The sequence below is a fragment of the Prevotella melaninogenica genome, from assembly GCF_018127925.1.
GTDB classification, from domain to species: Bacteria; Bacteroidota; Bacteroidia; order Bacteroidales; family Bacteroidaceae; genus Prevotella; species Prevotella melaninogenica_C.
In genome coordinates this window covers 694,558-752,228 of the sequence record NZ_CP072347.1, presented here as the reverse complement: position 1 = coordinate 752,228, position 57,671 = coordinate 694,558, and the positions used below count along the sequence as shown (strand labels likewise).

The following is a 57,671-nucleotide window of genomic DNA, read 5'->3' as shown; positions in this document are numbered from 1 at the left end:
GAACTCTGAAGGGCGCTTACCCGTTGGATCAAAGCCAGCCTTCATGTTAGCCTCATAGTGCTTAAGGTAATGAGAAGACTTCTCAAGTGGCGTACTCTTAAGTTTTGCACCTGCTGCAAAGTTATCCTTTGCAATCATCACAGCAGAGAAGAACTGGTTTTTGAAAGCTACCCAGTCCATTGGGTCCTCTGTTGTCTCTTCCTTTTCAGAAGTCTCACTCAAGTAATCTGTACCCCCATCATGCTTCTTATAGGTAAGTGTTGCGTAACGGTTCTCAAATGTAAAACCACGTTCCTGCTGCTTACAACGCTCCTGCCAGTTGATATCCATCTGGTTATAATTTGGAGCGAAGAGTCCACCCATACCCTCTGCCTGCAAAGACATATTGAGCAAGTAGTCCTTACCAAGTGTATAGTTCAAGGTAAGTGTCTTACCCGCTCCTGCCACAGCAGTCAGCGTAACAGTAGAATCTGTCACGTTTGAAGGAGTGAAGATAAGGTCTTTTGTTTCAATATTACTATTCTTTGCAGCCAACATAAAGTTAAGGCTCTGGTCGTCACCACTAAACAAAGTAACATCCTTCTGGTCCTGTGAACCATCCTTAACAGCTATATTATGACCAATATAGTTCTTGATAACAGCCTTCTTTACAACACCACCCTTGGTGCTCAAAGTCAGCTCAACCTTACTATTCTTCAATATAATATCCTGCGCCTTACCATTCAAAGCAGCATGGAATAGAGCTGTTGTATCAGTAGCCTGCGCAGCTTTCTGCTGTGCCTGCTTCTCAGCAGCAAGTTTCGCAGTCTGTGCTTTCTTGGCTGCAGCGATAGAATCCTTTACAAATTCAGCTCTCTGCTGTGCAATTTGTTCATCTGATGGCTGCTGCCACCAAGCGAAACCAAAGAGAATCAGGGCGATAAGTACAAACCCTGTGATAGTTCTTTTATCCATTTATTTGTTTTTCTGATTTTCAATTGAAGTCTTAACGAAGTCGAGGAAGAGAGGATGTGGACCGAGTACAGTTGACTGATACTCTGGGTGGAACTGTGTTCCAATATACCACTTCAAGCCTGGTATCTCAACGATTTCAACCAAGTCGCTCTCTGGATTGCGACCAACACACATCATACCATGCTTCTCAAACTCCTTCTCATAGTCGTTATTGAACTCATAACGATGGCGATGACGCTCCTGTATATGCTCTTGCTTATAGATATTAAAGGTATGTGACCCCTGACGCAATACGCACTCATAGGCTCCAAGGCGCATCGTACCACCCATATTGGTGATATTCTTCTGCTCCTCCATAATATCAATCACATTGTGTGTAGTCTTCTCATCTATCTCTCGTGAGTTAGCATCCTTATAACCAAGGACATTACGAGCAAACTCAATCACCATCATCTGCATACCAAGACAGATACCGAAGGTTGGGATATCGTGTGTACGTGTATAGTGAGCAGCAACGATCTTACCCTCAATACCACGCTGGCCAAAGCCTGGACAAACCACAATACCGTCCTGTCCCTTAAGTTTCTCTGCTACATTCTCCTCTGTCAGTTCCTCGGAATTGATAAAGGTAATAACTGTTTTACGGTCGTTATAGGTTCCAGCCTGCAATAATCCTTCACGAATACTCTTATAAGCATCCTGTAAGTCATATTTACCAACAAGACCAATGTGTACTTCCTTAGTAGCTTTACGCTGACGATCAAGGAACTCCTTCCAAGGACCGAGCGCAGGTTTAGGACCAACTTCCTCACCGCACTTACGCAGAATAGCAGCATCCAAACCCTGCTCTAACATATTTACAGGAACATCATAGATACTTGGGAGGTCCTCACTCTGTACAACGCAGTCGAAATCAACATTACAGAAAGCTGCAACCTTCTTACGAATATCATCATCAAGATGCTTTTCTGTGCGCAACACAAGGACATCTGGCTGAATACCCACACTCTGCAACTCCTTTACACTGTGCTGAGTTGGCTTTGTCTTCAACTCACCTGCAGCCTTAAGATAAGGAACATATGTCAGGTGAAGGTTGATAGCACGCTTACCCAATTCCCACTTCAACTGGCGAATAGCCTCAAGGAATGGAGCCGACTCAATGTCACCAATAGTACCACCAATCTCAGTAATCACGAAGTCATAGTGATACTTCTGCCCCAAAAGCTTAATATTACGTTTGATTTCGTCCGTAATATGAGGAACAACCTGAATAGTCTTACCCAAGTAGTCGCCACGACGCTCCTTGTCAATAACGCTCTTATAGATACGTCCCGTAGTCATAGAGTTGGCTTTTGTGGTCTTAATACCTGTGAAGCGCTCATAGTGACCGAGGTCGAGATCGGTCTCCATACCATCCTCTGTTACGTAGCACTCACCGTGCTCGTAAGGGTTCAGCGTACCTGGGTCAATATTGATGTACGGATCAAACTTCTGAATGGTAATGTTGTAACCTCTTGCTTGAAGAAGCTTACCGATTGATGACGAGATAATTCCTTTACCAAGTGAAGAAACTACGCCGCCCGTAACGAAAATGTACTTTGTTTCAGCCACGATGTATGTATGTTTAATTATTATCTTCTAAAACGAAAATCGTTGGTTCTAAACTAAAGTGCAAAGATACTAATTTTCCATGAATTAGGCAGGATATTAAGTAATAAAAATAGCATCAAATATTCCATTTAACTGCAACAAGTCCCAAACACAATGCTATCGTCAAGGATAACAGCGTGCCAGTCAGTACATATTCAGACTTGACACTGCCCGACGTAGCCTCACTAAAACGTAAGATAGACTTTGCAGCGATAAGAAATCCAATTGCCTCATACTGAGAAAGAACAACGAATAAAACTATCAAACATCTTTCCAAAAGACCTATTAACCGCCCTGCATGAAAGTTGTTTTTCTTTTCTTTTTCATTGACTTCTATATTAAGGTTACAGGCTTTGAGTATCAAGAGAATCAAGATATTAGCAGGTTTTACAACCAATAGAAACACAAGGAACGTTTTTACCCGTAACGGATGGTCAGAAATTAGCTCAAGTACCCATCCCCATTGTGTCCAATTTGAATTTGCATTGAACCACAAATCAGCCAAAAACAGAATACATAAAACGTGAAGAAACTGATCTACAAGGAATATTGTTAAACCTACCCACGAACAGTCTTTCTGCCATTTCAGAAGCCTATGCTCTGCCTTAGGCTTCAACCAGTCTATAAAGAAATGAGAGAGTACTAATAAAAGAGAGAGACACCAGCCCCTTATATCACCAACGACTATCCATGAAAGGATTCCGACAAACATCGAGTGTATCCACAACTGAGTTCCCTTGATACCTAACTTCGCCTTCATTCTACAGAATGAGTTTGTCTGCAGATAGAAATCAGCAATAATATGAGCAATAATAAGATTTAAGGTTAAATAGTATATCATATATTTGTAGTTATTTTGCGATAGTAGTCAATTACCTGTTCTATCAAATCCCAACCTATATCTTTCAAAGTCTGATTAACTCCCGATACCGAAATACCCATACGTTGAGCCACCTCGTTAGAATCTTTTGCCAATATCCTCTCACAAAGCACTTGACACTTTCGAGCAGTTGCCTTGTTCAATAGATGATTAACAAGAGAGACCATCAGTTGCAATGCTGTTTCTTTTTCAGTATTCTCCATTGATAAAACAAATGAGAACTTTGACCTCCCCACAAGTTTATCAAGCTCTCTACCCGACCGATATATAGCCTCTCCGTCAAGCATATCCAACGTTTTGTCAACCGTCTTCATTTCCCCAATTCCAATGGCAACTCTCAGCCCATACTTATGAAATTGCTTTAAACCTTGACCATCTTTGGGAGTAAACGATTTCACAAACGCTTTTAGAAGAATTGCAATTTCCAATGCATCGACAGCCTTAGGCATAATACATTCTATGGAATCTCCTCTAACAATACGACCCCAAAATCCTTCATATCTATCTTCCAAAAGACATAAGACACCTCTCAGTTTCTCTGTCAGTTCTATCATTGCATCCTTTGACAGGGACGTTGAGGAGACAATATCAGCAGATATAGCAGCATACATAATACTAAACATTTATTGCAAGCTTATTAACTTGTTATATAGGATTGCAAGCGTATTCACTTGTTTTGGCTTATTACAAGCGGATTCACTTGTATTGAGACAAGTATTCACTTGCTTATTCATCTGAAGAGTTACAGATATACCTATTGCGCAAAGATAAACATTTTCCCTTAATTAGGCCATAAATCACTGAAAAAAGATAGAATACAAAGGTCAACTACCCTTATTACGCTTGTTAAACCTCCTTATTTAGTCCATATTAACTCACTTACTCTTACCATACCATAGCAAGAATTGTAAGTATTGTGGTCTAATGACCGATTTGGGTTAAAGCCTTTCTTGCACTAATGATAGGAATTCATACACAAACAAAATAGGGGTTTGCTCAAAAAAGAATCGCAAGAAGACAATCGCCTAAAACTTTAAAGAAACTTAAAATCCTCTTTACTGCCGCATTATTGTAAAACTAATGTTCTATTTTTGCAAACCAATTTGAGGCTAACATATAGACGATATACGTTAGGATTCACAAGGAAAGATGCTCGAGTGGTTGAAGAGGCACGCCTGGAAAGCGTGTATACCCCTAAAGGGTATCGGGGGTTCGAATCCCCCTCTTTCCGCAAGAAAGGTGTAAGCCAATGGATTACGTGGCTTGCACCTTTTTCTTTTCTGACAACTTAATATAGAAAGGGAAACATTCTAATAACCACAACTACACATCCTTACACAAAACACGTATTTTTCAATTCATTGCTTGTTATACGGCTTTATTTTCCTAACTTTGCAGAAAGTAAGATTAGGAAACGGATATTGTATCCACGTAATAACATCCAAATTTAACGAAAGAAATGATAGAACTCGATACTACCAATATGTGTTCACACCTGCAGAAGAAGCTCTTTAACGAAGAAGGTGTCTACTATCCTATATGGCAGGCGATGCAGAATAATGATGAGATAACAGCGGTGATTCGTTCACGACAGTTACATATCTACCGCAATGGCAAAAAAGTTTTAGTGCTTCCCGGCAAGGCTGCACCGAAGATTATTCGCGAAGATAGCCTCAACGAACTCTTACCTAAGGACTTACTGAAATGAAAAAAGCAATCGTCGTAGGTGCCAGCAGCGGTATCGGACATGAAGTGGCACGACTGCTCATCGCAGAGGGATGGGCGGTTGGTGTGGCTGCTCGTCGTATAGACAAGTTGACAGACTTGCAAGCTATGGCACCAGAGCGGGTCTACACCGCCCAAATTGATGTAAATAACGAAGATGCAGAGACTTCCTTACTGCAACTTATAGAACGTATGAACGGCATCGACCTCTATTTTCATGCCGCAGGAATCGGTTGGCAAAACCCAAGTCTTAATGCTGACATAGAACTTAAGACGATGGAAACCAACGCCCTTGGCTTCACACGAATGATTGGCTGTGCCTATCGCTATTTTGCCAATAAGGGAGGTGGACACATCGTTTGTATCACCTCTATCGCTGGAACAAAAGGACTCGGACCTGCTCCTGCATACAGTGCGACAAAGGCGATGCAGAATACCTATCTACAAGCATTGGAACAACTCGCTGCTTGTAAACATCATAACATCCACTTCACCGATATCCGTCCCGGCTTTGTTGATACTCCCCTACTCACTGGTACATCTCACCTTCCGATGCTGATGACCACTGAAAAGGTGGCACGCAGTATTATAAAGGCTATTAACAGCCGACAACACATCTGCATCATCGATAGCCGTTGGTGCGTACTCACCTACTTATGGCGACATATCCCTAACTGGATATGGAGGCGAATGAAGCTATGTTAACCTCTTTTTCATACAAAGAAAACAAATAAGATTTCCACAACAACATTAACAAACACTAATTTCTTTCCTCATAAAATAAACTTTCAGGGTTTTCAATCATCTAAGCATATAAAACTTTAAAGCTATCCATAACGAAAGGGAAGGAAAAGGATAAGTAAAAGAGGAAACAACAGATAAACAAGTAACAAAACAATAATTATTTAGGATATGAGAAAATTCTGTTTAAAGATTCACCGTTGGTTTGCTTTACCATTAGGCGTAGTCATGGCTATTTTGTGCTTCAGTGGTCTGGCAATACTGCTAATAAAAGACCTTGCACCACTCTTTGACATGAATGCCAAAGAGATGCCAATCTATACAATGGTAGTACGACTACACCGCTGGCTCTTTATGAAACCAGAGAATGCACATGAGGGTGGACAGTCACTTGGACGCATCCTTACAGCCGTGTCAGCAATCTGTATGTCAATCGTATTGTTATCGGGTGTTGTCATCTGGTGGCCAAAGACCAAGAAGGCGTTGAAAAGTCGTTTGACCGTCAGCACTAACAAGGGTTTCCGTCGCTTTGTTTACGACTCTCACGTGTCATTAGGTATCTATGTCTTTATCTTCCTTTTCCTCATGGCACTCACAGGTCCTGTCTTCTCTTTCGGCTGGTACAGAGCGGGAATGTCTAAACTCTTCGGTCAGCCTATGCCACCAAAGGAAATGAAGATGCAACAGCCTAAAGATGGAATGAAGCAGGGCGGAACAAACGACAAAGCTTTTGCACCTACGGACGCAAGTCAGATGAAGGGACAACCACAAGTACAGAAGGACGGAGCAAAAGATCTGAAAGGCGACCACCATGGCAAAAAGCCAAAGGGTGGAAAGCTGTTTAAGCAGTTACACACAGGAACATGGGGCGGCTGGTTCTCACGCGTTCTCTATGCTATCGCAGCCTTTATTGGTGGCTTCCTCCCTATTAGTGGTTACTATCTGTGGTGGAAGAGAAGAAGTGCGAAGAAGAAAAAAGCATAAAACATAATCATCATATATCACAAGTCCATTGAATGTATTCGGTTGATTAACCTACAGAATACCATCAATGGCCTTTTACGTTTATCCTTCAACGAAGCACTTACCTAAATGTACAGACTAACTCCCAACTGCATTCATCCACTCACAGAGGATTAAATAACCAATATTATGTAAAGTTTCTTCAAACCATTAAAAAACAACTAATGCCCAATTAGACTCGAATTAAGCCTTAATTGGCTTTCAAAAGATGCCCTTTTGAGGTCTAACTAACGCCCTTTAAGAGTCTAAAAGATGCCCTTTTCAAATCGTATTTGTAAGACCCTGATTATCTGACCGTTACAAAACCCCATTTTTAGAGCAATTTTCTATAAACAAAAGGCTTACAGAAGGGTCATTCTGTAATTATTTTTTTGGTCTTCAGGATTTTGGAGTGATAAGGTTTGCCACTTGTGTTTAGAGTTTGCAGCAATGTCACACGGAGGCACGGAGAGGACGGAGGATTATTAAAACAAAGCAATGGAAGTAACGGAGGCACCGTCGGTGCATAGAGCGACGGAGCTTGTTTGCCAATTCTATTAGCAATTTATATACAAAGCGTTTACCTCAAAATTGTTATCAAGAATCTGTACGCTATACCTCCGTCGCTCTTTGTGCCGTCGGCACCTCTGTGACATAGCATTACCTCCGTCTCTCCGTTACTCCGTGTGCCTATTATATAAGACTTTTAGTTATCACTCCATATTTCGGAAGAACCTTATTTTTCACAGCCCACAAAACCCAATAAACCATAACTAATAATCAATATTATGTAATCTTTATTAGGGATAAGAAAACTTAATCACACAAAAAATCAACAATAAATTACTTATAAATGAGTATTGCCACCTTAACAAGAAGCCAGTACCTTTGCACTCGAAAAATTTTACAGACCATAATAATAATGATGTTATATAGAATATTAAATAAGGTGATAAGTCTGGCGGAAGACTTGACTTGCCGAAAAGTAAATCGGAAATACGTGTTAAAAGAACATATTTGTATTTATTTACATGCGTGTATAAGATGAGAAATAAATAACAAATGATTAGTTTATTTTAACCAAATCCACTTGCTTTTATTCTTATTAAAGAATATATTTGCGGCAGATAATCTAATTTGGCGCAAATAAGATAAATACCATCATTTAAAGCTTTTACTCATTTTTAAATACCAGACAAAGAGATTTTTCTCTTTTAAAAAAGTCTAATCAATATTATATTTTATCTAATAAAACCCTTGAAGAGTATGGAATTAAAAAAGACACTCTACTCCCTAATGTTAGGCGGCATTCTTCTTTGCTTGTTCTCATGTGCAAAGGAAGACGAATTTGAAATGCCAACACTGGTGCTTTCTGAAAACAGTATTGCCTTTGATAAAGGCGTAAGTGAAAGAAACATTAGCGTAACAACAAATCAAAACAGCTGGATTGCATCGTCTCCACAGGAAGGCGACTGGCTCTCGCTGGTTCAGGACGGTAACGTACTGAAGGTGAAGGTAACTGAAAACAAGATTGGAACAGAGCGCACAAGCTATGTACTCGTTAACGCCAACGGCGCAGCTGGTAAGATTGCTGTGACTCAGAGCGCAGCTGACGTAACGCTTGACGTGGTTCCAAATGCTATCTATCTGCCACAGACAGGTGGTGAGAAGACGATTGACATTACGACGAATTCATCTGTCTATGACGTAACAACCAGCGAAGAAGTTAGTTGGCTAAAGATTGTCAAGTCGGAGGAAGATATCAAACTGGTAGCTGAGCGTAACGATACCTATCAGAAGCGTGAGGTGAAACTTTACGCCAAGAGCGGTAGTGTTATCCGTGAGATTGTTGTTTCTCAGTCGGGTATTCAACGCTACCTCCTCCCTATTCATCCAGGTGTACCACAGGACGAGCATAAGATTATGGACTTTGAGTTGGGTCGTGGTAGCTACCTGCGCGAGTATCAAGCAGCTATGCCAGCTTATGGACTTGAGGAGACTTACACCTTTATCACTGCTTCGCCTATCTTTACTTTGATTCAGTATTGTAGCACTGATGGTATTAATCCGTCACAGATTATCATGATTGGCGATGGTAGAAAGGCGATTGATGCCGTGAAGGACAAGGCTTTCGATAAGTTCTTGACAGACAATGGTTATGTGCGCAGCAACTCTCAGTCTGACAGAGAATATACCAATGACAAGGATTTACTCTCTTTGAAGGTTTATATATCAGAAAAGGAGAACAACGAAGGAGTTAACCTCACTTTCACACCTATTATGAAGCAGAATGGCGAATACAAGACTTTCAGCAAGTTACCATTCTATCCTCTTGAGCTTCTGCAGAAAGACAACGTGAAGTTGGCACAGATTGAACAATACGAGCAGAAGGCTGGTAGTACAGAAGAAGAGCGTAGCCTCAACGAACATAAGAATACTGAGGTTTCACAGATTCAATATAAACTGAAGGCAAGTACAGACCCTTCTGCAGCCTACGGACGTATTCACATCTTCTACACAACGGATAAGGATGGTGATGCACCAGACAATTTGGGTAGTGTTCAGATTGGTGCATTACTCTTCAAAGACACCAACCTCGGTGTATGGAAGTATGGTACTAAATGGGTTGCAACCAAAGAAATCAAGAAGGTATTGGGTGATGAGGGCTTCTCTTTCCTCCGCACATCAGGCAACAACCACTTCTTTGTACGTGAAAGCGACCACTTGGTTATTGATGTTACCTGCGTGTTAGATAACAACGCACCTGTACTCGCATTGCTTTACAGCTACGATCCATCCGTATCGGGCTCAAGTAGTAAAGCCGTAAAGGCACAGGCTAAGATGATTAGAAACTTCGCTGCTGCCAAGAAGGCTTTGAAGTTCTAAGCAAATTGTTATACCTTATTTAAATAATTACATGATATGCGTATAATCAATATACATAAGCTGCTACAGTTCTCTCTGCTATGCCTATTATTGGGTATAGCAGTTGGATGTGCTGAGAATGACAGCTTTGACCAGCCCTATCTGAATGTTTCAGAGAAGGAGATTTCTTTCTCTAATCAGATTGGTGAGAAGACAATTACCGTAAACACGAACTGTAAGGAGTGGATGGCTACTACACCGAAGGCGTGGGTTCACCTTACACAAAGCGGAAACGAGATTTCTGTACACCTCGATCCTAATACAACAGGTATGGAGAGAAGTAGCTATATCCTTGTTGATGGTGGACTGGCTGTACAGAAAATCATGGTAAATCAGAGTGCTGCTGACATCACATTAAACTTAAACAATGGTGAGGTAATTCTGCCACAGGCAGGTGGTACGACAACAGTCGACTTGAAGTTGGATGCTACTTCCTATGACCTTACACAGAATGAGCAGCCAGAGTGGATGCAGGTTATCAAGAAAAAGCATGGTTTGAAGTTTATTTCTAAGCCTAATTATGGCACTACGGAAAGAACCACAAAACTGACAATCGCCTTTGCTGGAAAGAACCACGAGGTGGTTGTTAAGCAGCCGGGCGTTGCTACTTTTATCTTGGCTTGTAACCCAGGTAACCCTTATAGTCTGCATAAGATGATGGACTTTGAGTATCGTCGTGGTAGTTTCTTGACGGAATATGGCGGTCCTGACGAGGTAAACGGTATCTTTGAAGAGAGTTACTTCTTCAAGACCCCATCGCCTTTGTTCAAGGATGTGGTCTATGTACACGATACAAAGTATTCTGTTCCAACGCGTATCTACACACGTTCACTGACAAGAGAGGGTGTTAACGCTGTGAAGTCGCAGGCTTTCCAAGAGTTTATGAGAGCCAACGGATATACAAGGGACGAGAAAGACACGAATCATTACGTCAATATAAAGGAAGCTTTCACGATGGATGTAGACATTAGAGAGGAGAATAATAGCGTTGTGTTATTCTTCTATCAGATGCACACACAAGACCGTAGCTACCCTACCTTTAGTAGTCTTGACCTTGGTCCCATTGACCTTTTGAACAAAACTGACAAGAAAATCAGTGATGTCGAAGCTTATGAGACAAGTAAGAACAGTGAGGAAATGAAGCGACAAATGTCTAAGAGTAATGAGGTTGAAGCTATTCTCTACAAGACAAATGACCCTACATTGATTGCTCGTACTTACTTCTTCTATCTTCATAATGATGCCGCTGTACCACAAGAGAAGGCTGGAAGCGTTGAGCAATACAGTTTATTCTACAGCCAACCAAACTTAGGAATATGGCAGTATGGTAATGAATGGTTCGTAACCCATGAGTTTGACAAACTGCTTACTGCAAACAACTTTGAGTTCGTTGGCTACAATGGTAAGCATCATGTCTATGCGCGTCGTTCTGACTATCTGACCTTAGCAATCTCAGGTGGAGAATATGCTGACGTCAATAATGGTAAGGCTGTCATGCAAATTACTGTTCTATACAAGCCAACTGTCTTTGCAGGAAGTAAAGAACAGCGTCTGGCAAAGGTAGAACGTATGCTCAAACAATACAATCCAAAGAAATAAAATAAAGGAACATTGATGAGAAAATCGATTATATATCTATGTGCGTGTGCGCTCTCTGGCATGATGGTTACCACCTCATGCCAGGACAGCTTGGACTCAGATGCAAGCGTTTCTAACACACGCTCTGTCAATATTGACAAAGACCTTTTTGCCATAAAAGGCTGTATTAACGTGAAGTTGGCAAAGGGTACAAACCAAGCTATACCTGCAACGCGTAGTGGTAGTGTGGAGATGCAGAGCGTACCATCGGCTATGACCTCTGCTATGCAGTACTCTGGGGCTTATAAAATGGAAAGAGTATTTAAGCCGGCAGGTATCTATGAAGCACGAACCGTAGCTGAAGGACTCGACCGTTGGTACACAATCTATTTTGATAAGAGCAAAGATGTGGCTGCTGTCTTAGACCAATTCAAGAAAGCTGAAGGTGTTGAATGTGCTGAACGAGTACTACCAATGGCAAGACCAACGGTTAAGATGACTCCTTATAGCGCTCCTGAAGCAAGCATGCAGGGTACAGGAAGCAACTTTGACGACCCTCTTCTTGCGAAACAGTGGCATTACTACAACAACGGTACTATAAATCCACGTGCAGTAAAAGGGGCTGACTGTAATGTTAAACCTGTTTGGGAAAAGTACACAACAGGTAAGAAAAACGTTATTGTAGCCGTTGTCGATGGTGGTATTGACATCACCCACGAGGACTTGAAAGACAATCTTTATGTCAACGAAAAGGAGAAGAACGGTCAACCTAACGTCGATGATGACGGCAATGGCTTTGTTGATGATATCTATGGTTACAACTTTGTAACAGCTAAAGACGTTGTTGGCGGTACTATCGAACCCGATGATGGCGGACACGGAACCCACGTTGCAGGTACTGTTGCTGCTCGCAACAACAACGGAAAGGGTGTGGCTGGTATCGCAGGTGGCGATGGTTCGCCAGATAGTGGTGTACGCTTGTTGAGTTGTCAGATATTTAGAAACAAAGACGAGCAGGGTGATGCGGCTGCTGCCATTAAGTATGCAGCTGACAACGGGGCTGTTATCTGTCAGAACTCATGGGGATATTCCTCTACTGCAGGTGTCACCTCTATGCCTCAGTTGCTGAAAGAAGCAGTGGACTACTTCATCAAGATGGCTGGTTGTGATGCTAACGGCAACCAGCGTCCAGACTCTCCAATGAAGGGTGGTGTGGTTATGTTCGCTGCTGGTAATGAGAACAAAGAGTTCTCTGCTTACCCTGCTTGCTATGCTCCGACGGTCTCTGTCGCAGCAATGGCATGGGACTTCAGTAAGGCAAGTTATAGTAATTACGCAAAATGGGTGACCATTACCGCTCCAGGTGGTGATCAAGACCGCTTCGGAACAGAGGCTGGCGTATTGAGTACAGTACCAAAGAAGAAGGTTGCATCAGGTTATGCTTACTTCCAAGGAACATCAATGGCATGCCCACACGTGTCAGGTATCGCAGCACTCATCGCCTCTTACTTTGGTCGTCAGGGCTTTACGAATGAAGAACTAAAGTCACGTTTGATTACTGCTTATCGCCCTTACAACATCGATGAGCAAAACCCAACCTACAAAGGTAAGTTAGGTAAGGGTTATATTGATGCCGAAGCAGCCTTTGAATCAGACACAAAGATTGCCCCAGAGAAGGTAGGAACCCTTACGCTCAAGCCTGACTTCGTAGACATCAATGCGGAGTGGAGCATCGCTAAGGACGAAGATAAGACCGCAGCCTTCTATCGCCTCTACATTACTCAGGGCGAATTGACAGCTGATAGGCTCAAGGATATGTCCTACAGAGAAATCAATGGTATGGGTCATAGCTTAGGTGAGACACTTAAGTATGACTTTGATGACTTGAAGGACAACACCACTTACAGTGTTGCCGTAGTGGCAGTTGACCGTTGGGGCAACCTTTCTGAACCTATGATTCAGAAGTGTACGACCCGACTCAACCATGCTCCAGAGGCTACTAACTTCCCAACAGAGGCAATAGAGGTCATGGAGAACGATCGTAAATCATTCTCTTTCAACGTTGCTGACCCTGATGGTCACAATTGGGACATCAAAGCTACGGGTGAGACAAAGGGCGTTTCCTACACTGTGAAAGGTAATACAGTGACCGTCAACCTCGTCCCTGTGCTTGAAGCAGGTAGTTATACTTGTACCTTTGTACTCTCTGATGACTTAGGAGCAAAGGCTGAAAAGAGTTTTACATTTAAGATTGTGAAGTACATTCCACCACAGCTAACAAAGCCTTTCGAGAACTATATCATTGGATTGGACGAGGGAGTAGTAACGATTCCATTGACTGGTCATTACACACATAGTAGCAATACTCAGCTTACTTACAAAGCCACAGCTGCCAATGGTAGTATCGCTGCAGCTACTATCCACAATGACAACCTTCAATTGAAGGGAATGGCAAAGGGTGTTACACGTATCAGCATCGCTGCTACAGACGGTCGTGAGACATCTTCTGATGGCTCTTTCCAAGTACGAGTTGTTGAAAAGAAGTCGGCTCCTGTCTATGCCGTTTATCCTATTCCAGTACAAAGAGACATCCATGCCCTACTCAATCCAGAGGTGAAACAGGCTGAACTCGTTATCAGTTCTACTGTAGGTGAGCGTCTGATAAAGGCTACTGTGACTCCAGACAAGAACAACGTAGCCACACTTGACCTTTCTAAACTAAATCCTGGAACGTATAAACTGACCGTATATACCAGTAAGGGCAACCATACCCAGATGTTCATTAAACGATAAACACAACAAGTATGAATACAAAACATATCATTCTCATAGCTTGCGCAGCACTTCTCGGTGCTACGCAGGCTAATGCTCAGGGACAAGATCTCTCGATATTAACAGCGAATACCGATGCCCGAACAGCCGCTATGGGTAATGCTTCGGCTGCTGCTGAGGGTATGTATCTATACAATAATCCTGCTGCTTTCTTCGCAACTGATAAGAAGTTCACCGCAGATGCATCTGCCTCTCTCTTTGAAAAGGCAGAGGGTGCCGATGGAACCTTCGGTATTTACACTCTATCTGCTGGCTATAAGTTGGCTAAGCGTCATGCTGTCTTCGCTGGTTTCCGCTATGCTGGAGGCTTGAAGCTGAAGGGCTACGACATATCGGGTAATCCGACCAAGGACTATCAACCTTATAACTGGACCCTCGACTTGGGTTATACCTATTTCTTAGGTAAGGGATTCGCTGCCTACGCAACAGGAAGTCTTATCTATAGTCATCTCTCTAAGAATGCTACAGGTGCTGCTTTCAGCGTGGGTGGAGCCTATCAAAACAACGAGTTGACCCTTGCCAACAAACCAGCCAACCTCATACTCGATGCGAAGGTGGGCGCTATTGGTCCTCAACTCGACTATGGCAACAAGCACAAGACGACACTCCCAACCTATCTTGCTGTAGGTGGTGCGCTGTCTGTAGAGGTAGCAGAGAAGCATCAAGTTGCTGCTGCCTTGTCTTCTCGTTACTTCTTCCAACCTACAGAGGCAAAGCTCTTTATGCTTGGTGGCGGACTTGAATACACCTATAACAAGATGGTATCAGTACGTGCAGGCTATGAGTATGGTGACCACGACCTCAGCCATGTCACTATGGGTGCAGGCTTCAAGTACCATGGCTTACGTCTGAACGGAGCATATAATCTGAAGACAGCAGACGCAGGAAGTAGCTACTGTACCATAGGTATTGGCTATGATTTCTAAAACAAGGACAAACAAAACAATTCATTTAATCAAAAGTAACAGTTATGAAAAGAACTTTATTCTCAATTTGTGCTTTAGTACTGAGCCTTACAGCTTCCGCTCAGATAATAAAGGACACTCCTAAAGGTAAGCTGATTGAAAACCTGTATCGCTCAAGCAAGTCTTGGGTTAAGAAAGGCTGGACAGGTGTTCAGCCTGGCAGATATGAAGGTATCGTGTCTAAGATTGTTATCGGTGAAGATGGCTGTATTTACATTTACAATCCACTATCAGGCCTCGACAGTAAGTCATGGTTGAAGCTTGAGAGACAACCTGATGGCAAGTATAGAGCAAAGCTACCACAGGATATCTTTACAGACGACCTCGGTGGGGACGATGATGAGGAGGAAAGTAGTGAGCGCACAATCTCTCTTAATCGTTTGATTTCTTCTGATGATGGAAAGAATTACGAGCCTGTTGGTCCAGCTTTGAACTACGTAGATTTCACAGTGGAAGGAAGAACACTCAAGATGTCTGGTATGGGTCAGAAGAAGCAAATATGGGGTGCTACCTATAATAATAGCTGGCTAAATAACTATGGTGGCGACTGGGCTCTTACGATTGAACCACTTAAAGAGCAGCTCGTAACACCACCAGCTACAGCTACAAAGAGCCAGTACACCGTTACTTCTAAGTCTGATCCTTCACCACGTATTGTTGAAGTAATGACCGATAATAACGATATCTATGTCAAGGGCTTGTTCAAAGCTGAGAAACTTGCAAACGTTTGGGTGAAACTTACCAAGCAGGGCGACAAGGCTGTCATGTCTACTAATCAGTATTTGGGTATTACCAAGAAGACAGACTTTAAGAAATACGATAGCGATAAGTCGGAATATCACACCTTTGCAGCTGCTTTCGAGAATGAAGAAAAGGCTGCAGATAACCTTGAGTTCAGCATTGATGCTACTGGTAAACTGACTACTTCTAAGATTCTTAGAACTTCTTTAGGTAGAGCAAGTAATGATAACATTACTGGTGAAGACTACGTTGAGAGCTATGATGCTCTTACCTTGACTCCTTACATTCAGAAGGAGGTTGGAGCACCAGCAACACCAGAATACTTCTATTTCACCTCTACTCCAAACTACGAAAACACTTCTAATGAGATTAAATTAGCATTCTATGTAAAGAACGCAGACGTTAATGGCAACGTTCTCGACCCAGAGAAGATGTACTACAATGTCTATGTTAATGGTAGCACAGAACCTTTCAAGTTCAAGAAAGGCACTAACTACAACTACATGGAGCAGGAAGAATTAGTCAATATTCCTTTCAACTATCAGGACAAGAATAACTATGACTTCAAGGTTATCGATAACCTACGTATTCTTCACTTCTATGATAGTTCTATCACATCCCTCAAGGTCATAATGGTCTACGAAGCTGACGGCAAGAAGTATTCAAGCGAACCAATGGTTGCCACACTTACTACCGATGGTATCGAGAGTGCAAACTTCAGTAAGACTACAACAGAAAAGTATTACACCGTTGATGGTCGTCAGATTCAGAAGCTACAGAAGGGTCTTAACATCATCAAGTCTTCTGATGGCACTACACGTAAGGTGGTGGTGAAGTAATTCACAATTCATTTAAAAAGACCATTTCTATACTCGATTTTGAGGAAAGAGATGGTCTTTTCTTTGCTTTTAGGAAAAACTACTTATAGTTTGAAATTTGTCAATTTATTAATTTGCATTTTGATACATCCTCTCATCTTGTTTTCTCTTTAGTTTCTCAAACAGAAAAAGAAAATAAAACAACATCTCTGTACATCTAACTCTCATTCGTCAACCTACTCCTCTTTAATTTATTACTTTCCGCTTTACAGAAATAATTTGATATTTTTAGGATGGTATACAAAATATTGCATTACTTTTTATTTTTTATATTTTTATTGTATCTTTGCAAAAAAAGTAAAGGTGAAAACAGCAATATCAGTTAACGATCAGATTCAAAAGTTACGTACTCGTGGTATGACTATTGATGCCGAACAAGAAGAAAAAGTAAGGGAAGCATTACTTGATATAGGTTATTATCGTATGGGCTGTTATTGGTTTCCATTTGAAGTTATGCCAACCAGGGGGAAACCTCGTAACCATATATTCATAAATGGAACTATTTTCGAACATGCAATAAAACTATATTATTTCGATTTTGACCTACGAAATATTCTGCTACGATACATCAGTCGCATAGAGGTGAATTTTAGAACCACTGTTATTTATCTTGTATCAAACAAATACAAAAACATACCATGTTGGTATAAAGATAATAGCGTCGTAAATGATTCACTCTTAAAAAGTCGTACATATAAGGGAATCCTTAAGAATATTAGGAAAGAAACACTGATTAATCAACATTATACCAAGTACAAAACCGATGCTCCGGCATGGAAAGAACTTGAGTTTATGCCCTTTGGTACAATAATCAATCTATACGATAATCTGAAAGATCAGCATCTAAAATGTGATATTGCTAAAGTGTATGGTATCTCAAAACCTACGGTCTTTTCTAATTATATAAATACGGTCAGACGCCTACGCAATTGCTGCGCACACGGAAAAGTACTATTCGACCTTAGCTTACCTGAAGCTATAAGTAAAGGTCCTTTGGGTGATTTAGGTGGACGTAAAACAATGCTATCAGGTGCATATCTGGTTTTCAGATATTTTCTACTGAAAATATCTAAAAACAGAGTAATAGAGATGGAAGCTAAGTTGCAAGAAGCCTATAATAGTATTCCGTATCAATGTGTCAAAGACGTTATACTGCACAATTCAGGATTAGAAGAAGAAGAAATAAACAAAAAAAGTTAAAACACTTGTTTCCTCTAAATAATTTATCTAATTTTGCATCGCTATTTAGCAAGTGCACTTGTTAGTTTCGACTTTCATACTGCACTATAAAAAGAACTAATGAGGGACTGTCTATGGCAGTCCCTCGTTTTTTTAAACTATACAACTAAAGCATAAGGGAAGCCTCGTGTCAAAATATTTCAAATATCAACTTCTTATTTATGCCCATTTACCTTCTAAAAGATGCCTAATTGGCTTGCAAAAGATGCCCTTTTGAGGTCCACCTAACGCCCTCTTGGACCCTTACTAACGCCCTTTTAAAACGCAATCTTGCAAGTATATGATTCTCTGCAAGTTACAAGACCACTAAGATTAGCCCTTTTAAGACCATTTTTCGACCCAAAACGCACCGCCTTTTGTAAACATATTTCACCCTTACCCTACATTATCAACTTGTTACCTCATCCTCCCCCAAAACCTGTTAAATATGTTACTCTGTCTCCTTGTCCCCCTGTTACTCTGTCTTCCCTTACCCTGTTACCCTGTCTCCCCTTACCCTGTCCACAAGCAACTTGTTCACTCGTTTACTTGTCAACTCGTCAACCAGTCAACTTGTTTACTCGTCAACCCGTTAACTCGTCAACTTATCCACAAAACCTAAGGTATTCTTGTATTATTTTAATATCTTTGCATAATCATTAAAGAGTCAATACGCAAAAAGAAAAATAAGACAATGACAAGTACCGAACTTAAAGACCTCGAAAGCCGACTATGGCAATCTGCCGACATGTTACGTGCTGGCGCACACCTTGCAGCCAACAAGTATAGTCAGCCTATCCTTGGACTTATCTTCCTCCGCTATGCCGATGTGCTTTTTAAGCAGCATAAAGAGGAGATTGATGCAGCCTATAACGAGTATAAGGGCACACGCATGGAACGTAGCTATAAGGACATAGCCATTGAGAAGTGTGGTTTCTTCCTGCCCGAATGTGCTTATTTTGATTATCTCAATGATGCCCCCGACGATGCCCAAAAGGCGTTGTTAGTAAAGGCTGCTATGGAGGCGATTGAGCAGGAGAACCCTCGTATGGATGGTGTTCTTCCAAAGGAGGTCTACGGACAGTTAGTGCCTGAGGAGGAACCTGAACTCTTGAGTCGCATCGTACGTGTGTTCAAAGACATTCCAGAAAACATCAGTATTGACATCTTCGGACAGATTTACGAATACTTCCTTGGCAACTTCGCCCTTGCTGAAGGTCAGGGAGGAGGAGCCTTCTATACCCCTGCCAGTGTCGTACAGTATATGGTTGAGGTCTTACAGCCAGCCACTGGCGACAAGAAGTTTCTTGACCCAGCCTGCGGTTCGGGCGGTATGTTCGTTCAGGCGGCACGCTATATGCACCGCCACAATGCCACTAACGAACAGATGATGAACTTCCGTTGCTATGGCGTGGAGAAAGAGCCTGACACGGTAAAGTTAGCAAAGATGAACCTTCTACTCAACAATGTGCGTGGCGAGATTACGGAGGCTAACTCTTTCTATAGCGATCCTTACAATGCCGTTGGACAGTTCGATTATGTCATGGCTAACCCTCCGTTTAATGTCGATGAGGTAGTCGTTGAGAGGGTGACAGACGATGCACGCTTTAACACCTATGGTATACCTCGCAACAAAACAAAGTCTGCCAAGAAGGCTTCTGACAAGAAAGAGACCGTACCTAATGCCAACTACCTATGGATTGGCTACTTTGCCACAGCCCTCAACGAGCAAGGTAAGGCAGCACTTGTCATGGCAAACTCTGCCAGCGATGCAGGAGGCAGCGAACTGGAGATACGTAAGAAGATGATTGAGGACGGCATCATCAGTCAGATGGTGACCCTCCCCAGCAATATGTTCTCTACCGTGACCCTCCCTGCCACACTTTGGTTCTTTAATAAGCAGCGACCAAAGAAAGACGAAATACTCTTTGTCGATGCTCGTAACATCTTTACACAGGTAGACCGTGCACACCGTAAGTTCTCTGAAGAGCAGGTAAAAAACCTCGGAATCATCTCACGTCTTTACGAGGGCGACAGCGATGCTTTCTGGGCATTGGTCGATGAGTATAAGGCAGAAGACAAGCAACGCGAAGCAGACTGGCTTTTAGAGCGCTGGCCAGACGGCAAATATCAAGACATTGTCGGTCTGTGCAAGGTAGCGAAACTTGAAGGCGAAGATGGCATCATCGACAACGATTATAGTCTTAACGCAGGACGATATGTGGGCGTAGTGATTGAAGACGACGGAATGACCGAAGAGGAATTCCGCACCGAAATGCTATCGCTAAACTCGGAGTTTGCAAAGCTATCCGCTGAAGCTAAAGACTTGGAGAGTGAGATTGAGAAGAACTTAAAGGAGTTGTTGGGGTAAACAGAGTATGGAAACGATTCGATTCGATGATTTTATCAGACTTAACCGTGGATTTGATTTACCAGATTATAAGATAGAAAAGGGAGAATATCCTGTAATAACATCTACCAATATAAAAGCCTTTCATAAAGAATATAAAGTGGAAGGTCCTATGGTTGTTACTGGACGTTCAGGAAGTTTAGGTAAAGTTCAATATATAGAGGGAAGATGCTGGCCTCTAAATACGTCCTTATATGTTAAAGACTATAAGGGGAATTTTCCAAGATATGTGTATTACTTCTTACAAATGATGCATTTAGAACAATATAATACTGGAGCAGGTGTACCTACACTGAATCAAAATCACTTACATTCTCTTAAGATTAAAATACATGAAAAAAAGCTTCAACAGAAGATAGCCTCTATCCTCTCCTCCTATGACCGTCTTATCGAGAACAACACTCGTCGTATCCGTCTGTTAGAACAGATGGCAGAGAACCTTTATAAAGAGTGGTTCGTCCGTTTCCGATTCCCTAAACACGAGAATGTAGAAATGGTTAATGGATTGCCTAAAGGATGGAAAAGAATAAAGTTAATAAAAAACATCAAAACATCATCTGGTGGAACACCAAGTCGAAATAAAGGTGAATACTATAAGAATGGTACTATTCCTTGGATAAAAACAGGAGAACTGCAAGATTGTATCCTTATAAACACAGAGGAATGTATCACAGAAGATGCTGTTAACAATTCCTCAGCTAAACTATTCCCCAAAGGTACTCTACTTATGGCAATGTATGGAGTTAATGTTGGTAAATTAGGAATATCAGAAATTGAAGCTACATGCAATCAAGCGTGTTGTGTATTTACACCAAAACATATCGACTATAAATATTACCTCTTTCACTATTTGAAGTCTATTAGAGAATACTTATTATCTATTAGCTTTGGTGCTGCTCAACAAAACTTAAGTCAAGAACTAATTAAGTCTATTAGAGTTTTATTTCCCGACGAGGAGACTAACATTTCATTCGTTAAAAAAGTACAACCTCTATTCAAAGAAATAAGTATCATTCAACAGCAAAACCAACTCCTCACTCGCCAGCGTGACCTTCTCCTTCCCCGTTTGATGAGTGGCAAACTTGAAGTAAAATCTTAATCAACCCATTGTATTATGAAATCGTTTATCAGTGAAGACGACATAGAGCAGACCCTTTGTACCCGACTATCGCAACCAGAGTTCGGATGGAAGCGCATTGAGTGTGACCCAAGTGTGGAAGCGCAAGATGACGTTAGCAAGACGGAGCGTCGCAACTCATCAGAGTGTATCTTGCCTGCAGTGTTCCTTGCAGCCTTAGAACGACTTAACCCACAGATTGACAAGAGTATCTTAGCGCAGGTAGTAGCCGACTTCCGTAAGGATTATACGGGTAAGGACATGATGGACACAAACTATAAGTTCTATAACTATCTGCGCAATGGTATCAATGTAAAGGTGAAGAAGAACGGCAAAGACGACTTTGACATCGTTCGGCTGATAGACTTTGACAATGTAGAGAACAACGACTTCCACTGTGTCAATCAGATGTGGATAAAGGGTAGATTTCGTTATCGTCGTCCCGATGTACTCTTGTTTGTCAATGGACTTCCAATGGTCTTCATCGAGTTGAAGAACTCTACCGTAAAGATAAAGGAAGCCTATGAGAAGAATCTCGTTAGCTACCGAGAAGATATACCCAACATCTTTGCACTAAACCAGATATGCGTACTCTCAAATGGTATGCAGACGAAGTTGGGTGCTTGGAACTCTAAGTATGAATTCTTCTTCGACTGGCTAAAGGTCAACGACGAACATGAGAAACTCGACCGTGAGCATATAGCCGAGTATGGTCTTTCAATCATCAACCTCATTGACGGTCTTTTCCGCAAGGAACGCCTGTTAGACTATATCGAAAACTTTATCTTCTTTGACAACAAGCAGGTGAAGATTATCGCTAAAAACCACCAATACTTAGGTGTAAACAACCTCATGCAGAGCGTTGAGCGACGAGAGGAATTGAAAGGAAAGTTAGGTGTGTTCTGGCATACGCAGGGTTCGGGTAAGAGCTATTCGATGGTGATGTTCGTAAGAAAGGTAAGGCGCAAGCTAAAGGGCAACTTCACCTTCCTCGTCATTACCGACAGAGACGACCTCGACACACAGATACATAAGACCTTCGTGCGCAGTGAGGTCATTGGCGAGAAAGAAGAGTGCCAGCCAAAGAATGCAGCCCAGCTGCGTGAGTTCCTTAGTGGTAATAAACCGATGGTCTTCACGCTGATACATAAGTTTCAGTATGACAAAACAAAGAAATATCCCCTCCTCTCTGAGCGTAACGACATCTTTGTCTTAGTGGACGAGGCACATAGAACACAGTATAAGCAGTTGGCAGAGAACATGCACACGGGTCTGCCTAATGCTAACTACATCGCCTTTACAGGAACCCCTTTGTTAGGTTCCAAACGACTAACCAATCAGTGGTTTGGCGATTATGTATCAGAATATAACTTTGCACAAGCAATTGAAGACGGTAGTACAGTGCGCCTGTACTATAGTCGTCGAGTGCCAGAGGTGGGATTAGAGAACAACTGGCTTGACTCTGACATTGACAAGATTGTCGAAGAAGAGGAACTCAACGACAGAGAAAGAGAACTCTTAGAGAACTCCTCCTCGCGTATCTTAGAGGTAATCAAGCGCGACGGACGTCTTGACCGTATTGCACAAGACATTGCCCACCACTTTCCAAGACGAGGTTTCTTAGGGAAAGGCATGGTGGTCAGTGTTGATAAGTACACGGCAGTAAAGATGTATGATAAGGTGCAACACTACTGGGCAGAAGAAAAGAAAGCCCTCGTCAAGGAGCGTAACGCTGCCACGACAAAGGAAGAACGTGACGAGTTGACGGCACGATTAGACTATATGAATAAGGTGGAGATGGCTGTGGTCATCAGTGAAGAAGCTGACGAGAATGAGAAGTTTAAGGCGCAAGGCTTAGACATTAACTTCCATCGTAATAAGCTAAAAGAGATAACACCAGAGGGAAAAGACATCGAAGACAGGTTCAAGGATAAGGACGACTCACTGAGTCTGGTCTTTGTCTGTGCGATGTGGCTAACAGGTTTTGATGTTCCTTCGCTCTCTACCCTTTATCTTGACAAGCCTATGAAGGGCCACACACTGATGCAGGCTATTGCACGTGCCAACCGTGTGTATCCCGGTAAGACCTGCGGTATCGTGGTAGACTATGTCAATGTGTTTAAGTATATGCAGCAGGCACTCTCTGACTATGCCTCAAATGGTGAGGAAGGAGCGGACTTCCCTGCAAAGGATATAACACAGTTGATCGCAAATATTGATAGCTGTATTGACGAGTGTGACTCCTTCTTACAAGGCTTAGGGATAAGATTGGATAAGATTATCGCCGATGGCGACACATTAGACAAACTGGAGTCCTTACGATTGGCATACGATAAGATTCTTGAGAAAGACGAGAGTAAGAACAGGTTTAAGGTGATGAGTAACCTCATGATGAACCTGCATGATGCAGCAAAGCCAGAGATATTTGAGCTTGGATGGAAGAATGAGAAGTTCTCTCCACTGAGTTATCTCAACGGACTGTTCTGTAACAGAATAGATGATGAGAAACTAAGAAGGGCAAAGGAGAAGATGAGCTACACACTGGACGATAGCGTTACGGTGATGGTTGCAGAAGACAAGCCACAATATAGTATTCATCAGAGTAAGGTGATCGACTTAAGTAAATTAGATATAGAAAGTATTCGTAAGTCTATCAATGCAACTCCTTATAAGTCAATGGAGATTGATAATCTCCGCACCTTTATAGAAACTGCGTTGGAACAGTTGATTAATAAGAACTGTACGAGAGTGCCATTCTCCCAAAGATACAAGAATATCATTGACACCTATAATGCAGGTGGTACGGAGAATGAGGATTACTATGAGAAGTTGTTACAGCTGATTGATGAACTCAAGAAAGAGCAGGGACGGTCGGCAGATATGGGATTAAAGGAGGAAGAACTTGAAATCTACGATCTTCTTATCCAAGGTAGAAAGCTAACAAAGGAAGAAGAGAAGGAAGTTATCCTTGCTTCTAAAAACCTCTATAACAAGTTGGTGGAGGAAAAAGAAAGATTGTTGGTGGTTGACTGGTATAAAGACCCACAACCAAAGACAAAGGTGTTGGGACTGATACAACGGTCGCTCGATAAGGATCTGCCAAAGACCTATGATAGGGAGGTGTTTTCGAACAAGACAAACCTGCTGCTGGATCACTTTGTAGATATGGCTGTACAGGGGTATGGTTGGATATCATAATGGTTAGGTCTATGCCATAATGGTTGGGGCTATGCCTTCTCATTAAGATAAACGAACAGCCTACATATATCTGTACATAGATGTGCTTTGCATTCCTTCCATGAATTGATTATCTTTGCAAGGGTAAAGTTCAAACATCAATGTTCAAAGGATAAAAACTCATATCATAAAGTTCAAAGTTCAAACCTCAAAGTTCAAAGGATAAAAAACACATATCATAAAGTTCAAACCTCAAAGTTCAATGGATAAAAGAGTTCAATGGATAAAAAGAAGAGTCGAACAAAAGCTGTCCGACTCTTCTTTATATTATTTATTTAAGGTGAACCTTATTGAAGGTCCTTCATTGTGAGTGGTTGAGCAAGGGTAGTAAACTCAAGACCGCCTGTGGTACACTCGATACCCTTAGCAGAATCCTTAATCTTATTACCATTTACAGTCTCTGACCCATTCAACTTGAAATAGAGTTCCAAGCCATCAGACTTAGGATCAACACTCAGCATATTTTGCTTAATCTGATTCTCGCTACGAGCAACACTCCATACACGAATCTCACTCATATAACCATAGAATGGACGCTCACCCCAAGGGAAGCCAGGAATCTTACCAATGTTGAAACCAACATCAGCATTAGGATCGAAGCCAGGAATATTCCATGCAGACTCAGCCCACTTCGTTCCATTGAGATACATAACAGTCTTACCAGTTGCCTGATCGTAGGTCAATGCCACATGATACCACTTGTTAATCTGAAGTTTCTCAGGTGCTTCATAGTGCTGTCTACCTGCTGCCTGTAAGATACCAGATGAAATACCACCACCAACATCACCTACACGGAAGATCATCAGACCCTCTGAGCCCATAATAGTACAGTTGCTACCCCACCAAATAGAGTGAACCAATGCCTCATAGGTGAATGACTTAAAGTAGGTTCCTGCAGGGAACTTCACAGAGATATACTTATTATAGAAGTCACCAGCCTTTGTTATCTTAACAGGTTTTGCTAAAATAATATACTCAACATCCTCACCATCAATGACAGGAGTAGAACTTGAATGTAGCTTGATAGGCAACATATAGTTCTTACCCGCCTCTAACTGATCAAGATTATTAAGAATCAACGACACCTTGTCAGCGTAGATGCTTCCTGCAGCTATCGTTGAAGAAGTCTTACTGAACGTAACATTCTGATGCTTGAAAGCAACATAGTCTGTTCCATACTTGCTATTATAAAGAGCAACCAGTGATGAGTCGGCAAGTGAATAAGAAACATCCACCGCCTCACCTTGCTTATTAGAAAGGCGAGAAGTAATGTCAACATCTAAGCTTGAACCAGTGTCTGGCATTTCGACTTTCTGCAGATTGCCATCAAAATATACCTTCTGCTTCAACAAATCGCTCTCACTGTCTTGGCAACTCACCACACAGCATGCGGCAAACGCCACAGCAATATGCTTGAAAATATGCTTATTCATATTTGTATTCTATTAAAATTATTATGTGAGATTTACAATGTTAAGGTTGAGCGGTTTGACCCATTCTCTCCTTGAACACCTGTTGGTTAATCTGAATTGCCTGACGCATCCACTTGTAGTTAGGGGTGTTGTCGTAGTCGTTATCGAAACGATAAGCACCTACTCCACCCTTGTAACCCTTAGAAGGCATACTTTTGGCTTGTCTTAACAGCTGACCACCACTCTTGAAAGAAGACTCAAAGTTATCGGTTGTGATAATTGTCTTTGGATCAACACCGTAGTAATCGAAATGAGTTGTACGACCATAAGCTTGGTCAATCCAGTAATCAACATATCCATCCAATGCCTCGGTAAGGCTACCGAAATGGCCATCAATACAGATAAGGCGGTGTCCCTTATGTTCTGGATCACTCTTAGGACCGATATACTTATTCATCTCCTTCACCAAGTAAACGAGGTCGGCATTAGTGCTAAGCGTGCCATCCATATCGAAGACACCACTACCAATCTCCCAGTCGATATCGTAACCGTCCCAGTCATTGGCTACCAATGAGTCGCAAAGAGCCTTAGCAAAGCGAGCCAAAGCCTCTTTGTGATTGTCAGAACCAACAACACCATCGAAGCCCCAGAACTTCCAACGCGCCTTCTTCTTAGCCTCTTCAACACGAGCTTGATCGTTTGCCCAGCCTTCTTTCTCTGCTTGCTTCTCAACAGCAGTGTACACAGAGTCAGGCGTTCTGCCCTTACCAATGTAAGACAAGAGCGTAACTTCCAAGAGTTTTGTACCCTTTACCTTCTGTACAAACTCCTTATCCTTCTTCTGTTCAGGTGTGATATTAAAGCGGTTAGGTGCCCCACTCCACATGGAAACGATGTCCATACTATCTGGCATAGAGGTCAGATAGCCACGACGATAGGTACCAGCTGGCGACCAGTTAGAATACCAACCGAAGGCAACAGGACGACCATAGTTAACAGCTTGCTGCTTGTAAGCTCTCAAATCGGCATAATACTTCTCGCTTTCAGCATTGTTCATCGTATTATATCCACCGACATGATCGTAAGGTTCGTTCTCTACCTCTGTCATCTTACTACATCCACAGAAAAGGATTCCTGTACAGAGCAATACCAACGAACTGATATATTTAAAGTTTTTCATATTCAAAATGCTTGATATTAATGATTCTTATTGTCCCACCACAAACGTGTTCCAGCCTTATCCAGACCGCCACGAAGTAGCTTGCGTGCACTCTCTAAGTTGGCAATATCCTCTGCCGATGTAGACTTATTAGTTGGGAAACGCATACGACGAATGCCCACTTCGCTATCCACCTCACCATTGCTATAGTTCGAAATAGCACTATGTAACTTAGGATAACCTGTACGACGATACTCTGTCCAAGCCTCTTGTCCGTTAGGATAGAGTGCAATCCACTTCTGTATCATAATCTTCTCAAGTTTCTCCTCATCGGTTCCACTCCATGCTGTAGTAGCCTCTGTTACTGCTGGTACGTCAACATTCACACCTGGATTGGTGAGATGGAAACTGTAAGCAGATGGCTTGAGACCAGACGACATATAGTCTGCGACCTCAGAACTTGCAATACCATTCTCCTCAAATGACATCTCGATACCCTTCTCATAAAGTGATTCAGCAGTACCACCTACAGCGAAACCATGCAGCGCAGCCTCAGCCAAGAGGAAGTAAACCTCAGAAGCACGCATCCAATAAGTAGGTGTTGTACTTGTGATAGCTGGACGAGAAGAATCCTTGAAAGCATCGTTAGAGCTTACATCATGACCTGTTGGTACACCAGAATACTTTCCGTATGTGCCCACAGTCACTGCCTGAGAAACCGTACTTGTATTGAAGTACTTTGGCAAACGTGGGTCTTGATAACCACCTAAGTAAGCCAACATAGAAGAACCCATACGGCACTCGTTATACTGGTTGATAAGAACATCGAGGTTGTTCTTGAACTCCAAGCTTGCGCCTCTCTCCATCTTAGCCTCATCATCCTTGGTCTTCATCACACCATAAGAATGATTGATAGCCTGTAAAGCATACTTCTTTGAGAGTGCAGCATCAGCATAATAAACACGCATAGCAAGACGTAACATCAAAGAGTTAGCATAGACAACCCACTTATGAACGTCACCTGCATAGACAGCATCAGCATTTGGCAAGAGTTTGCTGTTACCATTATCAGCATACTTTGTCAACACTTCAATAGCATCAGAGAGTTCTTTGAACATTGCCTTATAGACTTCTTCCTGGCTATCATATGGCACAGTGATGAGTCCTTTACCAGCCTCCTTGTAAGGAATTGGGCCGAACATATCTGTAGCCTTATGCCAAGCAGAGATCTTCAGAATCTGAGCCAAAGCAAAAACCTCTGGGAACTGCGTCTCAGTCTTGCCCTTTAAGTCTTGCCACAAAGGTACAATCGTTGAATAAGACTCGGTATAAGACGATGCGACCCAACCATCCTTGAGGAAATAGTTGAGGTTATTAGGACCGCCCCAGTTATTGTTCTGACCGAAATAACCACTCCAACAATCAGCAGCAAGGTTATAAGCTGTTTGATATCTATTAGCAACACTGGTACCATCTGCCTGTGTTCCTACAGGGAAGACGCATTTCTGCATGGCAGTTATAGGACCGCCAATAGAAATACCATCCATCAATCCCTCCTCTGGAAGGAGTTCAAATTCGTTAGTGTTTACCTTTTGGAAGTCACAAGCCGTAAACAAGGACAGTGCGAGGAAACCTACGATATATTTATATGCTTTTGTCTTCATGTTCAATTAGAATTTGAATTTAACACTGAAACCATAACTCTTCAGACTTGGCTGCATGAAATAATCATTGCCCTGTCCATAAGTACCTGTTGAAGCTGTAAGCTCTGGATCGAAAGGTGCTTTACAATAAATCATCCATGGATTTGTAGCTACAAATGAAAGTGTCAAATCCTTAATGACATTATTAAATAGCTTTGAATTAAACTTATAGCTCAAAGTAAGTTCCTGCAAACGAACGTTTGTTGCACTGTAGGTATAATAACCTGCAAGGTCGTTTTCACCTGTTGCAACAAGTGTATAATACTTCTTTGCATCATACAAGCCCTGATTAGGAATCATCACGCCACCTGCATCTCTTGCATCAGCCGATGCCTTAGACACACCAAAACGGTCTAACAATGCCTGTGTTGAAGAAGTAACAATACCACCAAAGCGTGCATTTACTAAGAAGCTGAGTCCGAAGTTCTTATAAGTGAAGTTGTTGTTCCAACCCATTGTGAAGTCTGGGGTAGTCTTACCTAAGTAGATAGGCTCAACTGTCTCTAAGCTCATACCGCCTGATGGACTAACATTTACGAATCCCTGGTTGTCCTTTGCCAATACCTTTCTTGCATAAATATCATTGATAGAACCGCCCACCTTGAGCAGAACACGACCATTATCCTTTGATACTTCTGGGATATTGATAGGCTTTGGACTCAATGGATGATAGTAGTCCTTCACCATCTCCTTAATCTCATTGACGTTCTTAGAATAAACCAATGATGAGTTCCATTGCAGACCACCGAAGTTATCACTATAACCTAAAGACATCTCGACACCACGGTTCTCCACATTACCAGCCTGTAAATATACCTTTTTATAACCTGAGCTTTCTGGCAAATCACCAACAAAAGTCTGGTTATAAGTATTTGACTTATACCAAGTAAAGTCGAATGACAACTTCTTCCAGAAGCGAGCAGTCAGACCAAACTCGTATGACTTCGTGCGCTCTGCTTTGTAATCGGTAAAAGGATAGATGTCTGTAGACTTCAAACTACCACCCACCAGCGGAGTTGTAATGGTTCCCGGTGTCATACCTGAACGTGATACGGGAGAACCTACCTCTGTGTAGGAACCACGAACCTTCAAATAAGAAATGAATGAAGGGAGTTTTGTCATCTCTGAGATAATACCAGACAAACCAACTGATGGATAGAAGAATGATTCTTCTGATGAGTTCACAAGACGTGAGTTCCAATCATTACGACCTGTCAAAGTAAGATAAACCATACTTCTCCAACCCAATTCGGCACTTGCAAAAACTGCAACATTGCGTACCTTTGAGTCACCCCCAGCCTCACGAATCTTGCTATCACTTGGGTTAATATTGTTCAAAGAGAACTTATTTGGAACTAACACTAAGTTACCACCATAACCACGGGTGAGGGATGCATAGTCAGAATAGCTATAACCTACGTTGGCAGCAAGACTGAACTTACCAAAAGTCTTATTAATATTGGCAATAGCGTCAATATAAGTCTGATGATCCTTATAATCATAGTAATCATAAGCGCCCTTCTCCTTGGCAAAGTAATTGAATGAAGAAGCATAAATCTTACGCTCACTTGTGATAAACGTCTTATCGAGACGAATACGACCTGCTACGCTCAACCAATCAAAGATATTATAGGTAAGACCAGCATTGAACATGAAGCGATCCTTATCATCTGGTGCTAAGTTACGATAAGCCGTCCAATAAGGGTTCTGATTTGCAAAACGGCTATCGCTGATTGGCCAATACTGAGTTGGGAAGTTTCTCACGTTATCGTAACGCTCAAAGGTCTTTATACCCTCAAATGACTCACCACGTGGGAAGAGATAAGCTGCGACGATTGGGTTCCAGTACTCACCCTGTGACACCATGTTATTGTCCTTCTGCTTGATATAAGATGCACCAAGGTCGAGTTGCACCTTATTCTTAAGCATACGAGTGGTGTTACGGATAGTGAAGTTGTAACGATCGTAAGTATTATTTGGTACGATACCACGTGAATTGGTGGTTGCTACAGAGGCAAAAGTCTGATTAAACTCATTACCCATATTCAATGTCAAAGCATTGATGAAGTTTGTTCCTGTACGGAAAAAGTCCTTCTTAGGATCGTATAAACTTGGTGTTGCAAGTTTCTCACCCCAGCTCTCGTATGAGCCAAGCTTATTGCCATACGTATTTTGGAACTCTGGCATCAACAATGGTGAACTGAAATCTGCAGAGCTTGAGAACGAAATAGCAACACGTCCTTCCTTACCTTTCTTTGTTGTAATAAGGATAGCACCATTGGCAGCATTACTACCATAAAGAGCAGCTGCGGAAGGACCAGCCAAAACGCTGATGCTCTCAATATCCTCTGGGTTGAAATCGGCAATACCTTCACTGCTTACACGACCTTCACCCATGATACCGCTATCGCGTCCACCACTAAAGTTAAAGATTGGAATACCATCAATAACATATAGCACGTTGTTATCACCTTCGATAGATTTAGCACCACGCATAATAACACGTGTTGCACCACCGACACCACTGGCACTCTTGGAAATGCTAACACCAGCTACTTTTCCATTTAATGAGTTCACAAAGTTAGCATCTTTGTTACGTGTCAACTCATTTGAGCCAACTGACTGTACATTGTAACTCAAGGCTTTCTCAGCACGTTTAATACCCAAAGCTGTCACAACAACCTCGTTCATAGTGTTTGCAACTTCCTTAAGGGTAACATCGATGGTGGTTTTGTCGCCTACAAGGACTGTCTGGGTAGTATAACCAACATAAGAGATAACCAACTTAGCCTTTGACGTGGTATTGATGGTAAAGTTACCATCAATATCCGTTACAGCACCTTCCTTGGTTCCTTCCACCATAATAGTGGCACCAATCAACGGTTCACCAGTAGAGTCAACAACACGACCAGTTACCTTGTGATTACCGTTTTGTTGCACAGCCTGAGACATTGAAGCTTCAGGTGAGCCTACGGGATTTCCTACAGCATAAGCACTCGTTGGAGCCAATGCAATAGAAAGGGCAAAAGCGATTGAATAATACAGATGCTTCTGCTTTGATTCATGAAAAATTCTCATTAGGTTCAGGGTTTAAACATTAATATTTTAGGTTCCTAATTGTTGTCTTTAATGCCAGTTGTATGAACAACTACATTACATCATTATCGCCTTATAGTAGTAAGGTAATAATGGATAGATTATTACTCCATTTACACAAGTTGTTTCACGTATAAATATTAAACGTCAAGATTATTAATAATAGATTGGGTCAATAAACACATAATAGTGAGTGCAAAAGTATAAAATAAATCTGTAAACAACCATCTTTTTAGTAAAAAAATGAATAATGTGTTTGTTATTGCAAAAAGAAAGTTTTAAATGTGGTTATAATAAGAAATAGCTTTAAGCTGAAGCTCAATTATTTGCTCCTATGTTAGGGAATTTCAGTTAATTCCCTCTTAGAGCTCTCCAAGGCAGCCAAAAACTGCATTCTTTTCCTTGGAGAAGGTCCCAGAAAAAGAATATGCTGTGTTATTTGTTCAAAAATCTCAAATAATGAGTCATATGAGCACACCTGCCCTTTCCATACTATCTATGGACTTGTAAAATTATCCTTAAGTTTTATTAGGCAGCCTTCTTCACCCTCCGAGCCATCTCCCTTGCGGCAAGAATGGCAGCATTTGCTGTATGGATTCCGAAGAAGAGTAGTAGCCTCTCGCTAAACATATTGCGTGCCTTGATGCGTCCAAGGCTATAGTGTTGCTTTTGATTTCCAAAGCTACCCTCCATTACCGTAGCTCTGAGGTTTCCAATAATCTTTCTCGCTGTCTTGAGACATTCAGCTTCTTCTTTGGGTCTTGGACCTTTTCTAGTGAAACAGGTCGTTATGCCTTTTTCTTTCTGTGTTTTGATAAAAGTACTAACAAACCTTAAACACTTTCAAAGTATGCCTCATAGTCATCAGAGAGTGTATAGATGCTGTCCCTCTGCCCCATAATCTCTCGCAATTTCATCATCATCAACCATGCGGGAGAGTAATATTCGAGTTCAAGCTGATGCTGGATCTCCTTAGCCGACAGTACCTGCTTGATGGATGTCATCATGTGCGCAGTAGAGAACCAATCATACAGCGGTAGTTTGCTATGTTCCATAACGGTACCCTTTGTCAACGAGATTCTGTTGCCACAGTTCTCACATTGAAAGGATTTCCTTCCAGGCAGCCATTTATACTTTGTAGCTCCACACTTAGGACACACAACACCTATTTCCTCTCGAACAGCTCTAAGGTAGTTCTCGCAGCTATCCTCATCAGGGAACATCTGGAAGAAGTCTTTCAATAACATAGGTCTCATATTTGTGACAAATATAATTGATTTTCAGATTTTTACAATGGAGCTATATTGAAATTAACATACCTTAGTACTTTTATCAAAACACAGAACTTTTTCTGTACACATAGTGCGGTTGGCATTGTTGGCGTATATGGAATCGGCACCTACACGCTTGACTTTGATTCCCGTCAAAGATTCTTGATATTCTATACATAGCTTAAGACGGACACCCTCGTTGAATGCCTCAAAGCTGTGGTGCTCTATGAATGATATGCCGTCTATCTGTATGTTGTTGACCTTTGCCCCAAACTCTACACGCTTGTTTTCCTTGCCTCTGACAATAGGACGGAGGTAGGGGCGGTCGATGCTGACGATACGGTGCTTGACTTCCTTGCCGGAGAATAGTTCTGACTGTTGGAGGCATACCTCACGCACAGCGGACAGCCGCTTTTCTTGTTCTGCCGACAGACAGATGCAAGGACTGTACTGTTTACGCAGACGATTCCATTGGGACAGGAGTTTGGACAGGAGCCTCAGGAGTCTTCTCCTGAGCTTGCGCGTGGACGAGGCTGTGTGCTTGCGCTGCTTAGCGTATGCAAGCCTGGCCTTGTCAATATTATTATACTTGCTTCTCGGAATACGCTCTGAGAGGTGTTTACACTCGGAGACCAGCAGAGTGTGAAGCCAATAACAACACTCCCAGAGCAGCTTGATATCCGTAGGAAAACGCAGGTAGCTCTCGTAACAGGTTGCATCCGTCAAGCACAGGTCTTTGTCTTTAAGGTTGTCTTTCCATTTGGCATACAATATGCCCTGAAAGCTGTCTATGTCAAGAAACTGACCAAGACGATTGCGTATGGCACTTACAATCTTTCCATCCTTGATGGGACAGGAGGGGTCTATCAGAACACCACAGAACATCTGCATGTGGATGCTTCCGTTAAGCATTTCTATCAGACCATCGTCAGACAGACCTGTGTATGACTTAAGGAACATTAGGGCTATTTCTCCTTCACCCGAGAAAAGAGGCTTTTTGCCTCGCTTGCTCTTATGGCTAAGGATCGTATACTCTGCTGCCAACTCCTTTAGTGGGAGCTGGGAATGAATGCGTCCAAGTTCGCTTTGTGCAAAGCTTTCACGATAGCTCTGTAAAAAATCGAACTCTGTAAAGGGCAAAGTTGGTGTTATATCAGAAATTTTTTGTATCTTCACGACGATTTATTTTAAGTTTTCCCCCGATTCTGCCCGTGATGGGTCGTTCGGGGGATTTTATGTAAAGGTACAAATAATATATTATGCTGACAAACAATTAGTTAGAAAAATTATGAATATCCCTATGTTAAATCTAAATCGATTCATCAGAGCGTAACATCCATTATTCTTAATTATACAGTGTTGATTCCTAATAATAAAGCAAACTCTGTTTAGTCTCTAATGAACCGATTTAATTTAAAAAGAAAGAACTAAAAGTTAATCTGTTACTATGTCTTTCCTCAATTATTCTGTTTGATTTCCATATTTCTTTAAGATTTCCTTGTCAGTTCTAAAAAGAAGTCTTACCTTTGCGGCCGTGAAACAATTAGCAATGACATATCAGACCAATTCAGCGCAGCAAAGAAACTTTGATTTCTTTGCCTTTTTTAGTGCTTTATATTTGGTAGTTTCAGATATTTTGCTAACACACACACACACAAGCGCTACTAGCGTTTAATCACACATTTTTTCTTTCATCCTACGAGCGCGCGAAGCGTGGCGTAACCGTTGTAAACAAAGGACTTCTAGGAGTTTCCTTTGTTCGCTTTTTCATGCCTGTTTGCGAGCTGTATAAAAGGCAAAATAAGGACGTTTTAAGCACTGATTTTACTGCAAAAGATACTTATCATTCTCTAGTAATAGTTTGTTTTCTCTCGTTGATTTCTCGGGCAGGCAGCAGTGATATGCTGTCTGCCTGTAGAGGGGGAGAGGGCAAGCGGTTAAGAGGAATAGATAATGAGTTTGTCAGGATGTATATAATAAAAGGTGAGCGACAAAGCCACATATAGAGAGTAAATAACAACTATTTTAATCAAATCAAAAAGATGATGAAAACAAAAGAAAGAAAGGTCTATCATGCACCACAGTGCCAGATAGCACACGTGAGTGAAGAAACTAGCCTTATGGCTACTTCTTTTCCTAGTCAACACAACCCTGGACATCACGCTTCAGGCCCATCAAGTGCTAAAGCTGTAGCCTCATGGGAGGATTTAAGCGAAGAGAATAGTAAGGGAACTTCTTCCTCATGGGAAGACTAAGCAAGAGAGTTATTAACAGAAAAGAAAACAGAATCAAAAAAGAAGAAACAGACAATGAAAAAGAATTTATTTAAGGCACGCCTGCTTTCATTCGCAGCTTTCTGCGGACTTGCATTGGTATTCGCATCGTGTGCCAATGAAGACGTAGCACAGGGCACAACTGGAACAGGCAATCAGAATGACAAGAACCTCACAACCTTCGTTGCAGGTGGCGAGACAAAGACCCGTACCTCAATGGACTATACTACAGGTAACTTCTATTGGGAGGCTGGCGACTATATTTATGTAAAGGACGACGACGGCACATGGCAGAAGAGCAGCAATGCTCCTACAAGCAAGGTTGCAGTCTTTCAATTTAAGGTGCCTGGAAAATTTAAGAATAGCACATCTTATACAGTTTGCTATCCAGGCAAGAACAGTATCAACAACGAGCAAGTAAAGATCCCTACTGCCCAGGCTCAAACAGCACCAAACAGCACAGCCCACTTTGGCGTATCAGGCGATTGTGGTACAGCCACGGCAGGAAAAATCTCAAACGGCTCTTTTGCCTTCTCACTTGATCATCAGGCGGCCTACCTTGTCTTCCAACCTTATACAAGCAACACAGTTCTGAAAGATTGCTACCTAACCAAGATTGAGGTAAGCGCCGATAATGACATAGCTGCTACTTACAAGCTTGACCCAGCTACTGGCGAACTGAAAGATGCTACAAGTACAGGCAAGCAAATTATCCTTACAACAAAAGACCCTATCGCAAGCAGTACATATGGAAAAGGCTTCCCTCTGAACACAACCTCAGCCAATCCAACGACCAATGGTGCCTACATGATCATTAAGCCTGGTACATATAAGCTCCGTGTACGTTACTGGATAAAAGACTATGTAACCAATGTAGAGGGAACTATCACCAAGAACCTAGGTAGTTTCACCTACGATAAGAATACCTACTATGACATGACAGCCGACCTTAACATTCGCTCTTATGACGGTAACCATTATTATATGTGGGATGCCCAGAAGCAGTACTGGGATGGCTGGGAATGGACAAAGAATCTTCCAGGTGGTCAGCCATCAGTTGCTTTTGCATCAAGTGGAAATTATCCCAAGAACAACACTGATCAACGTTGGTACCATGAAGGTACGGCTCCTCTTAGTGCAAGCACTCCTCTCTTTCAGAGTCTTCCTAACGCAAATGAATTATCTTGGTATGTTATGTACGGAGATATGCGTTACGATACCAACGAGTTATGGACTACAATGGGACGCTTATATAAAGGTGGAGCATGGTTTAAGAAGAAATCAGTATTGACGGCAGAAGGACATTATAGTACAGAGAAATCTGCTGATGGAACGACTGATTTACGTATAACTTGGAGGAACTACAACAATACCAATGTAAGTATGGTCCTACCCTCTGTATCTGATGCTGACAAATATTTCTACGTGGCTGGGCTAGGTTATTATGGCTATGGTGTTCTGTATGATATTGGTCAGAGAGGTAGATATTGGTCATCCACAGCTGTACCAGGATCTAACAATCATGCTTATGCTTTTTACTTTGTTTATGATGATATTAGGGTAGAAGGTTACAATTACCGTTTCTATGGACAAGTAGCACAGCCGATTGAATAAAAAAGTTCTTTTCCCTAGTCCCTTTCTTCTGAAAAGAAAGGCAATTTAGTAAGAGACAAAGCTATTAAATTTTTCCTACGGTCGGAAGAAAATTTCTCTACGGTGAGAAATTTACGTGCCTACGGTCAGAAATAATTTTTTCACAAAGGAAAATTTTCTTCTGACCGTAGGAAAATTAAAAGTTCTCCTTTGGCTCTGAAAAAAGATGGCTGGAAGTTGCAATTTTCTATAAACGGAAATGCTATTATCTTGAAGACAAAGAAAGTTTCTAACCGGAAAAACAAAAAGAAAACCATTGACACTACAAACTGAATAAAAGCCTTATTCAGATAAGAATATGAAAAACGGAGAATAAGCCATGGAACAAACCAAGGTGTAAATGCCGTAAAAACTTAAATATTTACTTTTAAAACAAAAATCATGAGAATTAAACTTCAAAAGAAAAAGAATCCGCAGAAGCGGACAGAGGAAAAGTACTATGCTAATCCTGTAAACCTGGGCAAGAAAAGTCTGCACGATATTGCGCACGACATTGCGGGGCGTTCTTCGTTGACACGTGGTGACATTGAGAACGTACTGTCGAACTTTATGGATTGTCTGCCTCATTATCTCCGCGATGGCTTTAGCGTTCAGTTGGGTGAATTTGGCACAATGCGCCTGACACTTTCAAGCGAGGGGGCTGCGACGGTAAAAGCTTTTAAGACAGAGACTATCAAACCGCGCGTAACGTTTACGCCAGGTGTGGAGCTAAAAGCTGCCTTGCGCGAGAACTCGTATGAGACGGTGAAGGAGGAAAACTCCAGTTCAAAACCTTCTCATAAAGACAAGGGAAGTGGAGAGAATCCTGGACCTGTGCCAGAGGACTAAAAGGAGGGTTGACTGCTTGGTCAAAGATAAAAGAAAAAGAGTTCGCGAACAAAAAGGAAATTGTTCGCGAACTTTTTTTGATTGAGGTAAATCAGGGGGATGAAGACTAAATATCCCTAATACATACGCTTCAAGGGGTTGTTTTATACACCATCTATTCTAATGAACTGATTTGGGTTTACCTTTTCCCATAAAATAGAGATACACGCTTTGTATGTATATCTCTATTTTTTTAGGATGGATAAACACGCAGATATGGTTTATACGCTTATCCGTTCTTTACATCAACTATCTTTGTTGGAGCCTGTTCCTTATTGCGACGATTAACAACAGTGACTACACTCTGCGCAAGACTGAGGAACGACTGACCCGTAATGGTGTCAACCTGTGACGCTGCTGGTGTTCCGTTATCACCATTCTCGCAAATGCTCTGTACGATTGGAATCTGAGCAAGTAGCGGACATCCAAGTTCTTTCGCTAAGTTCTTGCAACCATCTTTTCCAAAAATGTAATATTTATTCTCAGGAAGTTCAGCTGGAGTAAACCATGCCATATTCTCAACCAAACCGAGAATTGGGATATTCACCTTGTCATTACGATACATATCAATACCCTTACGTGCATCTGCCAATGCTACATTCTGAGGAGTTGACACGATTACTGCACCCGTAATAGCAAGTGTCTGCATGAGTGTCAGGTGAATATCGCTGGTTCCTGGTGGTGTATCGAGGATAAAGTAATCGAGTTCGCCCCAATCAGCATCAGCAATAAGCTGCTTAAGAGCTGAGGTTGCCATACTTCCTCGCCAAAGGGTTGCTGTGTCTGGATTGACAAAGAAACCGATAGAAAGCAACTTCACACCATACTTCTCCACAGGTTCGATAAGCTGGCGTCCATCCTTTTCTACACCGTATGGACGAGCATCTTCTACACCGAACATCTTTGGCATACTTGGACCGAAGATATCGGTATCGAGCAAACCTACCTTATAACCAAGGCGTGCCAAGGCAATAGCGAGGTTAGCTGAGACGGTGCTCTTTCCTACTCCACCCTTTCCTGAACTAACAGCAATAATGTTCTTCACCTGAGGCAATAGCTTACCCACCTCTGGGCGTGGCGCATTCTTGAACTCTGTTGTAATGGTTACTTCAACTTCCTTACCAACAGAATAGTGAATCTGAGCCTCAGCAGCCTTAATAGTAGACTTGAGGAATGGGTCGGTCTCACGTGGGAAAATCAGCGTGAAACTTACTTTATTACCATTGATGCTGGGTGTATCTGCCAACATCTCACTTTCAATAATATTCTTTTTTGTTCCTGGATAAATTACTTTCTCCAGCGCATCTGTAATGAGTTTGGGATATAATGTCATTGTTCTGTTTTAAATAAATAACCTTGACATCTCTATCAAATTAAGCCTTGATAGAAAAGGTCTGGTTAAGAATTACTTGTTATTTTGTCTGCCAAGAGTCCTATGTTATAGTTCTAACTCTCCTTCTAATCTTTCTTTCGGTTGAATTTTTAGATAATATTACCTATATATCATCAAAAAGAATGCCACAAAAGGAATGGTCACATTAGTTACTACTTTTCTGCGAGTTCTCCCATTCTTCCCATTCCTTTGCAACAGCTTTCCAGTCAGTCATCTCTCCCGCTTCAATGGCTTGCTGCTCACGTACAGCCTCATCACGCGCCTTATCACGCGCACGCTTTGCCTTCATATCAGCGATAGTGGCATCATCAAGAATCTGAATAGCTCCTCGTTGGATAGCATCCTGTAACTCTTCTTCACCGAAAGCCTTACCAGGCTCATTGAAGTCAGAGATATTAAATTCAAAAATTGTACGGAGGTCATGACGAACCAATTTCTGTTTCGCCCGATTACCCGCATTCTTCAGTCGGAGTAGCTTTGCTATTTCTTTTATCTCGTCTTCAGCGAATTTATTTCTTCCCATGTTTTGATTCTTATTCAGATGCCATTGATGGCTTTCGTGTCTGCGAAGATAGCAACAAAATCCCAATACTGCAAGTTTTTTCCTAAGGAATACATTACGCAAAGTATCATAAATTGGCTTCTTTCGTTAAACCTAAATCTGTCATCAGACCACAAAATGTATCGTTTTTATTACTATGGTATTGTTTCCTAACATCTTAATTTTGGTTCTTCCTAAATATGGAGTGATAAACTAAAACGCTTATATAATAAGGCACACAGAGCTACGGAGAGGACGGAGATAAAGGCAATATCACGGAGGTACCGATGGCACAAAGAGCAACGGAGGTATAGCGTACAGATTTCTGATAACTCTTTTGGTATGAATGCTTTGTATATAAATTGCTAACAGAATTGGCAAACGATCTCCGTCGCTCCACGCACCGACGGTGCCTCCGTGACTACCAGTGCTTGCTTTAATATCCCTCCGTACTCTCCATCCCTCTGTGTGACAGTTCGTCAGAGACCTAAGCTTAGACGGATTATTATCACTCCAAAAATCTGAAGACCCTTAATTTTCTTATCAGCATCGACTCTCTTTGTACCGTTGACTCCTCCATGATATTGCGTTTACCTCTGCCCCTCTATGTCTCCGTGTACATTATTAGATAAGAACTTTAGCCTATCATTCTATCTTAGAAAGCGACCTCTTTTTACACAACCCACCTATATTTGTAAAATTGTTTCAAACACTTAATTATCAATACATGCTCTTTAGGCTTCTTAAAGATGCCTAATTAGCTTCCAATAGGTGCTCTTTAGAAGGCCTACTAACGCCCTTTTGAAGTCCAATTAAGCGCCTTTTAAAATGCTTCATTATAACGAACTGACTTACTGATAGTTACAAAACCTCTTGATATACTTATTTTTCTCCTTTTTTTAGGGCTTTTATTCAAGATTATGTCATTATTTTTCATAACCTTATACCATCTCATAATCTTCTCTTTTCAAGGTCTCAACTCATTAAGTTACGAACAATGTTATAGATTGGCTGCCCGATAGTTGGCATGGTAGGTTTTCTTTTCTATTGATAACTTGGCACTATCCACAACAATCTCCGCATGAAAACACTTTTGGACAGCAATAAACAGGGACGTCAGAGCGTTATTGTTGAAAGAATAGGTTACGACAAAAGACGGTCATACGACCTATATGAAGTTCGGTAATGGCACGGAGACTACCTATACATATGACAAGCAGAGTGAACGTCTGCAGGTGAAGAGCCTTACAGCAGGCGGTCAGACTGCAATGGAGAACTGATATTAATCCAGAGTAGATTAGCATAATTCTCAAAAAAATAGTAGTAATAAAGTAAACAGATAAGAAATTATGAGGCATGCTGTATCGATTATTGTCCTATATGTTTTGATAAATATTCTATCATTGTTATTCAATATAACTTCTTTTTCTACTGATGGGAAAATAGATATTGGCTTCCCTTTTATTTTTATCCATTTAACGAGTGCAAAGTATGATTCTACTTTTCCATACAATAAATTACTCATAGAGCCTTTTTTATGGGATATTATTTTTTTATTTACGATAGTTTGTTTATATTTGTGCTGCCTAAAATTTATCAAAAGGATTCGTGATTGAGAAGAACCTAAGAATGAAAAATAAATGATGACCTACGATGCGGTGAGCAACCTCCTGAGTAAACTCACGGCATAGTTGAAAAAGTCTATCGCTAAGAAGGAGTTCGCATACGTATGAGTATGATAATTAGGGATATTCAGAATTTTTCTAACTAATTGTTTGTCAGCATAATATATTATTTGTACCTTTACATAAAATCCCCCGAACGACCCATCACGGGCAGAATCGGGGGAAAACTTAAAATAAATCGTCGTGAAGATACAAAAAATTTCTGATATAACACCAACTTTGCCCTTTACAGAGTTCGATTTTTTACAGAGCTATCGTGAAAGCTTTGCACAAAGCGAACTTGGACGCATTCATTCCCAGCTCCCACTAAAGGAGTTGGCAGCAGAGTATACGAACCTTAGCCATAAGAGCAAGCGAGGCAAAAAGCCTCTTTTCTCGGGTGAAGGAGAAATAGCCCTAATGTTCCTTAAGTCATACACAGGTCTGTCTGACGATGGTCTGATAGAAATGCTTAACGGAAGCATCCACATGCAGATGTTCTGTGGTGTTCTGATAGACCCCTCCTGTCCCATCAAGGATGGAAAGATTGTAAGTGCCATACGCAATCGTCTTGGTCAGTTTCTTGACATAGACAGCTTTCAGGGCATATTGTATGCCAAATGGAAAGACAACCTTAAAGACAAAGACCTGTGCTTGACGGATGCAACCTGTTACGAGAGCTACCTGCGTTTTCCTACGGATATCAAGCTGCTCTGGGAGTGTTGTTATTGGCTTCACACTCTGCTGGTCTCCGAGTGTAAACACCTCTCAGAGCGTATTCCGAGAAGCAAGTATAATAATATTGACAAGGCCAGGCTTGCATACGCTAAGCAGCGCAAGCACACAGCCTCGTCCACGCGCAAGCTCAGGAGAAGACTCCTGAGGCTCCTGTCCAAACTCCTGTCCCAATGGAATCGTCTGCGTAAACAGTACAGTCCTTGCATCTGTCTGTCGGCAGAACAAGAAAAGCGGCTGTCCGCTGTGCGTGAGGTATGCCTCCAACAGTCAGAACTATTCTCCGGCAAGGAAGTCAAGCACCGTATCGTCAGCATCGACCGCCCCTACCTCCGTCCTATTGTCAGAGGCAAGGAAAACAAGCGTGTAGAGTTTGGGGCAAAGGTCAACAACATACAGATAGACGGCATATCATTCATAGAGCACCACAGCTTTGAGGCATTCAACGAGGGTGTCCGTCTTAAGCTATGTATAGAATATCAAGAATCTTTGACGGGAATCAAAGTCAAGCGTGTAGGTGCCGATTCCATATACGCCAACAATGCCAACCGCACTATGTGTACAGAAAAAGGCATAACGACCTGTTTCACTAGAAAAGGTCCAAGACCCAAAGAAGAAGCTGAATGTCTCAAGACAGCGAGAAAGATTATTGGAAACCTCAGAGCTACGGTAATGGAGGGTAGCTTTGGAAATCAAAAGCAACACTATAGCCTTGGACGCATCAAGGCACGCAATATGTTTAGCGAGAGGCTACTACTCTTCTTCGGAATCCATACAGCAAATGCTGCCATTCTTGCCGCAAGGGAGATGGCTCGGAGGGGGAAGAAGGCTGCCTAATAAAACTTAAGGATAATTTTACAAGTCCATAGATAGTATGGAAAGGGCAGGTGTGCTCATATGACTCATTATTTGAGATTTTTGAACAAATAACACAGCATATTCTTTTTCTGGGACCTTCTCCAAGGAAAAGAATGCAGTTTTTGGCTGCCTTGGAGAGCTCTAAGAGGGAATTAACTGAAATTCCCTAATTAGAACACCCTTGTCCATGCAAACGGTAAGGCGAGTGTTATACATCCAACACTGCTGGCGAACGCATCATGAAGAAATGCAAATATTAGGAGATAAATATGAGTTGTAGGCATAGAGAAAGTCAGATGTCTTCTTCCCTGCATTTACTGAGCTTAAACAAACAATTTATGATTATAGCACATCGACTGACAAAGAACATCATGATTTAATACAAAAGTACCCTAATTTACAGGGAACTAAGTTGTATAGAGCAACTAAATCCGAGTTAATTGAACAAAATAGTAATTAACTAAAGTTTCCCACCCCTTAAAACACTGTCTTTTCTCATTCACCTTTGCTTGTCGTCCCCCATATTCATTGACTTTTAACACATGACTAATAGAAGTTATGTGGTTCTTCCGTTAAATGGATAGATATCTCTGATTAGTTATATATAAAAAGCTGGTATTATGTATCTTTGTAGTGACCAAACTTCAAGAACATGAATACCAGCATAATGCAAAACGCCTTAGGCGTCTCCCAACAAGATTGTCAGAATCTGCGCTACGAAGGTAATAACTTAGTTTTAGAAATCCAAACTCCAAAGGAAAAACTTTGTTGTCCTGTATGTGGAAGTCATAATATTAATCGTAACGGCAGTCATATTCGTCGCTTTGTAAGTGTTCCCATAGGTCTGAGCAAGACCTATCTGGACATGCGTGTACATCGTATTCAATGTCACGACTGCGGCTGTATCAAACAAGAAAACATCGACTTTGCGAAAGGAAAACGTCGGCACACTATAGCTTTTGCAAATATGGTGTTTGACCTGTCTCGCTTTGCAACAATTCAAGATATATCATGGTTCCTACAGGTATCCTGGGATGTAGTACGTAATATACAGATGGAGTTTCTACAGTCAAATTACTCTAACCCAGACCTTTCCATGTTAAGGCGTATTTCCATTGATGAGTTTGCCACTCATAAGGGGCATGTATACAAGACCATAGTTGTAGATTTGGATAATGGTCATATTGTTTATGTCGGTGATGGTAATGGCAAGAATGCTCTTGATGGATTTTGGGAACGGCTCGGCAAAGACAAAGAGCATATACAAGCAGTATGTACAGACCTTTCTGCCGCATATACACGAGCTGTAAGTGAGCATCTTCCCAATGCAGCACTTGTAGTAGACCACTTTCATGTAACCAAGCTTATGAACGAAAAGCTGGACTTGCTAAGGAGACAGTTATGGCATGAGGAAAAGGACATCAACAAGCGTAAAGTAATCAAAGGAACACGTTGGTTGTTACTCAGAAATGGAAATGATATCTTTGATCATGCACACAGAAATAGACTGGAGAACGCACTAAGCCTAAACCGTCCGCTAATGATTGCCTATTATCTCAAAGAAGATCTTAAGGAAATATGGAATCAGTGTAGTAAGCAAAAGGCTAAAGCTGTGTTGGATGAATGGGTAAAGCAAGCTATAGAATCCAAAATACAACCATTAATGAAAATGGCGTCAACTATTAGAGCATACAAGACATACATATTAGCATGGTATGACCATTATATAACAAACGGAACAATAGAAGGAATTAACAACAAAATAAAAGTTTTGAAAAGACAGATATATGGGTTCAGAAATGAAGAATACTTCAAATTAAGACTATATGCACTGCATGATAGGAGTCTACGCATTTAACGGAAGAGCCAGTTATGTAGTCTGTCCACATACTTCATCCCATTTTTTCAATGCTTCAGCCATTACAAGGATTTTGCTCAACCCAAGTTTAACCGGCAAAATTATTTTTCATAAATTTTCGGGATGTTTTGTGTAGTATCAATTTGATAAATGATTGATAATCAAGTGTAGAGTATTGTTGCGAGGAGTAAAATCTGATTTGTAGGACACAGCCATATCAAAATTATTTTGTTACTTTGCACTCATGCACGCAAATGTACAGACACGATTCAACCCTGCCACAGGGGACATGGCTCCTTATTATCGCATCAAGGAGTCATATCGTGATGTGCAGGGTCATGTACATTCGCTAATTCTTTTGAACATCGGGTTCGAACCTTCACTTACTGCTGTACAGGTTCGAAAAATTGCATACGCTCTTACCGAACGCTTCAAAACCAGAAGTACACCCTCGCTTTTCAAAAAACACCTTGACGGACTTACTCCTATTGAACAGGCAAAGGCTGACGAATGGTGGAGCCGTATGGAGAAAGAAGGTGGAATCGATCGATTTAATAAGGAAGAGCAGAAGTCGCTGAGAAAATATGAGAACTATATTGACCTTGAGACGGCAAACTATACTGACGCAAGGAATGTTGGTGCTGAGTGGCTCTGCAAGCAGACAATAGACAAGCTACAATTAGAGGGTTTCCTGCGCAAAAATGGGTGGACGGAGAATGCGATACACACGGCTCTGTCAGCATTGATTGTTCGTACGGTATATGCAGTTTCTGAACGTTCATCTTATTATTATTTGCGCGATAACTCGGCTGCCGCTGAACTTTACAATGGAGTTCCAGGCTGGACACCAGGAATCAATTCTCTGTATAAAATCACTGATAAATTATATGAACTAAAGGAACAGTTAGAGCGTCATCTGTGCAGCGTTACTGACGATCTCTTTAATATAGACAACAAGTTGATGCTCTTCGACTTAACCAACTTCTATTTCGAGGGTAGTAAGCGTAATAGCGATAAAGCCAAGTTCGGTCGTTCAAAAGAAAAACGCTCTGACTGTAAGCTACTTGTACTTGCATTATGTATCAATAAAGAAGGTTTTATACGTTATTCTTCTATCTTAGAGGGTAATACAGCAGATCCCAAGTCTCTACCCAATATGATTGATACGCTGGCAAAGAGGAATCCATCAAGAACAAAGGATACGCTTGTTGTCATGGATGCAGGTGTTGCCACGGAAGAGAACTTGGAGCTAATAAAGAAAAAGGGTTACAATTATCTCTGCGTATCCCGTACGAAAATGAAGGACTATATGCTCAGTGATGATAACAAGAGTGTTACGGTAATGGATGCCCGTCGGCAGAAGATAACGCTGAAAGAGGTTAAGACAGAGGATGATAAGGATTATTATCTCGAAATAACATCTCCTTCAAAAGCTATGACAGAGTCGTCCATGAACAGGGTCTGGAGAGAGCGTTTTGAGATGGAACTGCAGAGGATAAACAATGGAATCTCCAAGAAAGGTGGAACGAAAACCTATGAAAAGGTTGTTGAACGTACAGGACGTGCCATACAGAAGTACCCTTCTATAGCGAAGTTCTACCAGATAAGCTACATAAAAGATGAGAAGAAACCCAAGCAGATGCTGCGCATAGACTGGGAGATAAAAGACCTCTCCGCAATGGAATCTGGTCACGGAGTATACTTCCTCCGCAGCAATGTCAGGACACTTTCTGAGTGTGTGACATGGGAATACTACAATCTCATTCGTGAGATAGAATGTACGAACAGACAACTAAAGAATGATCTCAACCTCCGTCCTATCTATCATCAGAAAGATGAGCGAAGCGACGCACACCTTTTCTTCGGTTTATTAGCCTACTGGGTGGTAAACACCATCCGTTGTCAATTAAAACGAGAAGGAGAATCCTGTTACTGGACCGAGATAGTACGACGTATGAGCACCCAAAAGCTCGTCACCACAAAAGGGAAGAATCCATTAGGTGAAACCATCGAGATGCGCCAATGTAGTAGTCCTTCAAAGCAAGCAAAACAGATATACGATAAGTTGAACTTAAAACACTCACCATTCAAAAAGAATAAAATTTGTAGGACACAGAGCCCATAAGAAAAACGAGGAAAGTACGGTGACAGTAACAATTAGGCGAAAGTGGGTGTTAAACTTGGGCTAAGTCTCCATATCTATGCTTAAAACGTCCCAAATCGCCCCATTTACCCTCCTATGTAACATTATTCTCTCAAACACCGTTCAAACACTCATCAAATGTAACGCAAATGTAACACCTTGTAACATTTCGTTTTACGCTCCGTTTACTCTCTAATATTCGATAACTCTCTGATATACAAACAATATAATCACGTCAACCCAAATTTCGTATTTACACATTTCGTTTTACCCCCTTACTTTTTCTTCCTCTGTGAGTTCTACAATGTGATTAACGGCAACTTGGCAAGAAACAGCCTTGCCCACCTCTATATCGTCTTCATCGTAGTAGTGAACAGCCATAGAGAAGATTTCATCATCATCAAAGCCGTTACAACCGCTTTGCTGCACTTCATTAAGAATGTAGGTGATGCACTCCTCAATATTCTTGTTTGGTTTCATCAAGTTAGGGGCAAACAAGGGGTCTGTCATAGCACGCTGATTAAGATACTCGGCTATTGTCCGTGTGAAATGTTCTGTTCCTTTCATTGTCGTATATGTTTTGATATTGTTAATACTTGGGAATTTCAACTATTTGATTGATACGTCCATACAGGTAGGCTCTTAGGCTTGTTCTGTCGGGTGCGTAATACTCTGTCCATTGTCCGTACTGATTGACAAGGTATTTCTTCAGCACGTCAAAGAAGTCAAAGCGATAGCCTTGTAGGGGAACGGCTGTGCGGAAATAGGTATTAGAGTTCACCGCCTCACATAGCCAATTCTTTTCCTCACGGCTCATCATTTCGCCACGATTGAGTTTCATACGTAGGAGATATATTTTGCTATTACAAAGGCTCTCCAAGGGGGAACGTCCCATTGTACAAACTTAATTGCCAACACTTGCTCACTCTTTTCAGCCGTAGGGTTAATGCGGTAATGAGAGGAGGAGCTATATCCTTTTTTGTTCATCGAAGATGTTGTATTTACTTTTTGCTTATCCATAGCGACATTTTTATGCGTCCAAAGATCGGAGTATGCTGATTCCTTTTTGGAGCAAAATAGAGGTAGCTGGGCAGGCTTGCACAAGGTTTTGACGGAAAATACTACCCGTAGGTGTGGAGATTTTCCAGACAAACCAAGCGGCACAGACCTTTTGACGAGTTGTTGAGAGCTTGACTCGAAAAAAGCCACAAGCCCCGTACTACCTTTGCGGATAAAAAGGGAACAGCATCCGTCTCCTTGTCATCGCATATCGTGGAGCATAGGAAAAGAAGCAAAAGTGCAACGCTCGTAGTGGAAAATAGAAAGGGGGTGTGTCAAAATTGATACATCCTCTTTTTTACTCTCCCTTTACCTTGTCTACCACATAATTCATTATTTACTGTAGTTATGCTGCTAATTTCATATAAAATGATTTGTTTGGCTTTAAATAGCCTATATAAACTTGTATAAAGCATCTGAAGGTTGCTAAAAGTACCTCCATAACGGCTTTTAGTTCCTTGAGATTGGTTTTTCTACACATTTTCCCTATGTTAAAGGCAATAGCGAAGAAGGCAAAGTCCATATTGACCTTGTCTTTCCCAAAATGCCTAAACCTCTTGTAGGCTTTATTATATTTTGTTTGTCCAAAAACAGCTTCAGGTTCTATGCCCTTAGTCCTCGATGCTTGATGCCTTCTTCCGAGGTCAGTAGTTTCCGTGCCTTTTGTTTATAGTGCTGTAGTTGGTGGTTTACTTCTATAATTCTGTTCCCTCTTGCCTTAAAACATGAGCCTCTCAAGGGACAACCATCACAGCGTTCTGCCTGATAACGTACGCTGTAAGTAACGAATCCATTAGAGGTTAGGGAACGCTTCATACCTATACGCTTCATATGCTGTCCCATAGGGCAGACGTAGAAATCCTGTTCCTTATTATAATAAAGGCTTGCGGGACTGAATGGGTTAGGTGTGTAGCGTGGACGCTGCTCTTTATGGAAGTAGTTATACTTCACATAGGCTTCCATATTATGTACGTCCATGAACAGATAGTTCTCCTCGGAGCCATACCCTGAATCAGCTATGACTGTCTTGGCATAGCGATGATAGCGTGATTTGAAAGACTCCAAGAAAGAAGGAAGTGTGAGTGTATCGGTACGATTGGCATAGAGTGCAAAGTCGGTGATAAACTGGTTCTCCGTTGCTATCTGCAGATTATATCCAGGCTTAGTCTGTCCGTTCCGCATAGCATCCTCCTTCATGTGCATAAACGTGGCATCAGGGTCGGTCTTGCTGTAGGAGTTTCTCTCTCCCATAACCTCAAGGTGCTGGTCATACTCCTGGAGTTTATTACGTTTCTTCTCAAGCTCTTTAATCTGTTTTTTCTTGGTTCTAACAGCCTGCTTCTCTTATTTAGTCTTAGGCTCAAGGGCTGATTCCAAAGACTTGTTCAATTCCTCGGATATCTCATCGAGCAGAGCTGCAGTAAACTCGACACCTTCCGTTTTAGCCGCATTGTCCTGCGCTATGACATCATCAACCTGAAGCAAGAGTGTGCGTATTTGTTCCTGTAACTTGGCGCGGTTCTTTTCCACGGTTCTCTTCCAAACGAAGGTATACTTGTTGGCTTTCGATTCTATCTTTGTGCCGTCAATATATTCAACGTCAAGACTTATCAAACCTTTGGCTGCAAGTACTAATACGACTTGTGTGAATATATTGTTGATTTCCTTTTTCACACGATTACGAAAACGATTAATGGTAATAAAATCAGGCTGCTCATATCCTGCCAGATAGATGAAATGAATGTCACGCTTGAGGAGCGACTCTATACGGCGGCAAGAATAGATATTATTCATATAGGCGTAAAGAATCACCTTGAGCATCATTTGTGGATGATAAGGCTTGCGACCACTGGGCTTATAAAGTTTGTAGACATTATCCAACATAAGATTATCCACCAAGGCATCTAAAAGACGAACAGGGTCATCTTCTGCGATATCCTTATCGATTCTTTGAGGAAAAAGAATCATTTTCTTGTGTATGTAAGAACGAAAGTGTACCTTTGCCATAATGAGATTTTTTGTATGTTTAAAGGTACAAAAACTTTAGGAAATAGCAAAGCCCTGGCTTGAGAAAGTCGGGGCTTTGTGCATAAAAAAGAGGATGTGGACATTTTGACACACCCTCGATGAAATAAAATGAAAGAACTATGCTTCTCAAAGCACGCATAACAGGATAGCACAGAGAATTGCCAGCCAGAAGAGAATGCTCAGCAGCGTAAATGTTACTTTTAGAATTACCCTGATTATAAAGCGTAGTATCAGAAAACCAGTAATGACAGAGACGACAGTTACGACTTGCGGCGTTACAATCTTTGAGATAAACCAAATGGCACCGATAACGATGGAAAGCAAGATAGCGAGTTCAATGAAGCGTGTCCAAGAGAAGCGGCGGACTTGCTTGGGCAAATTCGGCTGCTGCTTGATATTATCGCTTTTGTTCGGTGCGTCTGCCTTGATGAAGGCAGGTGTGTAGATGTCTTGATTCATGATGATTGTATTCATATCGGAGCTTTTAATAGTTTCAAGAGCAATAACAAGATATTCTGCCTCACAAAGCCAAGTGTTTGCTCAAACTCTTGGTGTGTGGTGAAGAATGGTTATCTTGGCTCTTGACACTACAAAAGCTCCCGATGGTGTTACATCAAGTCATGTTCTCACTATCGACGGTTGGCAGACCATTAACCTCGATGATCAGAACGATTGTCCCTGTCAGTTCAGTGTAGAGTTTCTCATACTCGGGACTTGCGCCGAAGTCGTCCGTCAGCTCATACTTGTCGAAAACGCTTTGCACAGCCTTATTCTTCAGAAGCATTGGTGTTAGCCTTCCGGGAAGAGGGAAAGGGAGTTCTTTCTCGAACTCATTCTCTAAGATAGAGACAAGCGTGTCGTACTTGGAAAAGTGCAAACCTTGGTATAAGACTTCGCTTGCCATTACCTCTGCCTCTGGGTGAGAAAAACCTTGTGCTATAGCATCGCAGTAAGTTGTCAATGCTTCGTCTGCGCGAGCAGTTATAAACGTATTTTCATTCACTCTCTCTGGAAAATGCTCTCCGAGATACGCTTCCAACTTCAAACGGAAGTAAGAAAGCTCTTTCTTTGTTGTTGTCATAATCTTCTTGGTTTAGGGTTATATATTATTTAGAGTTGATGCCCATAGCAACATTGAACTTGTCTAACTTGCCAGCCAACTGTTCCATATCGTGTTCTATTTTCTTATTGGTAATACGGGCATAAATTTGTGTGGTTTTAATATTGGTATGTCCCAGCATCTTAGAAACTGATTCCATAGAAACACCTTTACTCAATGACATTGTTGCAAATGTGTGGCGAGCCATGTGAAAGGTTAGGTCCTTTTTAATGCCACAAATATCTGCAATTTCCTTCAGATATGAATTGGTTCGCTGATTGGTTAGCATTGGGAAGAGTTTACCATCACGATAGGTCTTGCCACTATACTTTTCAATGATATTCTTCGGAATATCCAATAAAAGAACATTTGTTGCAACACTCGTCTTCTGTCGTTTGGTCATTATCCATTGTTTGTCGTCAAGGGTAACAATGTTCTCGGGAGTAAGGTTGGCCACATCAATGTATGCCAAGCCTGTGAAGCATGAGAAAACGAATAAATCACGAACTAATTCCAAACGCTGTATGCCCAGATCTTTATTGGCTATCTTCAAAATCTCTTCATCTGTCAAGAAACCACGATTGACTGGCTCAAGGTGAAAACGATGATTAAGAAAAGGATCATGATGGATTACCCCCATTTTTCTACCTAAAATCGTAATTGTCTTGAAAGTCTTCATTGTCTTGGTAGCTGTATTTGGGTTCTGACCAACTACTATGCGAAGGAAAATATCAAAGTCGTGTATGATGATATAGGTGAGTTCAGACAAGCGCATATCCGAACGTTTGTACTTATCCTGCAAGAAAGTCGTGAAATGTCGTTTGCAGACATTATATTTTTGGAAAGTGGCAGCACTTACAGATATGCCCACTTGCTTAGCAATATCTTTGTTGTGCTTATCGAAGAGTGTCATCATCGTTTCTACCTCTTCTTTCCTGCCGAGATACTCCGACTTAATACGTTCCAAAGAAATAGCATCTGTCATTTCTAACTTCTTAAAGATAGTCTGCAATCCGCTTTGGATGTTATCCAACTCGAGATTAGTAGAAAGAGCCTCTGTAGTCCTTCCCTTCAGTCGTTCTTTTTCACTATCCCATTGCGACTGCTGAACGGCAATACCTGTTGAGCCAATGGAAAGTCGTTCGTTGTTGAGATATATTCTCAACATCACGGGTGTTTTACCCTCCTTGTTCACATAGTTGCTTCTTAAATAGAAGACTGCTCTGAAAATGGTTTTCATTTGCGCTGCTGTTTTTTAATTGTAGCCATGGAAAGGAAAGTTGTAGCCAAAATTCAATAATTGTAGCCAGCTTCTAATAGAATTGTAGCCAAAAGATTGAATTATTAGCGAGATAAACTTCTGTAACCACGCTGCAAAGTTCGACATATTTATTTGAATAACAGCAATTTGCGTGTACTCTATGCGTACTCTGTACGAACTCTTGGCTACAATTTTTATTTTGCCTCAAAAAGTGTAGCCAGATTGTAGCCATTGTAGAGTATTTAGGAAGTATTTACCCCCTCTGTACGTACTCTGAGAAGAAGAATGGATATAAAAGAAAAGTATCATAACTACTTGTAGCTATGATACTTACGTTTTTGTTAGGATTTCTCTGTTGGTCTGTTCAGAGTACCTAAAGCGGAGAGAGAGGGATTCGAACCCCCGGTACCTCTCGGTACGACGGTTTTCAAGACCGTTGTAATCGACCACTCTACCATCTCTCCAGAAGGTTACTTTGTAGTCAACCTGCTTCCTTGTTTAAAGCGAGTGCAAAGGTATAGATATTTTTTGAAACTACAAAATGTATGGGAAAAGAATTTGGAATTAAAACACTTTTTAACTAAAAGCGACTATTGTGACACCTACTTACATAAGAAAACATTTATAAGATGATAAGATAAAACTGTATATTGAGCAGTATAGACAATAAATCCCAATAAGATTTATACTATATGGACAACAAACTCAAACAAGGTATGTATAATATCGATGAGTAAAGCAAAACGAGGTAAAGACTATATGGACGACAAAGTCAAACAAGGTATGGGCTGTATCGATGAGTAAATCAAACAAGGTATAGACTGTATGGATGATGAACTCAAACAAGGTATAGACTGTATGGATGATGAACTCAAAAAAGATGCGAGATTTAGTGATGAAAAATCAAATCATATATAGGCTGTATTGAAGATAAATTCTGATGGAGTATAGGACTATATATTTGCCGTCTCTTATCTGGACTCTCAATGCAAATTTATACACTTTTATAATGCAAGGTCATTCCCTTATATAGGAAAATAAATGATTTCGATATAAGTTGGGCTTTAGTCATACTATATATAATGACGAGTTGCCCCTCACTTCACATCTCTGACAGAAGTATTAATGCACAGCACATATAGTGTTATTCATAAACACCAGTTGTGCTGAGGACTTATTAGCTAACGATATATCTTTGGTGCAAGTGTTATTGTATAAAGGGAAAATGCTACTATCAAACATTCTTTTTCGATAGCAATAGTTTTTACATTCGTATTATTTCAAACACTTGACGATTTCAAAGCAGTAAGATACTAACTACCTGCAGCACATTGCCCAGCCACAACACCTGTTGTCCATGCAGCTTGAAGATTAAAACCACCAGTAATAGCATCAATGTCTAACACCTCACCCGCAAAGAAAAGATTTGGACAAACCTTACTTTCAAGTGTTTTAGAGTTAACAGAGCTAAGACTCACACCACCACACGTCACAAACTCTTCACGAAAGGCACCTTTACCAGCAATGGAGTATTGATCATTGACCAATGTTTCAATCATTCTGTTTATCGTTTTACGTCCAATCTCAGCCCATGGCTTCACAGCATCTATGCCAAGTTTACTTAGTATATAGAGCCACAGACGACTCGGCAAACCAAATGGATGTAAGGTAGCAACCTGCTTACGTGGGTTAGCAGTTTGCAACTTCAGAAGATTCTCCTCCACTTCTTGCCGTGTTAGTTCGCCAGTCCAGCTGATGGCAAGCGGTGCTTTATAATCATTTTCAGCAAGCAGACGAGCCGCATAGGAAGAAAGTTTCAAAGCAGCAGGACCACTTACGCCCCAATGTGTTACCAACAATGGACCCTTCGCACGCAGTTTTGTTCCAGGAATAGTCGTCACAACAGGTTCAACAACCGTTCCCATAAGGTCGCAAAAAGCACGATCTTTTATATTAAAGGTGAAAAGTGAAGGTACAGGAGCCTCAATTTCATGTCCAAGCTGGGCAAGGTATTGCAAGCCACGTCCATTCGGTGAGCCTCCAGTTGTTATAATAGTACGATGAAACACGCGATGTGAACCATTCTCAAACTCCAGTTTTAATCTCCCATCTTCCATCTTATGGATGTTCACCAAACGATGTCGACAACATATAGTAACCCCCAATTCATTAGCCTGCCGCACCAAACAATTAATAATGGCATGAGAATCTTGCGCCTTCGGAAAAACACATTCATCTTCTTGCGTTACCAATGGCACACCATGTTGCTCAAACCATCTATAAGTATCTTCATGGCTAAACGTCTTCATTAACCGTTTCATGAGTTTATGCCCACGTGGGTAAGCCTGCTTCATGTCCGTAATCGCTGCAAAACTATTCGTAACATTACAACGTCCACCTCCGGTTATTTCAACTTTAGCCAACACCTTCTGTGCACGTTCAAAGATTGTCACCTTACTTGAAGGGTTTGTTCTGCGAGCCATGATAGCAGCCATGAATCCTGCTGCTCCTCCGCCAATGATAGCTATATCCATTCGCTAAAAAATAATACTTAGGTCCTGAGAGATGCCGACCTTTGCTATGTAAAACATTTAATGTGTGGTGATTACCATTCTACGAGCAACCCTTTAATCTCCGGTTGGCGTAGCTGATGAATGCACCTTCTTTCGTTTACCACTGAACTCAGAGAAATCAACACGGATAATCTCAACGCGATGAAAACTCATATGAGCATATTTATCGCCAAGCTCTTTGAAATCTGGTGACAACTTGTCTATCAATAGATGCAGTGCATGCATCTTCTCTTCCTCAGAAAGATGGATATGTGCCTCACCGAAGAAGATAGCACTCTCGTACTCAGTGGTGAAATTGCGTGGCAACAAGTTTACTTTACCAATGACGCAGAGCGAAACCTTTGGATTCTGCTCAATAGCCACCAACTTACGTCCTTCAGGTGCACAATGGATATAGATACTATTCTTGCCGTCCCAAACAAAGTTTACAGGAATACCATATCCCATATCTTCTGAGACCATACTCAAAACCCCGTATTCTCCATCTCGCAGAAGTTCTATCGCTCTTTCCTCATCCATCAGACGATCTTGTCTTCGTACGCGGTCATTAACATATTTCATATCGTACATAATTAATATAAAAATGATTAGTTGAAACTGTGAATTATCTATTATGAGTTAATCTTACCAATAAAAGAAATCTTTGTATAAGACTTCCACTATATACAAAAAAAAGACCTTGACTGATTCACATCACCCAAGGTTTAAATACTAAAACTAAATTAACCACTAAAAAAACTTGATGCAAAGATACACGTTTTTTTTAAAACAACCAAATTTTTGGAGAAATATTTTTTATTATTTAAAAACACTATTAACCTTTATTGTTGATTTTTCGGATGTACATAGGGAATTTCAGTTAATTCCCTCTTAGAGCTCTCCAAGGCAGCCAAAAACTGCATTCTTTTCCTTGGAGAAGGTCCCAGAAAAAGAATATGCTGTGTTATTTGTTCAAAAATCTCAAATAATGAGTCATATGAGCACACCTGCCCTTTCCATACTATCTATGGACTTGTAAAATTATCCTTAAGTTTTATTAGGCAGCCTTCTTCACCCTCCGAGCCATCTCCCTTGCGGCAAGAATGGCAGCATTTGCTGTATGGATTCCGAAGAAGAGTAGTAGCCTCTCGCTAAACATATTGCGTGCCTTGATGCGTCCAAGGCTATAGTGTTGCTTTTGATTTCCAAAGCTACCCTCCATTACCGTAGCTCTGAGGTTTCCAATAATCTTTCTCGCTGTCTTGAGACATTCAGCTTCTTCTTTGGGTCTTGGACCTTTTCTAGTGAAACAGGTCGTTATGCCTTTTTCTGTACACATAGTGCGGTTGGCATTGTTGGCGTATATGGAATCGGCACCTACACGCTTGACTTTGATTCCCGTCAAAGATTCTTGATATTCTATACATAGCTTAAGACGGACACCCTCGTTGAATGCCTCAAAGCTGTGGTGCTCTATGAATGATATGCCGTCTATCTGTATGTTGTTGACCTTTGCCCCAAACTCTACACGCTTGTTTTCCTTGCCTCTGACAATAGGACGGAGGTAGGGGCGGTCGATGCTGACGATACGGTGCTTGACTTCCTTGCCGGAGAATAGTTCTGACTGTTGGAGGCATACCTCACGCACAGCGGACAGCCGCTTTTCTTGTTCTGCCGACAGACAGATGCAAGGACTGTACTGTTTACGCAGACGATTCCATTGGGACAGGAGTTTGGACAGAAGCCTCAGGAGTCTTCTCCTGAGCTTGCGCGTGGACGAGGCTGTGTGCTTGCGCTGCTTAGCGTATGCAAGCCTGGCCTTGTCAATATTATTATACTTGCTTCTCGGAATACGCTCTGAGAGGTGTTTACACTCGGAGACCAGCAGAGTGTGAAGCCAATAACAACACTCCCAGAGCAGCTTGATATCCGTAGGAAAACGCAGGTAGCTCTCGTAACAGGTTGCATCCGTCAAGCACAGGTCTTTGTCTTTAAGGTTGTCTTTCCATTTGGCATACAATATGCCCTGAAAGCTGTCTATGTCAAGAAACTGACCAAGACGATTGCGTATGGCACTTACAATCTTTCCATCCTTGATGGGACAGGAGGGGTCTATCAGAACACCACAGAACATCTGCATGTGGATGCTTCCGTTAAGCATTTCTATCAGACCATCGTCAGACAGACCTGTGT

General features: G+C 41.5%; 36 protein-coding genes, 2 tRNA genes and 6 pseudogenes (2 of these 44 only partly in view). 20 read left to right on the top strand and 24 right to left on the bottom strand.

Annotated elements, in window-relative coordinates; translation table 11 throughout:
* The 4 genes from yidC to J4861_RS02780 all read right to left on the bottom strand — a co-directional run.
* Nucleotides 1–954, bottom strand: partial view of a membrane protein insertase YidC gene (gene yidC, locus J4861_RS02795; protein WP_211815704.1) — the 5' end (the start) only. It extends 978 nt beyond the left edge of the window; the window shows 954 of its 1,932 coding nt (coding positions 1–954); it begins with the start codon at nucleotides 952–954; the stop codon falls past the left edge of the window.
* On the bottom strand, nucleotides 955–2,565 hold the full coding sequence (pyrG, locus tag J4861_RS02790) for a CTP synthase (RefSeq protein WP_211815703.1): 1,611 nt from the start codon (nucleotides 2,563–2,565) through the stop codon (nucleotides 955–957).
* A 115-nt stretch (nucleotides 2,566–2,680) separates the two neighbouring features.
* A complete protein-coding gene (locus J4861_RS02785; protein WP_211815702.1) occupies nucleotides 2,681–3,445 on the bottom strand; it encodes a DUF3307 domain-containing protein in 765 nt (254 codons plus the stop codon).
* Entirely contained in the window at nucleotides 3,442–4,107 is a 666-nt protein-coding gene (locus J4861_RS02780; RefSeq protein WP_211812790.1) for a hypothetical protein, read from the bottom strand. The genes J4861_RS02785 and J4861_RS02780 overlap by 4 nt, the downstream gene beginning before the upstream one ends.
* 520 nt (nucleotides 4,108–4,627) lie before the next feature.
* On the opposite strand from J4861_RS02780, the gene J4861_RS02775 reads away from it, so the two are divergent.
* From J4861_RS02775 to J4861_RS02715, 13 genes are all read left to right on the top strand, one after another.
* Nucleotides 4,628–4,715, top strand: a tRNA-Ser gene (locus tag J4861_RS02775).
* Between the two features lie 228 nt (nucleotides 4,716–4,943).
* Nucleotides 4,944–5,192 (top strand): hypothetical protein, encoded by a 249-nt coding sequence (locus J4861_RS02770; RefSeq protein ID WP_211815701.1) that lies wholly within the window; start codon nucleotides 4,944–4,946, stop codon nucleotides 5,190–5,192.
* Nucleotides 5,189–5,914 carry an SDR family NAD(P)-dependent oxidoreductase gene (locus J4861_RS02765; RefSeq protein ID WP_211815700.1) on the top strand — a complete coding sequence of 242 codons (726 nt, stop codon included), beginning with the start codon at nucleotides 5,189–5,191 and terminating at the stop codon, nucleotides 5,912–5,914. The genes J4861_RS02770 and J4861_RS02765 overlap by 4 nt, the downstream gene beginning before the upstream one ends.
* Nucleotides 5,915–6,121: 207 nt before the next feature.
* Nucleotides 6,122–6,934, top strand: coding sequence for a PepSY-associated TM helix domain-containing protein (locus J4861_RS02760; protein ID WP_211815699.1), 813 nt, complete (start codon nucleotides 6,122–6,124; stop codon nucleotides 6,932–6,934).
* 1,284 nt (nucleotides 6,935–8,218) lie between these two features.
* Nucleotides 8,219–9,838, top strand: coding sequence for a BACON domain-containing protein (locus J4861_RS02755; protein ID WP_211815698.1), 1,620 nt, complete (start codon nucleotides 8,219–8,221; stop codon nucleotides 9,836–9,838).
* A 36-nt stretch (nucleotides 9,839–9,874) separates the two neighbouring features.
* Nucleotides 9,875–11,476 (top strand): BACON domain-containing protein, encoded by a 1,602-nt coding sequence (locus tag J4861_RS02750; protein WP_211815697.1) that lies wholly within the window; start codon nucleotides 9,875–9,877, stop codon nucleotides 11,474–11,476.
* A 15-nt stretch (nucleotides 11,477–11,491) separates the two neighbouring features.
* Nucleotides 11,492–14,248 carry a S8 family serine peptidase gene (locus J4861_RS02745; RefSeq protein ID WP_211815696.1) on the top strand — a complete coding sequence of 919 codons (2,757 nt, stop codon included), beginning with the start codon at nucleotides 11,492–11,494 and terminating at the stop codon, nucleotides 14,246–14,248.
* A gap of 11 nt (nucleotides 14,249–14,259) precedes the next feature.
* Nucleotides 14,260–15,213, top strand: coding sequence for a PorV/PorQ family protein (locus tag J4861_RS02740; protein ID WP_211815695.1), 954 nt, complete (start codon nucleotides 14,260–14,262; stop codon nucleotides 15,211–15,213).
* A gap of 44 nt (nucleotides 15,214–15,257) precedes the next feature.
* Nucleotides 15,258–16,832: a hypothetical protein gene (locus J4861_RS02735; RefSeq protein WP_211815694.1), complete on the top strand. Its 1,575-nt coding sequence runs from the start codon at nucleotides 15,258–15,260 to the stop codon at nucleotides 16,830–16,832.
* 342 nt (nucleotides 16,833–17,174) lie between these two features.
* The gene (locus J4861_RS02730; protein WP_249110719.1) at nucleotides 17,175–18,071 is read left to right on the top strand and encodes an Abi family protein; all 897 of its coding nucleotides are present in this window, start codon (nucleotides 17,175–17,177) and stop codon (nucleotides 18,069–18,071) included.
* A 712-nt stretch (nucleotides 18,072–18,783) separates the two neighbouring features.
* Nucleotides 18,784–20,460 (top strand): class I SAM-dependent DNA methyltransferase, encoded by a 1,677-nt coding sequence (locus tag J4861_RS02725; RefSeq protein WP_211815693.1) that lies wholly within the window; start codon nucleotides 18,784–18,786, stop codon nucleotides 20,458–20,460.
* A gap of 7 nt (nucleotides 20,461–20,467) precedes the next feature.
* On the top strand, nucleotides 20,468–21,598 hold the full coding sequence (locus J4861_RS02720; protein WP_211815692.1) for a restriction endonuclease subunit S: 1,131 nt from the start codon (nucleotides 20,468–20,470) through the stop codon (nucleotides 21,596–21,598).
* 15 nt (nucleotides 21,599–21,613) lie between these two features.
* Nucleotides 21,614–24,814 (top strand): type I restriction endonuclease subunit R, encoded by a 3,201-nt coding sequence (locus J4861_RS02715; protein WP_211815691.1) that lies wholly within the window; start codon nucleotides 21,614–21,616, stop codon nucleotides 24,812–24,814.
* A gap of 326 nt (nucleotides 24,815–25,140) precedes the next feature.
* Here the strand turns inward: J4861_RS02715 and J4861_RS02710 are convergent, their stop codons facing one another.
* The 7 genes and pseudogenes from J4861_RS02710 to J4861_RS02680 form a co-directional block, all read right to left on the bottom strand.
* Nucleotides 25,141–26,286: a DUF1735 and LamG domain-containing protein gene (locus J4861_RS02710; protein ID WP_211815690.1), complete on the bottom strand. Its 1,146-nt coding sequence runs from the start codon at nucleotides 26,284–26,286 to the stop codon at nucleotides 25,141–25,143.
* 40 nt (nucleotides 26,287–26,326) lie between these two features.
* The gene (locus J4861_RS02705; protein ID WP_211815689.1) at nucleotides 26,327–27,445 is read right to left on the bottom strand and encodes a glycoside hydrolase family 18; all 1,119 of its coding nucleotides are present in this window, start codon (nucleotides 27,443–27,445) and stop codon (nucleotides 26,327–26,329) included.
* A 17-nt stretch (nucleotides 27,446–27,462) separates the two neighbouring features.
* Complete coding sequence (locus J4861_RS02700; RefSeq protein ID WP_211806490.1) at nucleotides 27,463–29,088, bottom strand: RagB/SusD family nutrient uptake outer membrane protein; 1,626 nt, start codon at nucleotides 29,086–29,088, stop codon at nucleotides 27,463–27,465.
* A gap of 6 nt (nucleotides 29,089–29,094) precedes the next feature.
* Nucleotides 29,095–32,205, bottom strand: coding sequence for a SusC/RagA family TonB-linked outer membrane protein (locus J4861_RS02695; RefSeq protein ID WP_211816600.1), 3,111 nt, complete (start codon nucleotides 32,203–32,205; stop codon nucleotides 29,095–29,097).
* 546 nt (nucleotides 32,206–32,751) lie between these two features.
* Nucleotides 32,752–32,916 carry a transposase gene (locus J4861_RS13340; RefSeq protein WP_249110805.1) on the bottom strand — a complete coding sequence of 55 codons (165 nt, stop codon included), beginning with the start codon at nucleotides 32,914–32,916 and terminating at the stop codon, nucleotides 32,752–32,754.
* A gap of 146 nt (nucleotides 32,917–33,062) precedes the next feature.
* Nucleotides 33,063–33,470 (bottom strand): annotated as a pseudogene (locus tag J4861_RS02685) (transposase); the annotation flags it as partial.
* 102 nt (nucleotides 33,471–33,572) lie between these two features.
* Nucleotides 33,573–34,670, bottom strand: a pseudogene (locus J4861_RS02680) (transposase family protein); the annotation flags it as partial.
* 866 nt (nucleotides 34,671–35,536) lie between these two features.
* Here J4861_RS02680 and J4861_RS02675 point away from each other — a divergent pair.
* The 3 genes from J4861_RS02675 (at nucleotide 35,537) to J4861_RS02665 (ending at nucleotide 38,248) form a co-directional block, all read left to right on the top strand.
* Nucleotides 35,537–35,749: a hypothetical protein gene (locus J4861_RS02675; protein WP_211816599.1), complete on the top strand. Its 213-nt coding sequence runs from the start codon at nucleotides 35,537–35,539 to the stop codon at nucleotides 35,747–35,749.
* A gap of 54 nt (nucleotides 35,750–35,803) precedes the next feature.
* Nucleotides 35,804–37,381, top strand: a complete 1,578-nt coding sequence (locus J4861_RS02670; protein WP_211816598.1) for a hypothetical protein — start codon at nucleotides 35,804–35,806, stop codon at nucleotides 37,379–37,381.
* Nucleotides 37,382–37,801: 420 nt separating this feature from the next.
* On the top strand, nucleotides 37,802–38,248 hold the full coding sequence (locus J4861_RS02665) for an HU family DNA-binding protein (RefSeq protein ID WP_211816597.1): 447 nt from the start codon (nucleotides 37,802–37,804) through the stop codon (nucleotides 38,246–38,248).
* 268 nt (nucleotides 38,249–38,516) lie between these two features.
* Here J4861_RS02665 and J4861_RS02660 read toward each other — a convergent pair whose 3' ends face one another.
* Nucleotides 38,517–39,620: an Mrp/NBP35 family ATP-binding protein gene (locus tag J4861_RS02660; protein ID WP_004359657.1), complete on the bottom strand. Its 1,104-nt coding sequence runs from the start codon at nucleotides 39,618–39,620 to the stop codon at nucleotides 38,517–38,519.
* A gap of 205 nt (nucleotides 39,621–39,825) precedes the next feature.
* Entirely contained in the window at nucleotides 39,826–40,203 is a 378-nt protein-coding gene (locus tag J4861_RS02655; protein ID WP_211816596.1) for a hypothetical protein, read from the bottom strand.
* A 1,111-nt stretch (nucleotides 40,204–41,314) separates the two neighbouring features.
* Here J4861_RS02655 and J4861_RS02650 point away from each other — a divergent pair.
* The 4 genes and pseudogenes from J4861_RS02650 to J4861_RS02635 form a co-directional block, all read left to right on the top strand.
* Nucleotides 41,315–41,498, top strand: a pseudogene (locus J4861_RS02650) (hypothetical protein); the annotation flags it as partial.
* A gap of 591 nt (nucleotides 41,499–42,089) precedes the next feature.
* Nucleotides 42,090–43,457: a transposase gene (locus tag J4861_RS02645; RefSeq protein ID WP_211816595.1), complete on the top strand. Its 1,368-nt coding sequence runs from the start codon at nucleotides 42,090–42,092 to the stop codon at nucleotides 43,455–43,457.
* Nucleotides 43,458–44,130: 673 nt separating this feature from the next.
* The gene (locus tag J4861_RS02640) at nucleotides 44,131–45,336 is read left to right on the top strand and encodes an ISL3 family transposase (protein ID WP_211815863.1); all 1,206 of its coding nucleotides are present in this window, start codon (nucleotides 44,131–44,133) and stop codon (nucleotides 45,334–45,336) included.
* A gap of 244 nt (nucleotides 45,337–45,580) precedes the next feature.
* Nucleotides 45,581–47,461: an IS1634 family transposase gene (locus J4861_RS02635; RefSeq protein WP_211816594.1), complete on the top strand. Its 1,881-nt coding sequence runs from the start codon at nucleotides 45,581–45,583 to the stop codon at nucleotides 47,459–47,461.
* Nucleotides 47,462–47,758: 297 nt separating this feature from the next.
* On the opposite strand, the pseudogene J4861_RS02630 reads toward J4861_RS02635, so the two are convergent.
* The 11 genes and pseudogenes from J4861_RS02630 to J4861_RS02585 form a co-directional block, all read right to left on the bottom strand.
* Nucleotides 47,759–48,046 (bottom strand): annotated as a pseudogene (locus tag J4861_RS02630) (PcfK-like family protein); the annotation flags it as partial.
* 22 nt (nucleotides 48,047–48,068) lie between these two features.
* A pseudogene (locus J4861_RS02625) lies at nucleotides 48,069–48,499 on the bottom strand (hypothetical protein).
* A 385-nt stretch (nucleotides 48,500–48,884) separates the two neighbouring features.
* Nucleotides 48,885–49,720: pseudogene (locus J4861_RS13550) on the bottom strand (transposase).
* 162 nt (nucleotides 49,721–49,882) lie between these two features.
* Nucleotides 49,883–50,545 carry a transposase gene (locus J4861_RS13545; protein WP_428842160.1) on the bottom strand — a complete coding sequence of 221 codons (663 nt, stop codon included), beginning with the start codon at nucleotides 50,543–50,545 and terminating at the stop codon, nucleotides 49,883–49,885.
* A 147-nt stretch (nucleotides 50,546–50,692) separates the two neighbouring features.
* A complete protein-coding gene (locus J4861_RS02615) occupies nucleotides 50,693–51,040 on the bottom strand; it encodes a hypothetical protein (protein WP_211816593.1) in 348 nt (115 codons plus the stop codon).
* A gap of 139 nt (nucleotides 51,041–51,179) precedes the next feature.
* Nucleotides 51,180–51,647: a DUF1896 domain-containing protein gene (locus J4861_RS02610; RefSeq protein WP_211816592.1), complete on the bottom strand. Its 468-nt coding sequence runs from the start codon at nucleotides 51,645–51,647 to the stop codon at nucleotides 51,180–51,182.
* Between the two features lie 25 nt (nucleotides 51,648–51,672).
* Nucleotides 51,673–52,905 (bottom strand): site-specific integrase, encoded by a 1,233-nt coding sequence (locus J4861_RS02605; protein WP_211816591.1) that lies wholly within the window; start codon nucleotides 52,903–52,905, stop codon nucleotides 51,673–51,675.
* A gap of 400 nt (nucleotides 52,906–53,305) precedes the next feature.
* Nucleotides 53,306–53,390 (bottom strand) — tRNA-Ser (locus J4861_RS02600).
* An 849-nt stretch (nucleotides 53,391–54,239) separates the two neighbouring features.
* On the bottom strand, nucleotides 54,240–55,460 hold the full coding sequence (locus J4861_RS02595) for a BaiN/RdsA family NAD(P)/FAD-dependent oxidoreductase (RefSeq protein ID WP_211816590.1): 1,221 nt from the start codon (nucleotides 55,458–55,460) through the stop codon (nucleotides 54,240–54,242).
* A gap of 93 nt (nucleotides 55,461–55,553) precedes the next feature.
* On the bottom strand, nucleotides 55,554–56,060 hold the full coding sequence (locus J4861_RS02590) for a pyridoxamine 5'-phosphate oxidase family protein (protein WP_211806680.1): 507 nt from the start codon (nucleotides 56,058–56,060) through the stop codon (nucleotides 55,554–55,556).
* Nucleotides 56,061–56,535: 475 nt separating this feature from the next.
* Nucleotides 56,536–57,671: the 3' portion of a transposase gene (locus J4861_RS02585; protein WP_211816589.1), read on the bottom strand. It continues 232 nt past the right edge of the window; the window shows 1,136 of its 1,368 coding nt (coding positions 233–1,368); the start codon falls outside the window, past its right edge; its stop codon occupies nucleotides 56,536–56,538.

What these genes read in the sequence shown, in the direction of transcription:
- J4861_RS02755 (WP_211815698.1), top strand. Translation starts at nt 8,219, where the DNA reads ATGGAATTAAAAAAGACACTCTACTCCCTAATGTTAGGCGGCATTCTT.
- J4861_RS02655 (WP_211816596.1), bottom strand. Translation starts at nt 40,203, where the DNA reads ATGGGAAGAAATAAATTCGCTGAAGACGAGATAAAAGAAATAGCAAAG.
- J4861_RS02615 (WP_211816593.1), bottom strand. Translation starts at nt 51,040, where the DNA reads ATGAATACAATCATCATGAATCAAGACATCTACACACCTGCCTTCATC.
- J4861_RS13340 (WP_249110805.1), bottom strand. Translation starts at nt 32,916, where the DNA reads ATGGAGGGTAGCTTTGGAAATCAAAAGCAACACTATAGCCTTGGACGC.
- J4861_RS02725 (WP_211815693.1), top strand. Translation starts at nt 18,784, where the DNA reads ATGACAAGTACCGAACTTAAAGACCTCGAAAGCCGACTATGGCAATCT.
- J4861_RS02700 (WP_211806490.1), bottom strand. Translation starts at nt 29,088, where the DNA reads ATGAAGACAAAAGCATATAAATATATCGTAGGTTTCCTCGCACTGTCC.
- J4861_RS02665 (WP_211816597.1), top strand. Translation starts at nt 37,802, where the DNA reads ATGAGAATTAAACTTCAAAAGAAAAAGAATCCGCAGAAGCGGACAGAG.
- J4861_RS02710 (WP_211815690.1), bottom strand. Translation starts at nt 26,286, where the DNA reads ATGAATAAGCATATTTTCAAGCATATTGCTGTGGCGTTTGCCGCATGC.
- J4861_RS02605 (WP_211816591.1), bottom strand. Translation starts at nt 52,905, where the DNA reads ATGAAAACCATTTTCAGAGCAGTCTTCTATTTAAGAAGCAACTATGTG.
- J4861_RS02715 (WP_211815691.1), top strand. Translation starts at nt 21,614, where the DNA reads ATGAAATCGTTTATCAGTGAAGACGACATAGAGCAGACCCTTTGTACC.
- J4861_RS02595 (WP_211816590.1), bottom strand. Translation starts at nt 55,460, where the DNA reads ATGGATATAGCTATCATTGGCGGAGGAGCAGCAGGATTCATGGCTGCT.
- J4861_RS02720 (WP_211815692.1), top strand. Translation starts at nt 20,468, where the DNA reads ATGGAAACGATTCGATTCGATGATTTTATCAGACTTAACCGTGGATTT.
- J4861_RS02590 (WP_211806680.1), bottom strand. Translation starts at nt 56,060, where the DNA reads ATGAAATATGTTAATGACCGCGTACGAAGACAAGATCGTCTGATGGAT.
- J4861_RS02780 (WP_211812790.1), bottom strand. Translation starts at nt 4,107, where the DNA reads ATGTTTAGTATTATGTATGCTGCTATATCTGCTGATATTGTCTCCTCA.
- J4861_RS02670 (WP_211816598.1), top strand. Translation starts at nt 35,804, where the DNA reads ATGAAAAAGAATTTATTTAAGGCACGCCTGCTTTCATTCGCAGCTTTC.
- J4861_RS02610 (WP_211816592.1), bottom strand. Translation starts at nt 51,647, where the DNA reads ATGACAACAACAAAGAAAGAGCTTTCTTACTTCCGTTTGAAGTTGGAA.
- J4861_RS02770 (WP_211815701.1), top strand. Translation starts at nt 4,944, where the DNA reads ATGATAGAACTCGATACTACCAATATGTGTTCACACCTGCAGAAGAAG.
- J4861_RS02635 (WP_211816594.1), top strand. Translation starts at nt 45,581, where the DNA reads ATGCACGCAAATGTACAGACACGATTCAACCCTGCCACAGGGGACATG.
- J4861_RS02675 (WP_211816599.1), top strand. Translation starts at nt 35,537, where the DNA reads ATGATGAAAACAAAAGAAAGAAAGGTCTATCATGCACCACAGTGCCAG.
- J4861_RS02640 (WP_211815863.1), top strand. Translation starts at nt 44,131, where the DNA reads ATGAATACCAGCATAATGCAAAACGCCTTAGGCGTCTCCCAACAAGAT.
- J4861_RS02785 (WP_211815702.1), bottom strand. Translation starts at nt 3,445, where the DNA reads ATGATATACTATTTAACCTTAAATCTTATTATTGCTCATATTATTGCT.
- J4861_RS02735 (WP_211815694.1), top strand. Translation starts at nt 15,258, where the DNA reads ATGAAAAGAACTTTATTCTCAATTTGTGCTTTAGTACTGAGCCTTACA.
- J4861_RS13545 (WP_428842160.1), bottom strand. Translation starts at nt 50,545, where the DNA reads ATGGCAAAGGTACACTTTCGTTCTTACATACACAAGAAAATGATTCTT.
- J4861_RS02760 (WP_211815699.1), top strand. Translation starts at nt 6,122, where the DNA reads ATGAGAAAATTCTGTTTAAAGATTCACCGTTGGTTTGCTTTACCATTA.
- J4861_RS02750 (WP_211815697.1), top strand. Translation starts at nt 9,875, where the DNA reads ATGCGTATAATCAATATACATAAGCTGCTACAGTTCTCTCTGCTATGC.
- J4861_RS02745 (WP_211815696.1), top strand. Translation starts at nt 11,492, where the DNA reads ATGAGAAAATCGATTATATATCTATGTGCGTGTGCGCTCTCTGGCATG.
- J4861_RS02660 (WP_004359657.1), bottom strand. Translation starts at nt 39,620, where the DNA reads ATGACATTATATCCCAAACTCATTACAGATGCGCTGGAGAAAGTAATT.
- J4861_RS02695 (WP_211816600.1), bottom strand. Translation starts at nt 32,205, where the DNA reads ATGAGAATTTTTCATGAATCAAAGCAGAAGCATCTGTATTATTCAATC.
- J4861_RS02705 (WP_211815689.1), bottom strand. Translation starts at nt 27,445, where the DNA reads ATGAAAAACTTTAAATATATCAGTTCGTTGGTATTGCTCTGTACAGGA.
- J4861_RS02740 (WP_211815695.1), top strand. Translation starts at nt 14,260, where the DNA reads ATGAATACAAAACATATCATTCTCATAGCTTGCGCAGCACTTCTCGGT.
- J4861_RS02765 (WP_211815700.1), top strand. Translation starts at nt 5,189, where the DNA reads ATGAAAAAAGCAATCGTCGTAGGTGCCAGCAGCGGTATCGGACATGAA.